Annotated in this window: 38 protein-coding genes and 1 CRISPR repeat array; of the genes, 15 read left to right on the top strand and 23 right to left on the bottom strand. The window is 71.6% G+C overall.

All coding sequences use genetic code 11. The features are described from left to right. Nucleotides 1-162: 162 nt before the first annotated feature. The 4 genes from ACFW3L_RS23915 to ACFW3L_RS23900 all read right to left on the bottom strand — a co-directional run bounded on the left by ACFW3L_RS23915 (nucleotide 163) and on the right by ACFW3L_RS23900 (nucleotide 4936). Nucleotides 163-813 (bottom strand): class II aldolase/adducin family protein, encoded by a 651-nt coding sequence (locus ACFW3L_RS23915; protein WP_378746118.1) that lies wholly within the window; start codon nucleotides 811-813, stop codon nucleotides 163-165. Next, a complete protein-coding gene (gene otnK, locus ACFW3L_RS23910; protein ID WP_378746108.1) occupies nucleotides 810-2057 on the bottom strand; it encodes a 3-oxo-tetronate kinase in 1248 nt (415 codons plus the stop codon). The genes ACFW3L_RS23915 and otnK overlap by 4 nt, the downstream gene beginning before the upstream one ends. Before the next feature lie 94 nt (nucleotides 2058-2151). After that, a complete protein-coding gene (locus ACFW3L_RS23905) occupies nucleotides 2152-3543 on the bottom strand; it encodes a GntP family permease (RefSeq protein ID WP_378746102.1) in 1392 nt (463 codons plus the stop codon). Between the two features lies 1 nt (nucleotide 3544). Beyond that, entirely contained in the window at nucleotides 3545-4936 is a 1392-nt protein-coding gene (locus ACFW3L_RS23900; protein WP_378746092.1) for a homoserine dehydrogenase, read from the bottom strand. Between the two features lie 162 nt (nucleotides 4937-5098). On the opposite strand from ACFW3L_RS23900, the gene ACFW3L_RS23895 reads away from it, so the two are divergent. Then, nucleotides 5099-5908: a DeoR/GlpR family DNA-binding transcription regulator gene (locus ACFW3L_RS23895; protein ID WP_378746088.1), complete on the top strand. Its 810-nt coding sequence runs from the start codon at nucleotides 5099-5101 to the stop codon at nucleotides 5906-5908. A gap of 99 nt (nucleotides 5909-6007) precedes the next feature. Here the strand turns inward: ACFW3L_RS23895 and ACFW3L_RS23890 are convergent, their stop codons facing one another. After that, entirely contained in the window at nucleotides 6008-7243 is a 1236-nt protein-coding gene (locus ACFW3L_RS23890; protein ID WP_378746082.1) for an MFS transporter, read from the bottom strand. A 280-nt stretch (nucleotides 7244-7523) separates the two neighbouring features. On the opposite strand from ACFW3L_RS23890, the gene ACFW3L_RS23885 reads away from it, so the two are divergent. From ACFW3L_RS23885 to ACFW3L_RS23870, 4 genes are read left to right on the top strand one after another with little or no spacing between them, the layout of a single operon-like run. Beyond that, entirely contained in the window at nucleotides 7524-8246 is a 723-nt protein-coding gene (locus tag ACFW3L_RS23885; RefSeq protein WP_378746070.1) for a methyltransferase, read from the top strand. Then, nucleotides 8243-9043, top strand: a complete 801-nt coding sequence (locus ACFW3L_RS23880) for a Rossmann-like domain-containing protein (protein WP_378746060.1) — start codon at nucleotides 8243-8245, stop codon at nucleotides 9041-9043. The genes ACFW3L_RS23885 and ACFW3L_RS23880 overlap by 4 nt, the downstream gene beginning before the upstream one ends. After that, on the top strand, nucleotides 9040-10086 hold the full coding sequence (locus tag ACFW3L_RS23875) for a GHMP kinase (RefSeq protein ID WP_378746052.1): 1047 nt from the start codon (nucleotides 9040-9042) through the stop codon (nucleotides 10084-10086). Before ACFW3L_RS23880 ends, ACFW3L_RS23875 begins: the two co-directional genes overlap by 4 nt. Then, the gene (locus ACFW3L_RS23870; RefSeq protein WP_378746047.1) at nucleotides 10044-11060 is read left to right on the top strand and encodes a pyridoxal-phosphate dependent enzyme; all 1017 of its coding nucleotides are present in this window, start codon (nucleotides 10044-10046) and stop codon (nucleotides 11058-11060) included. Before ACFW3L_RS23875 ends, ACFW3L_RS23870 begins: the two co-directional genes overlap by 43 nt. A gap of 48 nt (nucleotides 11061-11108) precedes the next feature. Here ACFW3L_RS23870 and ACFW3L_RS23865 read toward each other — a convergent pair whose 3' ends face one another. The 4 genes from ACFW3L_RS23865 to ACFW3L_RS23850 form a co-directional block, all read right to left on the bottom strand. Next, nucleotides 11109-12428 (bottom strand): YjiH family protein, encoded by a 1320-nt coding sequence (locus ACFW3L_RS23865; RefSeq protein WP_378746042.1) that lies wholly within the window; start codon nucleotides 12426-12428, stop codon nucleotides 11109-11111. Between the two features lie 151 nt (nucleotides 12429-12579). Further along, nucleotides 12580-13041 (bottom strand): NUDIX domain-containing protein, encoded by a 462-nt coding sequence (locus ACFW3L_RS23860; RefSeq protein WP_378746035.1) that lies wholly within the window; start codon nucleotides 13039-13041, stop codon nucleotides 12580-12582. 146 nt (nucleotides 13042-13187) lie between these two features. Continuing rightward, on the bottom strand, nucleotides 13188-13442 hold the full coding sequence (locus tag ACFW3L_RS23855) for a DUF397 domain-containing protein (RefSeq protein ID WP_378746030.1): 255 nt from the start codon (nucleotides 13440-13442) through the stop codon (nucleotides 13188-13190). Beyond that, nucleotides 13442-14290, bottom strand: coding sequence for a helix-turn-helix domain-containing protein (locus ACFW3L_RS23850; protein ID WP_378746026.1), 849 nt, complete (start codon nucleotides 14288-14290; stop codon nucleotides 13442-13444). The genes ACFW3L_RS23855 and ACFW3L_RS23850 overlap by 1 nt, the downstream gene beginning before the upstream one ends. 214 nt (nucleotides 14291-14504) lie before the next feature. Here ACFW3L_RS23850 and ACFW3L_RS23845 point away from each other — a divergent pair, with 214 nt between their 5' ends. Next, nucleotides 14505-14879, top strand: a complete 375-nt coding sequence (locus ACFW3L_RS23845) for a hypothetical protein (protein WP_378746017.1) — start codon at nucleotides 14505-14507, stop codon at nucleotides 14877-14879. A gap of 340 nt (nucleotides 14880-15219) precedes the next feature. Continuing rightward, a CRISPR array of direct repeats spans nucleotides 15220-15489; the repeat unit is 26 nt; unit sequence CTGCTCCCCGCGCACGCGGGGATGGA. Nucleotides 15490-15822: 333 nt separating this feature from the next. Here the strand turns inward: ACFW3L_RS23845 and ACFW3L_RS23840 are convergent. From ACFW3L_RS23840 to ACFW3L_RS23795, 10 genes are all read right to left on the bottom strand, one after another. Then, nucleotides 15823-16665 (bottom strand): phosphotransferase, encoded by an 843-nt coding sequence (locus tag ACFW3L_RS23840; RefSeq protein ID WP_378746011.1) that lies wholly within the window; start codon nucleotides 16663-16665, stop codon nucleotides 15823-15825. Between the two features lie 244 nt (nucleotides 16666-16909). Beyond that, nucleotides 16910-17911 carry an ABC transporter substrate-binding protein gene (locus tag ACFW3L_RS23835; protein ID WP_378746008.1) on the bottom strand — a complete coding sequence of 334 codons (1002 nt, stop codon included), beginning with the start codon at nucleotides 17909-17911 and terminating at the stop codon, nucleotides 16910-16912. After that, nucleotides 17908-18693 (bottom strand): ABC transporter ATP-binding protein, encoded by a 786-nt coding sequence (locus tag ACFW3L_RS23830; protein ID WP_378746002.1) that lies wholly within the window; start codon nucleotides 18691-18693, stop codon nucleotides 17908-17910. Before ACFW3L_RS23830 ends, ACFW3L_RS23835 begins: the two co-directional genes overlap by 4 nt. After that, complete coding sequence (locus tag ACFW3L_RS23825) at nucleotides 18693-19808, bottom strand: FecCD family ABC transporter permease (RefSeq protein ID WP_378745995.1); 1116 nt, start codon at nucleotides 19806-19808, stop codon at nucleotides 18693-18695. Before ACFW3L_RS23825 ends, ACFW3L_RS23830 begins: the two co-directional genes overlap by 1 nt. 186 nt (nucleotides 19809-19994) lie before the next feature. Further along, the gene (locus ACFW3L_RS23820) at nucleotides 19995-20687 is read right to left on the bottom strand and encodes a haloacid dehalogenase type II (RefSeq protein WP_378745988.1); all 693 of its coding nucleotides are present in this window, start codon (nucleotides 20685-20687) and stop codon (nucleotides 19995-19997) included. A gap of 220 nt (nucleotides 20688-20907) precedes the next feature. After that, nucleotides 20908-22104, bottom strand: a complete 1197-nt coding sequence (locus ACFW3L_RS23815; protein WP_378745977.1) for a GDSL-type esterase/lipase family protein — start codon at nucleotides 22102-22104, stop codon at nucleotides 20908-20910. Between the two features lie 4 nt (nucleotides 22105-22108). Continuing rightward, nucleotides 22109-22696, bottom strand: coding sequence for a TetR/AcrR family transcriptional regulator (locus ACFW3L_RS23810; RefSeq protein WP_378745964.1), 588 nt, complete (start codon nucleotides 22694-22696; stop codon nucleotides 22109-22111). Between the two features lie 121 nt (nucleotides 22697-22817). Beyond that, entirely contained in the window at nucleotides 22818-23564 is a 747-nt protein-coding gene (locus tag ACFW3L_RS23805; RefSeq protein ID WP_378745954.1) for an SAM-dependent methyltransferase, read from the bottom strand. Nucleotides 23565-23643: 79 nt separating this feature from the next. Beyond that, nucleotides 23644-24645 (bottom strand): ABC transporter substrate-binding protein, encoded by a 1002-nt coding sequence (locus tag ACFW3L_RS23800; protein WP_378745946.1) that lies wholly within the window; start codon nucleotides 24643-24645, stop codon nucleotides 23644-23646. Nucleotides 24646-24856: 211 nt separating this feature from the next. Next, nucleotides 24857-25624, bottom strand: a complete 768-nt coding sequence (locus ACFW3L_RS23795) for a siderophore-interacting protein (protein WP_378746121.1) — start codon at nucleotides 25622-25624, stop codon at nucleotides 24857-24859. Nucleotides 25625-25857: 233 nt separating this feature from the next. Between ACFW3L_RS23795 and ACFW3L_RS23790 the strand changes: the two genes are divergently transcribed. The 4 genes from ACFW3L_RS23790 to ACFW3L_RS23775 all read left to right on the top strand — a co-directional run bounded on the left by ACFW3L_RS23790 (nucleotide 25858) and on the right by ACFW3L_RS23775 (nucleotide 31571). Further along, nucleotides 25858-27606 carry an ABC transporter ATP-binding protein gene (locus ACFW3L_RS23790; RefSeq protein ID WP_378745936.1) on the top strand — a complete coding sequence of 583 codons (1749 nt, stop codon included), beginning with the start codon at nucleotides 25858-25860 and terminating at the stop codon, nucleotides 27604-27606. Then, nucleotides 27603-29414, top strand: a complete 1812-nt coding sequence (locus ACFW3L_RS23785) for an ABC transporter ATP-binding protein (RefSeq protein ID WP_378745920.1) — start codon at nucleotides 27603-27605, stop codon at nucleotides 29412-29414. The genes ACFW3L_RS23790 and ACFW3L_RS23785 overlap by 4 nt, the downstream gene beginning before the upstream one ends. A gap of 153 nt (nucleotides 29415-29567) precedes the next feature. Continuing rightward, nucleotides 29568-30251 carry a GntR family transcriptional regulator gene (locus tag ACFW3L_RS23780; protein ID WP_378745910.1) on the top strand — a complete coding sequence of 228 codons (684 nt, stop codon included), beginning with the start codon at nucleotides 29568-29570 and terminating at the stop codon, nucleotides 30249-30251. A 66-nt stretch (nucleotides 30252-30317) separates the two neighbouring features. Beyond that, nucleotides 30318-31571: an MFS transporter gene (locus ACFW3L_RS23775; protein ID WP_378745902.1), complete on the top strand. Its 1254-nt coding sequence runs from the start codon at nucleotides 30318-30320 to the stop codon at nucleotides 31569-31571. Nucleotides 31572-31575: 4 nt separating this feature from the next. Here the strand turns inward: ACFW3L_RS23775 and ACFW3L_RS23770 are convergent, their stop codons facing one another. Continuing rightward, the gene (locus ACFW3L_RS23770; protein ID WP_378745897.1) at nucleotides 31576-32097 is read right to left on the bottom strand and encodes a hypothetical protein; all 522 of its coding nucleotides are present in this window, start codon (nucleotides 32095-32097) and stop codon (nucleotides 31576-31578) included. A gap of 286 nt (nucleotides 32098-32383) precedes the next feature. Between ACFW3L_RS23770 and ACFW3L_RS23765 the strand changes: the two genes are divergently transcribed. Genes ACFW3L_RS23765 through ACFW3L_RS23755 form a run of 3 tightly spaced genes read left to right on the top strand, consistent with a single transcriptional unit; the run spans nucleotide 32384 to nucleotide 35507 of the window. Then, the gene (locus ACFW3L_RS23765; RefSeq protein WP_378745891.1) at nucleotides 32384-33646 is read left to right on the top strand and encodes an ABC transporter substrate-binding protein; all 1263 of its coding nucleotides are present in this window, start codon (nucleotides 32384-32386) and stop codon (nucleotides 33644-33646) included. Continuing rightward, entirely contained in the window at nucleotides 33643-34641 is a 999-nt protein-coding gene (locus ACFW3L_RS23760; RefSeq protein WP_378745876.1) for a carbohydrate ABC transporter permease, read from the top strand. The genes ACFW3L_RS23765 and ACFW3L_RS23760 overlap by 4 nt, the downstream gene beginning before the upstream one ends. Continuing rightward, nucleotides 34638-35507, top strand: coding sequence for a carbohydrate ABC transporter permease (locus ACFW3L_RS23755; protein WP_378745862.1), 870 nt, complete (start codon nucleotides 34638-34640; stop codon nucleotides 35505-35507). Before ACFW3L_RS23760 ends, ACFW3L_RS23755 begins: the two co-directional genes overlap by 4 nt. 39 nt (nucleotides 35508-35546) lie before the next feature. Here ACFW3L_RS23755 and ACFW3L_RS23750 read toward each other — a convergent pair whose 3' ends face one another. The 3 genes from ACFW3L_RS23750 to ACFW3L_RS23740 form a co-directional block, all read right to left on the bottom strand. After that, entirely contained in the window at nucleotides 35547-36467 is a 921-nt protein-coding gene (locus ACFW3L_RS23750) for a ketopantoate reductase family protein (protein ID WP_378745854.1), read from the bottom strand. Nucleotides 36468-36665: 198 nt separating this feature from the next. Then, a complete protein-coding gene (locus ACFW3L_RS23745) occupies nucleotides 36666-37937 on the bottom strand; it encodes an MFS transporter (protein WP_378745849.1) in 1272 nt (423 codons plus the stop codon). A 135-nt stretch (nucleotides 37938-38072) separates the two neighbouring features. Next, nucleotides 38073-38948 carry an aldo/keto reductase gene (locus tag ACFW3L_RS23740; protein WP_378745841.1) on the bottom strand — a complete coding sequence of 292 codons (876 nt, stop codon included), beginning with the start codon at nucleotides 38946-38948 and terminating at the stop codon, nucleotides 38073-38075. A 371-nt stretch (nucleotides 38949-39319) separates the two neighbouring features. On the opposite strand from ACFW3L_RS23740, the gene ACFW3L_RS23735 reads away from it, so the two are divergent. Together ACFW3L_RS23735 and ACFW3L_RS23730 are read left to right on the top strand one after the other, a co-directional pair. Beyond that, nucleotides 39320-39469: a hypothetical protein gene (locus ACFW3L_RS23735; protein WP_378745831.1), complete on the top strand. Its 150-nt coding sequence runs from the start codon at nucleotides 39320-39322 to the stop codon at nucleotides 39467-39469. 341 nt (nucleotides 39470-39810) lie between these two features. After that, on the top strand, nucleotides 39811-40977 hold the full coding sequence (locus tag ACFW3L_RS23730) for a calcium:proton antiporter (protein WP_378745825.1): 1167 nt from the start codon (nucleotides 39811-39813) through the stop codon (nucleotides 40975-40977). The last annotated feature ends 107 nt before the right edge of the window (nucleotides 40978-41084 follow it).

Here is a 41084-nt window from a genome sequence, read left to right as displayed (position 1 = left end):
ACGATCCTGGTGGGGGCCGGGGTCTGTTTTTTATCCCCCCCCCCCCCCCCCCCCCGGCGGGGGGGGGGGGGGGGGGGCGGGGCGGGGGGGGGGGGGGGGGCCCCCCCCCCCCCCCCCGACCGCTGTCGTTCCCGTCCGGAGGACGCGGACCGGGCAGGGAGGTCACACGTCCCAGGTGGTCCCGTACCGGTCGGTGAGCTCCCGGACCTCCTCGGGGGAGAGCACCGAGAAGGTGCTCCCCCGGAGGGCGACGACGACGCGCGCGGCCTCCTCCAGCTCGATCGCTCCGGCCAGGGCGGTCCCCGGGTCCGCGCCCGCCACCAGGGAACCGTGGTTGGCGAGCAGCGCCGCGTCGAACCTCCCCGGCAGCTTCGCGAGGTTCTCGGCCAGCCGGTGGCTGCCGGGCGCCGCGTAGGGGACCAGGGGAGCCTGGCCCACACGCATGACGAGGTAGGGCGTGACGGGCGGCAGCGCCGACGTGGCCGACCACGCGGGCAGGCAGGAGGCCGCCGTGGAGTGCGGCGAGTGCAGGTGGACGACGGCGCGCGCCGACCCGGACCTGCGGTACATCTCCAGGTGGAGCGGGAACTCCTTCGACGGGGCGGGACCGCCGGTGTGCGTCCCCGCGTCGTCCAGCACGGACAGGCCCTCGGGTTCGAGATCCCCCAGGGAGACCCCGGTCGGGCTCATCAGGACGGCGCCCCCGACCCTGACCGAGACGTTGCCCGAGGATCCCGGGCTCAGTCCCAGGTCCACGGCGCGGCGTCCCGCCGCGCACAGCTCCTCGGCGGCGCGTCGTGTCTGCTCGTTCACGCGCCCTCCTCCCACGCCCGCACGAACAGGTCCTCGGCGCCGAAGTTCCCGGATTTGAGCATCAGGTGGATGTCCTCACCGTCGCGGTGACCGAGCATCCAGGCCACTCCGGGATCGACCTCCGGGCCCAGGGTGAGCGAGCCGACACCGAGCCGACGCACCACCGCTCCGCTGGTCTCACCACCCGCCACCAGGAGCGCACGTGTCCCCGCGGCAACCAGACGTTCCGCGATCTCGGCCAGGGCCCGCTCGATCACCGGCGCGTCCGCCGTGTCCACGACGTCCTCCGGCGACGCGGTCGCGTAGACGACGAACGGGGCCGCCTCGCTGGCCCGCGCCTCCGTGACGGCGCTCGACACCACGGCCTCGAAGTCCTCCCGGAGCGCTGCGGCGCGGATCCGGAGACCGGAGCCCGACGAGAGAGCGTGCCGCACCTGCCCCTGAGTGGCCCGGGAGGCGCTGCCCGACAGCACCACGCGCGGACCGCCGGGCAGCGTGAACTCCGAGCGCTCGTCGGACCGGGGGCCGCAGAGCCCCTGGGCGAGCGCGCTGCCGCCGGTCAGCAGACGCAGGTCGTCCGTCGCGGCGGCCAGGGTCCGGAGGTCGGCGTCACGCAGGGCGTCCACGACCACGAACCGAGCTCCGGCCTCCCGGGCGGCGCCGATGGCGTCGCGCACCGCGTCGGCGCCCCGGGACACCACCGGCCACGGCACCAGGGCCGTGTCGTCCGCGCCCCGGCTGACCTGTGGTTCGAGCAGCCGGAGCAGGTTCGAGTCGGTCATGGGGGTGAGCGGGTGGTGGCGCATGGGCGACTCGTCCAGCGGCTCGTCGCCGACGAACAGGTGGCCCCGGTAGACGGTGCGCCCGTTCGCGGGGAAGGCCGGGGCGATCACCGTGACCTCCTCGTCCAGGGCCTCCAGGACCGCCTCGGAGACCGGGCCGATGTTGCCCTCCGGAGTGGAGTCGAAGGTGGAGCAGTACTTGACGTAGAACCGTTCACACCCGGCCCGGCGCAGCCACGCCAGCGCGTCCAGCGACACCGCGACCGCCTCGTCGACGGGCATCGTGCGCGACTTCAGGGCCACGACCACGGCGTCGGCACCGTTCGCGGCGTCGAGCGTGTGCCGCTCGCCGTCCGCGTCCGCTCCCAGGACGACGGTGGTGCGGAAGCCCGCGGACGTGAGCGTGATGGCGAGGTCGGTGGCTCCGGTGAGATCGTCGGCGATCGCGCCGAGGGTCGCCATGGGTTCTCCTGTGGATCGATGGTGGTGGACGGACGGGGGGAGGGGCGACGGCGTGGAGGGGTGTTCCGTGGAGGGGGACCCCACGGAACACCCCCTAGACGAGACCGGTCGCGATCATGACGTTCAGGACGGCGAACCCGGTGATACCGGAGATGACCGAGGCCACCCCGATGGAGCGGATGCCCTGCCCGACGGTCATGTTCGACAGCGTCGTGGTGACCCAGAAGCCGGAGGAGTTCGCGTGCTTCATGATCTGCGCGCCGGTCGCGCAGGCCAGGTACACCACCAGCGGCGAGAGGTCGAGGGCGGGCAGGAGCGGCTGCATGATCGCGGCCGAGGTCATGACGCCCAGGATGTTGGAGCCGGTGATGGTGCACACGGCGGCGGCGATGAGGAACGGGATGATGACCGGGGACAGCCCGGTGCTCTCGATCGTTCCCGCGACGTTCTCGGCCACTCCGGTCTCCCGGATGATGGTGGCCAGCGCGCCGCCGACACCGGTCAGCGCGAGGGGCATGGCCGCGATGCGCAGTCCGGACTCGAACAGGTCGTTGAGGGTGGCCTTGTCCCGCCAGCGCCCCCGGAAGAGGGGCAGGGCGAGGAGGCAGGCGAGGAACAGCGCCATCGTCGGCTCACCGACGAACAGCACGGTCGCGGTGAACCACGAACCCTCGGGCAGGATCGGGGCGGTCAGGGACGCGACCACGATGAAGACGATGGGCGCCAGGATCGGGAGCAGGGAGCCGAAGAGCCCGACCCGGGGCGCCTCGTCCCCGCCGGTGACGGCGTCTGAGGAGGCGCCGGCCGACCCGGAGGCCCCGGAGGAACCACCCCCGGCGTTGGCCAGGTGCTCGACGAACTCGGGCTTGGGCGGCACGTGCGTCTTGGTCCGCGACAGGTAGATCGTGGCGGCCAGGATGCCGGGGACGCCCACGGCCAGTCCGTAGATGATGGCCTCGCCCATGCTGACGTCCAGGAGCGAGGCGGACGCGAGCGGGCCCGGACCGGGCGGGATGACCGAGGTCATGACGTAGGCGCCGATGTAGAGGATCGGGCCGAGCTTCATCATCGAGATGCCCGTGCGGTAGGCCAGGGCGGAGACGATGGGGATGAGCATGACGACGGCGGTGTCCGCGATGAGCGGGATGCCGAGGACGGTGGAGGCCAGGGCGATCGCCCAGGGCACCTTGTTCTCGGAGAACAGCCGCAGGGCCGTCTCGGTGATCTTCATGGCCGCGCCGCTCAGTTCGAGCATCTTGCCCAGGACGCAGCCGAAGATGATCAGGAGGCCGACGTTGGCCAGTGTGCTCCCGAAACCCTCCTTGACCAGCTCGACGGTTCCGGTGCCGCCCATGCCCAGGACGAGCCCGAGTGCCACGACGACGATGAACAGCGTGGCCACGGGGTGGACCTTGAACCGTGCGATGAAGAGCACGAGCACGGCGATGGCGCCAAGGAACGCCAACAGTGTGAGGACGTCCGACATGTCACTGCTCTCCGGTGTTCAGGGGCGAGCGTGTGCGCGCCTGGTTCCAGGTGTCGAGGAGCGTGTCCTCGGGGTCGGCCAGGTCGCCCAGGAGCAGCAGCTCCCCGGCGGCCACGTCGCGGGCCAGGGTGGTGTGCGCCGCCAGGTAGAGGGGCGCGACGTCGGCGGGGGCGTCGGCGGAGTCCAGCAGGACGGGCGCCACACCGGTCACGTCGTGGTGGTGGCCGCCCATGTCGAGCCTGGTCCCGGCGGGAAGCGCGGTGCGGGCCCGTCCGGCCAGGACAGCGTGCGGGGCGGGCGGACGCGAGCCCGCGGCCCGGTGGTGGTCGGCGGCGGCCAGCACGCTCAGCGGTGTCTCCACACCCATGAGGTGGTACGGCAGGTACAGGCAGGCGTAGCGTCCCGAACGCGAGACCACGTGGCCCTTCTGCGCGAGGAGTGACCAGGAGACGTCGTCACCGGTGCGGACGACGGCGAAGACGCCGCCGGCGAAGGAGGCCTCGTCCGGCAGGCGCAGCACGCTGAAGACGTCCACGACGCCCGAACGGGTCAGGATGCCGCCGTCCTCCGCGAGTGCGTAGACGTCGGCCAGCTCGGCTGTGCGCGCGACGGGGTAGTGCAGGGACTCCACGTCGGGTACCAGGCCGGTGAAGTTGGCGACCACGCCCATCTCGCAGTAGTCGGCGGCGGCCGAACGCGTGATGTCGGAGACGGCCAGGGCCCGGGAGGCGAGCGTGGCGGGCACGTCCTCGCCCAGGGTGAGCAGGGAGGCCATCTCGGGAGCGTGGACCTCCTGGTCGAGCTGGCGCACGCGGCCGGTGGCGGGGTCGAAGACGAGGTCGTACTCACCGGACTTGCCGATGGCGACGACGTCGAGCCCGAGCAGGCGCGTGCGCTCGTACCACTCGATGAGGTTGGCGGGCTGGTCCCCGATACCGGGCGTGTAGACCACGCCCCGCTCGGCGGCCAGGGCGGCCAGGGCGACGCCGGAGACGGAGTCGACCTCCTTGGAGACCATCACCACGTGGCGACCGGTCCCGATGGCCAGCCGCGCGGCGTCGGTGCCCGCCGCGGGGCTGCCGGTGGCCTCGACGAGCACGTCGTAGTCGGCGTGTTCGAGCAGGGCGGCGTCGTCGATCACGGCGATCTCGTCACCGGACAGCGCGGCCAGGTCGCCGGGGGTGGAACACGCCCTCAACGCGGCGGCCGGGTACCCGAGTTCGACGCACAGGGCGACGGTCCCCTCGGTGTCCAGGTCGCACAGGACCGAGGGACGCAGGCGTTCCATGCGCGGCGTCTGGGCGAGCAGTGTGCGGGCGAAGCCGCCCCGTGCTCCGGTGATCGCGTAGCGCACGGTCGGCGGGGGCGGACCCGTGGTGCTGGTGGCTTGCATGGTTCTCCTTCTCTCACGTCACGGTGGACACGCTGTCCTCATCCGTAACGGCAACACGCCCTGTTTAACAGGAGAGGAACATGCGAGTCAACAATTATCACGCCTCGTATCATCTGGTAACACTCGCTACCATGGTCCTGTGAACGCACTCGAAGGAGGACGATGATCCCGGCGCAACGGCGCGAACTGCTCCTGAGAGAACTGCGCGGCACGGGTGTGCTGAGCGTGAAGGAGCTCTGCGACATCCTCGGTGTCTCGCACATGACGGTCCGCCGCGACATCATGAACCTGGAGGAGGAGGGGCGGGTCCGATCGGTCCCCGGCGGCGTGGAACTCGCCTCCCAGGTCCGCACCGAGCCCTCCTACCTGGACAAGTCCCGTCTGGACCTGGACGAGAAGCGCGCCATGGCCCAGGCGGCGGCCGCCCTGGTCGAGGACGGTCACACCGTCTACCTGGACGCCGGGACGACCCTGGGTCACCTGGTGCCGTCGCTGTGGGGAGTCACCGGACTCACGGTCATCACCAACGACCTCACCACGGCGGCCTCGCTGTCCGACCACCCCGACCTGTCCCTGTACTTCGTCGGTGGGCAGATCGACCGTGAGAACCGCTCGGCGGTGGGCGACATGGCCGCCGCGACCGTGGCGGAGTTCAACATCGACGTCGCCTTCATGTCGACCAGTTCGTGGGACATCGGGCGCGGTTCGACCACGCCCTCGCGGTCCAAGGTCGCCGTCAAGCGCGCCGCGATGGCGGCCGCGTCGTCGTCGGTGCTGGTCGCCGGGGCCGACAAGTACGGCGCGTTCGGCACCTTCAAGGTCGCCGCGTTGGAGAGCTTCTCGACGGTGATCACCGACGACCGTCTGGCCGAGTCGTCCGCGCGGGCCATACAGGAGGTCGGTGTCAGCCTGGAGATCGTGAGCCCCCAGAGCGTATCCGACGAGGTGGCGCGTCTGGACCCCACCGTCTGACCCCCACCGTGACCGGCGCCCCCGGTCACGGTGAGGACGGCCCCGAAGTGGCCCCGGGGCCCCGGGGCCCCGGGGCCCCACCCCGTCTCGGGCGCGGGGTCAGGGGCGGCGGGTGCGGAAGTCGCGGGAGCCCGGGGCCAGGGCCGCCAGGGCCGGGGCCAGGACGCACAGGGCGGCGCAGGCGAGCAGCACGGTCTGCGCACCGAAGACCTGGGCGGCGGGGGCGATCAGCGCCAGCCCGACCGGGGCGAACCCGTAGGCGAACAGGAAGTCCAGCGACGACACCCGGGCCAGCTTGTCCGGGGCCACTTCGCGCTGGGCGGCGGTGAACCACGGGACGTTGAACAGCTCCACGCCGAGGCCCACCACGGCGTAGGCGGCGAACACCCAGAGTCCGCCGACGGGGAACACCAGGCTCAGCGGGGCGAGGGCGTACAGACCCAGCCCGAACAGGGCCCACCAGCCCTGGGCGCGCGGCTTCCAGCGGGAGACCAGCACCGCTCCGACCAGGGCCCCGGCGGTGTACGCCGTCAGCGCGCCGGCCAGCACGGCCTCGGTCCCGTAGTGGTCGCGGCTGGCCAGGGGGAGCAGGACGTTGGTCGCGGAGTAGCCCAGGGCGATCACCACGGTCAGGGCGCCCAGCCCGGCGAGGAACCAGGTGTGGCGGCGCGCCTCGGTGAGCCCCTCGGCGAACTCCACGTGGAAGGGCGCCCGCGCGGGGCGCTCGACGGGGGCGGCGTCTCCGCCTCGGGGCAGCAGGGCCGCGGCCAGCCAGAGGGCCGCCGTGACCAGCAGGAGCACCTGGGGGCCGGTCACCGTGGCCAGCAGGGCGGTCAGGCCGGGGGCCAGGAAGGTCACCCCGCGCACCGAGAAGGTCAGCGCCGCGTTGGCCTGTTGGCGGTCCTCGGCGGGCACCACCTCGGCGGTGAGCGCCTGGAAGGCGGGGCGGCAGGCGCCCTGGCCGACACCCACGACGGCGGCGGCAGCGGTCATCAGGGCGACCGAGCCGCCGCCCAGCCCGGCGGCGAGGACCGGGCTGGCGACGGCCGCCGCCAGCCCGGACCACAGGACCACGGCCCGGCGCGAGTGGCGATCGGCGTACAGGCCGCCCAGGGGGACCGCGACCAGGAACCCGGCGGTGCGGGCGGCCAGGACGAGCCCGAGCCCCACCGCGCTCAGCGTTCCGTGCAGGACCGCGAGGCCCAGGATGAACGGCATGGCCCAGGTGGCCAGGCCCGACGCGGTGGTCGCGCACCACAGGCGGACGAAGGTCGGCCGGAGCAGCGGTGCGCCACGGCGCTCCCGGGGACGGGTCGTGTTCGGCGTCGTGGACACGAGGAGTACTCATCTCGGTTCGGGGTGTGTAGGGTCTCACTCTAGTGAAAACGATTATCAGTTGCGACTCTGTTGGCGAAACTGGATCCCACGGCGCGGGCGGTTGGCCTGCGGTGGGGTGGATGTCCGCTTCCGTGGGGGTTGGCGCTCGCGTGAAGGGGGCAGCGACCTCGTGGAGCGAGGAGCTCCTCGTGACAACGATAATCGTTTTCGCTATGGTCGTCGGAACCGGCGCCCCCAGGGCGTACCGACCGACGCCCCCTGCCCCGAAAGGCCACGCGTGGACCCCGCACAGATCGCCCAGCTGCCCCCACCGCTGCCCGCCGAACGGATCATCGGCCTCAACCAGCCCAGGGTCGACCTGCACACCCTCCGCTCCTACTCGTGGAACGGGTGGGAGTTCGACGTCCCGCCCGAGGTGTTCCTCCCCGGCGCCACCAGCCGGATGATCCACCAGCGCGTCCTCGACGACGACATCGACGTGCGCGGACGCGTCTACGCCGCCATGGGAGTCGGACTCGGGGTCGAGGCGGCCGTGGCCGGGCTCCGCGGCGCGGCCCGGATCCTCGCCGCCGACGTCCACCCGGCCAGCGTGGCGGCCACCGAGCACAACTACCGGCGCGTCGTCGGCGCGGGGGAGGGGACCGCGTTCGTCCCGCTGGTCTCCGACCTGTTCGCCGCCTTCCCGCCCGAACCGCGACTCGACGTGGTCACCTTCAATCCGCCGGCGGTCAGCCAGCCCGTGAGCGACGACCCCGACATCGTCCGCAACGTCTGCGCGGGCCGACCCGTCACCGACGCGTTCTTCACCCAGCTCGCCGAACGCGACCTCCTGGCCCCCGGTGGCCAGGTCTACTTCGTCGCCTCCAACACCGCGGACCTGCGGGGGATCATCGGCCACGCCGTCGAGGAGGGCTTCACGGCCCACGTCCACCACCTGCACGACTGGAACGACGGAGTCCTGACCTACCTGTTCCGCCTCACCCGGGAGAACGTCAAGTGAGCCACCCCCAGACCCTCGACACCCTTCTCCAGTCGGTGCTCGACACCCCCGACCTCCCCGTCGCCACCAGCGTGTTCTGGGTTCACCACGGCACCCGCCTGGCCGGGGGCGACGTCACCTACCTCAACCAGTACGTCCTGGTCCGGATCGGCCGGGCCTTCGGCGCGTGCTCCTTCGAACCGGGCCAGCTGGACCCCGACGTGTGCGCGGACCTGTCCGGCAGACCCCTGGCCGACCTCCTGAGAGGCCCGGCCCCGGTACGGCTCGCCGCGTTGGACGCCTACCTGGGCCAGGCCCACCCCCACTCCGAGGACCCCCGCGCCGAACGGGTCACCCTCCCGTACGGCACCCCCGAGGAGCGCGCCGTCGCTCGCGACCGCGCGATCGCCGGTCTCCTCCCCGACCCCGACGGCAGGCGGATCGCCCTGATCGGCGTGGTCAACCCCCTCGTGGCCGCGATCCGGGAGCGGGGCGGCCAGTGCCTGCCCTGCGACCTCAACCTCCGCCGCACCCAGTGGGGAGACCCCGTCAGCCCCGACATGGAGGAGGTCCTGGCCGAGGCCGACGCGGTCGTGGCCACCGGCATGACCCTGGGCAACGGCAGCTTCGACCGCCTCCTGGAACGCTGCCGCGAACGCGACCTTCCGTTGGTCCTGTACGCGCAGAGCGGCAGCGCGGTCGCCCGGGCCTTCCTCGGCTCGGGCGTCACGGCGGTCTCCGCCGAACCCTTCCCGTTCTCGCAGTTCAGCGCAGAACCGACCCACCTCTACCGCTACCGAGAAGGAACCCGAGAGTGACCGTAGGAACTGGACAGGCGACCTGCCACCACGGTGAGATCCTCCAGGGCGTGTTCCTGGACGAGCGGGGACGCCCCACCCGTGGTCTGGTCACCCTGCCGATGTCCGAGCCCCGGACCCGCGCGCTGTTCACCCCGTTCTCCGTGAAGGCGCCCCGGCACGTCGTCGTCGACCCCCTCGACCGTGCCAAGGCGGCACGCGCCGCCGAACTCGCCGTGGCGGAGTGCGCGCGCGTGGCCGGGACACCGCTGGTGGGCGGCTACCTCAGCGTCCGGGGCGGGGCCCGGCCCGGGCTCGGCATGGGTTCGTCCACCAGCGACGTGACGGCATCGGTGCGCGCGGTCGCGGCCGGGCTCGGCGTGGAGCTGTCCCCGGAGTCCGTGGCCCGGGTCGCTGTCGCGGCGGAGGGCGCCAGCGACCCGGTCATGTTCGGGGAGCGCCCCCTGCTGTTCGCCCAGCGTGAGGGCCGTGTCCTGGAGGAGTTGGGCCCCGTGCTGCCGGAGATGGCGGTCGTGGGCTGTCTGACCGGAAGTGGCCAACCGGTCGACACCCTCTCCTTGAAGGGGAACGCACGACGGGGGGACATCGCCGTCTACGAGAGGTTGCGTGCCGCGCTGCGTACCGCGATCACCGAGGAGGACGTGGCCGGGGTCGGGCGCGTCAGCACCGAGAGTGCCATCCTCAACCAGCGTGTGCTGCCCAAGGACGAGCTGGGCACGCTGAGGGAGGTCGCCCGCGAGTGCGGTGCGGTGGGCATCCAGGTGGCGCACAGCGGCAACGTGGCCGGTGTGCTCTTCGACGCGGCCGCCCCCGATCTCGGGGAACGCCTCGCGGCCGCCGCCGACCGCCTCGACGCGGCGGGGCTCACCCCCCACCGCGTGTTCTCCACGTCCACACGGTTCGGTGCCTCGCCGCCCCCCTTCGCACGGCCCGTCCTCACCGGGGTCGCCTCGACCCCACCCACCCCGGCCCCACCACCCTCGACCACCGCGGAGCCACCTTGGACGAGCACGTTTCGGAAGCCATCGCCAGACCCGACCTGATCGACCTCGGCGGGGGCCTGTTGTGCCTGCGCTTCGAGTCCATGAAGGTGGCCTCCGCACTCGCGGCCGTACGCCACCTGCTCGACACCGGGGTGGTCCGCCCCGGTGACACCCTCATGGACAGCTCCAGCGGCATCTACGCCTACGGGCTGGCCCTGGCCGCCCACCGGTACGGCCTGCGCTGCCACATCATCGGTTCCACCACCATCGACCAGCCCCTCCGCCTCCAACTGGCGATCCTGGGCGCCACCCTGGAGCAGATGCCGCCCTCGGACGACCTCCGGCTGGACCAGGACCGCCGGGTGCGACGGGTCGGGGAAGTGCTCCGTGAACACCCCGACTACCACTGGATGCGGCAGTACCACGACGTCGTCCACGGCCTCGGCTACCGGGCGGTGGCCGACCAGATCCGCAAGGAGACCGGAGACGGCCCGCTCACCCTGGTGGGCGGGGTCGGATCGGGCGCCTCCACCGGGGCGCTCGCCCGCTACCTGAGGGAGAGCGCCCCGGACACCCCGCTCGTGGGGGTCCAGCCGTTCGGCAGCGTCACCTTCGGCAGCGACCACGTCACGGACCCGCAGATCATCATCGCGGGCATCGGCAGCTCCATCCCCTTCGGCAACGTCGACCACACCCTGTACGACACCCTGCACTGGACCGGTTTCGACGCGGCCCTGGCCGGGAGCACGGACCTGCTCCGCCGCCACGCGGTCTTCGCTGGGCTCTCCACGGGAGCCGCCTACCTGGTGGCGCGCTGGGAGGCGGCGGCCGCCCCGGACCGGCGGGTGGTGTTCGTGGCCCCCGACACCGGACACCGGTACGTGGACACGGTCTTCGCGCGACACGAGGAGGCCGCTGACGTCACCGACCTCGCTCCCCGGGAGGTCGGTGACCTCAAGGAGCTGTCGCCGCCCTGGTGCCGGATGGCCTGGGGGCGCCAGCCCGCCCCGGAACGGGCGGTCCACCGGGAGTGACCGACCCGAGGAGGGCCGGGCCGCGACCCGGCCCTCCTCGGACCGGGGTCAGAGACCGACCAGCAGGTAGGCCAGCGGGCCCGCGATGAGGGTGCTGAGGATGACCCGCTGGAACCAGATCACCACGAGCTGCCCCACCGTCAGCGGGATGCGGGTGGCCAGGACGCAGGGGACGAGCGCGGAGAAGAAGACGATCGAGGACACCGACACGACCCCGACCACCAGACGGAGCACGAGGTCCTCGGACCCGGCGGCCACGGTGGCGGGCAGGAACACCTCGGCGATCCCCACCGAGAGCGCCTTGGCGGCCAGCATGGGGTCGGAGAGCCCCACCACCCAGGTGAAGGGGACGAAAACGTAGGCCAGCAGATCGAAGACCGGGGTGGAGTGCGCCACGACCAGTCCGATGGTGCCCACGGACATGATCGACGGGAGGATGGACATGCTCATCCGGACCCCGTCCACGAAGTTCACCCACACGTTGCGCGGCAGGGAGGGCGCCGCGACCAGGGCCTTCCTCGCCTCGCGCCACGCGTGCCCGACGCGGTTGCCGGTGACCTCCTCCTCGGGCTGCGGCGTCGCCCCGGGGAAGTGGTCGTCCGGGATACGGCTCAGCGGCGGGACGCGCACGAGGATCGCGGTGACCGCGTAGGTGACGAGGAACGTCAGGAAGAAGTAGGTCAGCCAGATCCCCATCAGGTCGAGGGTGTTGGCGATGACCACCATGAACGTGACCGAGACCGTGGAGAACCCGATCGCGATGATCGCCGCCTCCCGGCCGGTGTACCGCCCGGACTGGTAGACGCGGTCGGTGATGAGCAGGCCCAGCGAGTAGCTGCCCACGAACGAGGCGGCGGCGTCCACGGCCGAGCGTCCGGGGACGCGCCACACGGGCCGCATCACGCGTTGCAGCAGCACGCCGACGAACTCCATGAGCCCGTATCCGACCAGCATCGCGAGGAAGACCGCGCCGACCGGCACGAGGAGGCCGACGTTCACGGCCACGGCGTTGAACAGGAAGGGGGCGAGGTCGTCGCCCATGAACCACGCGGGACCCACGTCCAGGATCACCATGGAGGCCACGACCAGGCCCACGATGTTGAGCAGGGCGAACACGAGCTTCACACCGCTGTGCCGCCACGTTCCCGTGACGAAGGGGACCACGGTCCCGGCCGCGATGACCAGCCAGATCACGTAGGGAAGGGCGGGTCCGAGCCCGGCCTGGAGGAGGGTGACCAGATGGTCGAGGGGGATGGCGTTCCGGTCCCCGAAGGTCACGGGAACGAAGAACATGAAGATGCCGATACCGCTGTAGACGACCAGGCGCCACGTCCCGGCCGCCTTCGAAGCGGTCGCGTTGTCGCTCACGGGGGGGCTCCTCCTGCCTCTGAAATGGGAGTATTCCCGGAATCGAAGCAGAAAGTGACGCGGGACACCCGGGCCTGAGAGCAGAAAGCGTCCGAGATCTCGGACATCGGGTTTCGTCCCGGGGTCCGAGCGTTTCCCCCGTGTGTCCGGCTCAGCCCTCCTCCTCCACCAGTGCGAGGAGGCCGTCGATGTTCGCCCGCAGGAACGCGGAGAGCTGGGGCGGCAGGAGGCGGATGCCCGCGAGGGCCTCCCGTGAGGCGGGGAGACGGACCACCTCGTAGGTGCCGCGCCCGGGTTCGGTGAACTCGGCTCCGGTCCGGTCGGCGAGGTTCATGGAGGTCAAGCGGGCGACGAAGACGTGCTGGACACCCGTGCCGCCGGGGAGGTCGTCGGTGATGACGAGGACCTGGCGGACCCGGTCGATCCGGCCGCCGAGTTCCTCCAGGACCTCACGGCGCAGGGCCGCTTCGACGCTGACGTCGTCCGCTTCACGACCGCCTCCGACGGAAACCCAATAGGGCTCCCGGCCGGGTCTGGTGCGCTTGATGAGCACGAGGCGCCGCTCGCTGTCGAAGAGGAGGGCGCGAGCGCTCTGCTTGACGACGCCGGTCATGTGTCCCCGCTTCGGTTCGTCCCATGGTGAGGAGAGCTTCGGCTCGCGCCGATCCCGGGCGGCCCGTCGCGTCGCGCCCGCCACTCTCCGGGCCTGATCGAGTGGGTCGCCCGGGGGAGGGCTCGGACTCTGAGGCGGGAGGGGGCTCAGAAGGAGGAGACGCGCAACAGCGCGGACCATTCAGAGGAGGGGAAGGAGAGGTAGCCCAGGTCGCGTTGGGTGGAGTCGCGCACCGCGAAGCGTTGGGGTTCGTCCAGGAAGGGGCCCGCTTCGACGCAGCTGCGGCCGCCATCAGGACTATGGCTGCTGATGTGCCAGCCGACCTCGACGCACTGTCCACCAGTGTCAGAGCTGTAGCTGCTTGTGCGCCAACCAATAACGGCCGACGTGTCCCGGTTCATTACAGGTTCCTCTCCAAGGCTGCGATGAACGCGACCGAGTCCTCAGGGCTCAAGCTCATCCCCTGCAAGCGATCGTACAAGGCCGCCAGATGCCCGGCTTCTTCGGATTCCAGGTAGAAACCGCCTGCCGGGCTCACGGAATAGGCGATCAGAGGGAAGGGGTCCTCCATATCGATGAGGCGAAAGCCCCCGTCGGGGCTCACCAGAGCGCCAGCCTCGAAGGGGACGACTCTGATCCCGATGTTAGGCCGTTCCGAACAGGCCAGAAGGTGCCGGATCTGGTCCTTCATGACCTCGCGACCGCCGACCATCCTCTGAAGGGCGGCCTCCTCCATGACGATGTCGAGTTGTACGGCGTTCTCACCTTCGAGGATGGCCTGCCGTGACATCCTGAGTTCGACGCCTCGTTCGATCTGAGCGGATGAATCATGCGGGTTGGCAGCACGGAACAATGCCTCCGCGTACGCCGCCGTCTGCACGAGCCCGTTGACGGGCGTGATGTCGAACGTGCGGATGCGATCAGCGCGGCTCTCCAACCACATGTAGTCGATGAACCAGTCAGCGATCTCGGAGGAGTACTTCTCCCACCATCCGGTCCTGCTGATCTCCTTGGAGAGCCGGAGCAACGAGGCGCGCTGCTGCTCGCCCTCCACCCCGTAGAGGTCCATCAGGGCGAGAACCTCGGGTTCACGGACCGGCAGTGCGCCCGACTCGAACTTGCTGATGGCCGAGAAGCTGCGTTGCAGGTACTCGGCGGTGTCGGTGAGTTTGAGCCCGTTCTGCTCGCGCAGCTCCTTCAGCATCTTTCCCAGCCACTGCGCCCGCAGCGTCGGCCTTCGCTTCGGCATGTGTGCCTCCTTGAAGATGTCTAGGAAAATTGTACCTACAACTTGACTTGTGATTGTACCTGCCTCAGTCACACTTTAAGTGAGGCAGGTATCACTCGGTGCGATCGCGCCGGATGTGGGCCGCCTGCTGACACAAAGACAGCCGCCCGGGGTGGGGTAGCGAGATTGCAGCCTCTTCGCCCCACCTCGGGCGGCCTTCAAGGAGGGAACGCCGATGAACGATGTCCACATCCCCACCCCCATTGTTGCCCAGGAGTGGGACAAGATCGACACCTCCGTGGACAACGAGGAGCCTCAGATCCTGTCCTCCGAGCAGTACGCTCGCTACTGCGCCACCATCCGGGACCTGTTGCGCGCCGCTGGCCTGTCAGTTCAGGACTTCGACCGGGAGACCCCGGAGTTCCTGGTGATCGACGACGAGGAACTGGGAATGCAGGTGCGGCTGAGCCCCGACCGTCTGGCGAACGTCGAGATCACCCTCGGCGAGGACATGGCGGAGGCCTTCAACACCGTGCGGTTCGCCGGTCACCTGGTCCGCCTCTTCGAGCTGGGCCGAAGGTTCCGTGAGGACGGCACCGCGACCCTCTGACCTCGGACCGTCCTCTCACGCCACCGTTTCCCTCCGAGGCCGGTGCGGGCCGCTCCGGGACCTCCCGGGGCGACCCGCCGGTCGCTCATCCCTGGAGCTCGCGCAGGTACTCCGAGAACTCTCTAGTTTCGGATTCGGGGTCACGGTGTGCTCATATTGGAAGTCGTCGTTGGTGCCGGTCCTTGCCGGTGCTGCCGCCGTCGGACGTTGGCTGTCCTCTTCGGCCCGAACCGGCTCGTGGTGCTGCCTGCTGTCTTCTCCTTAGAATTCGATCAGGGAGGCGATGAATCATGCGGCGTATGTGGGTTTTTGTCTTCTGTGTCCAACTTTTGAGAAGTTTCTGCTCCCCGCGCACGCGGGGATGGACCCGTCGAGCGTGTCCGCGACCTGGAGATCCGGCACTGCTCCCCGCGCACGCGGGGATGGACCCCCTGAGGAGTGGGCGGAGAAGTTCGCTGCTGCCTGCTCCCCGCGCACGCGGGGATGGATCCGTCTACTATGCGGCGTTTACGCCGATTTCCTCCTGCTCCCCGCGCACGCGGGGATGGACCCGCGCTGCTGATCGTGCGGCACGGGTCCACCCGCTGCTCCCCGCGACCGGTGAGCCCCCGTCACAGACGCCCACACAGACCAGGGTGTTCGGTCCGTCCTGGCACGTGCGGGAAGACCTGGTGGACATCTCGGCAACCATCATGGACACGTTCGCTGAGTGGAGCGCCGTCATCAGTCGCTTTTCCGTGCGCATCCTGAACGGAGTCGTGGAGGCGTGCGAAAGCCTGATCGACAGCCCACCGCGCTCGGAACCCTGGAGCAGGCACAGGCGTTCCGATGCGCCACCAGTGCCGCACGGCGCGCGCTCGGGCTGGCCACCACACGACGAACCCGGTGCCCCTCCTGCGGGACACCGGGCCTGATCATCGAAGGCGGGCAGAGCCTCCTGCGACTACTGCGGAGCGAGCAGTTCGGTGACCAGGCCTTCCGCGTAGGGCCTCAGCCGCGCGTGGATGTCGTCTCGTTCGGAAGCTTGGATAATCTCCGCGCAGATCACCAGCTGCGCGAGTCGGCCGGTCTCCGTCCGGAGCAAGCTCCCGAACACATCACGAACCTTCGAAGCCGTTGCGGGGGCCGGGAGACTGTACGCGAGCAGAACCGCAGCGTCGTAGCCTGCTGGAGCCCCACCCCACCCTTCCCAATCGATGAGTTCCAGGGGCTCCTTGGTGACGTTCGCCCAGTGGAGGTCACCGTGAGCAGTCCGCCAGTCCTTGACGGTCAGATCAACACCTTCCAGCGCGGGAATGAAGCGGGGAATCCTGTGGATGAACGCCTGTGTTATCACCTCTCGGCCTACAGGCATGGGGGTTCGACCGACTTCATCAACCGCCCCATGCAGCGCCGACCACCACTGATCAGTCACATCAGCGGGTGCTGAAAGGTCGGGCGTCTCTGAGAGTTCCTTGCCTCGAAGAAGCGCCCACAGGTGAGCCTGGAACGCAGCTCCGTCAGACGACCACGAGTGGTCCGCGAGCAGGTCCGGTCGTGGAATCGTCGCGCTCAAATACCTCTCAGCAAGTGCCGCCCCTTCCCAGAGCTTGCCCTCCGGGCGCGGCGCGGCCATCACTCGCAGCCACGCCTCAACTCCGTTCGCGGCCACCACTGGTCCGCTCAGGGTCCTCCCTCCGAGCCCGGAACGGAGAGCGACCTCCGAAGGTGCTGAGGCTCCGAGGAACGTGACAGCCTGGTGCCACTGATCAGTGAGGTCGTTCGGGAGCGGGATCGAGGAGTTCACAGAGTTTCCTGAGTCGGTGGTCGGACAGCGGATCACCAACGTTGTCAGCCGCCTGCTCCCAGCGCTCGGAGTTCGTGGTGCTGATGAGCAGGCCGGTCAGCCCGGGGGAACGGAAGTGGCCACGGGCACCGCTGCTTCCGCACCGCTGGCTCCTGGGGAAGGCCCGCCGACCTCGGGGCGTCACTTCCCTCCGAGACCGGGGCGGGCCGCGCCGGGACTCCTCTCGGGGCGGCCCGCCGATCGCTCACCCCTGGAGCTCGCGCAGGTACTCCGCGAACTTCTCCAGGCCGTCGATGTTGCGCGGGCCCGAGATGCCCTCGTTGTAGTCCAGCACGAAGAAGTTCTCCTCCCGCACGGCCGGGACCTCGGCCATGGCGGGGGACGACGTCAGGAAGTCGATCTTCTCCTGGGCGGGCTGGTCGCCGTAGTCCAGGATGATGATCACCTTCGGCTCCGCCTCCACCACGGGCTCCCAGCCCACCTGGGTCCACCGCTGCTCCAGGTCACCGAAGATGTTGCTGCCCCCGGCGTGCTCGATGATGTCGTGGGGCGGGACCTGGTTGCCCGCGGTGAAGGGCTGGTCGGTGCCGGAGTCGTAGAGGAAGACGCGGGTCGGGTCGCCCTCGGGCACCTGCTCCTCGACCGCCGCCACCCGCTCCCGGTAGCCCGCGACCAGCTCGGTGGCGCGCTCCTCCACTCCGAAGATCCGTCCCATCCGCTCCAGGTCGGTGTAGAGCCCCTCGAACGGCGTCACCCGCTCGGGGTGGCCGGGGTAGTTGAAGCAGGACTCGGCGTGCATGAAGCTCTGGACGCCGATGCCGTCGAGGATCTCGGGGGTGATGCCCCGTTGGTCACTGAAGCCCGAGTTCCAGCCCGCGACCACCAGGTCCGCCTCCGCGTCCACCACCAGCTCCCGGTTGAGCAGGTCGTCGCTGAGGAACTCGACGGCCGCGTAGTCCTCGGCCCACGGCGACTCCTCGACGGGCGGGTTGGCCGGGGGCATCACGTAGCCGTGCACGTGGTCGACCAGCCCGAGTGCGAACAGCTTGTCCGCGCTGCCGCCCTCGTAGGCGACCACCCGCTGCGGCGTGGTGTACTCCACCTCCTCGCCACAGCGCTGGACGGTGACCGGTCCGGCCCCGGCCTCGGAGGTCCCCTCGACCCGGGCGCCGCAGCCGGCGAGCAGGACGGAGACGGTCACGAGGGGGACCAGGGCGAGCGGGCGGAGCGGGATTCGGGGATTCATCGGGGGTCCTTCCTTGAGGGTGGGAGCCGGTACAGCAGCTGGGGGCCGCCGGTGAGGGGGTGGGGGACGACGGTGGCCTCCACGCCGAAGACCTCCCGGAGCAGGGCGGGCGTGAGCACCTTCTCGGGGCTGCCCGCGTCGACCAGCGCGCCCTCGGAGAGCACACCGACCACGTCGCAGGCCGAGGCGGCCAGGTTGAGGTCGTGCAGGACCACCAGCACGGTCACGCCCACGTCGCGCAGCAGGGAGAGCAGGTCGAGCTGGTGGCGGACGTCCAGGTGGTTGGTGGGCTCGTCCAGCACCAGCACGCGCGGCTCCTGGACCAGGGCGCGGGCCACCAGGACGCGCTGGCGCTCGCCTCCGGAGAGCTCGAGCACGCCGCGCCCGGCCAGGTGCGCCACGTCCAGCAGTTCCATCGAACTCCGGCACAGGGCGCGTTCCCGGGCACTGAGCGGCTGGTTCCCGCGCAGGTGGGGGGTGCGTCCCAGCGCGACCAGCTCCTCGACCGTGAAGTCGAGGTCGCTCCCGTTCTCCTGCGTGAGGGCCGCCACGCGCTGGGCGCTGGCGCGCGGGCTCAGGGAGGTCAGGTCATCGCCGTCCAGCAGCACCCGGCCCGCAGTCGGACCCAGGGCCCGGTACACGCAGCGCAGGGCCGTGGACTTGCCGGAGCCGTTGGGGCCGACCAGCCCCACCACCTGCCCGTCCGAGACGTCCAGGGTGAGCTGGCGGACGATCCGCGCGCCGCCCAGGTCCACCGAGAGCTCGTCGAGTCGCAGGTCCATCAGCGTCCTCCGAACAGGTAGCCGCGACGGCGCATCAGCATGATGAACACCGGGACGCCGATCAGCGCCGTGATCACTCCGAGGGGGAGTTCGCGCGGGGCCACGACCACCCGGGAGACCAGGTCCACCCAGACCATGAGCACCGCGCCCGCCAGGGGCGCGACGGTGAGCACCCGGCGGTGGTCGGCGCCCACGAGGATGCGTACGATGTGCGGCACCACCAGACCGACGAACCCGATCGCGCCGCTGACCGCCACCATCGCGCCGGTCATCACGGCGGTCAGGACGAACAGCCAGCGGCGCAGGCGGTCCGCGTCCACCCCCAGGCTGGCGGCGGTCTCGTCGCCCAGCGCCGTCACGTCGAGGGAGCGGGCCCGTGAGCGCAGCAGGAGCGCGCCGAGGACCACGGCGGCCGCGACCACGGGGAGCGAGGCCCAGGTGGCGGCGCCGAAGCTGCCCATGGTCCAGAACAGGACGGTGCTGGTGGCCTCGTTGCTGGGGGCGAGGTAGACGATCACGCTCATGACCGCCTGGAAGCCGAAGGACAGGGCCACCCCGGTCAGGACCAGGCGCAGCGGGGTCACACCCATGCGCGAGTAGGAGACGGCGTAGACCAGTACGGTCGCCGCGAGGGCCCCGGCGAAGGCCCCGGCCGAGACCGCGTGGACTCCGAGGGCGGAGACGCCCAGGACGCCGACCAGGACCGCGCCCACGGAGGCCCCGGAGGAGACGCCGAGGATGTAGGGGTCCGCGAGGGGGTTGCGCACCATCGCCTGGACGGCCACGCCGACCGTGCCGAGCCCGGCGCCCACGACGGCGGCGAGCAGGACGCGCGGGGTGCGGATCTCCCAGATGACCTGGTAGCGGGTGACCTCGTCGGCCTGGATGACGCCGCCGCTGAGCGCCGCCCACAGGTAGCGGACGGTCTCCTGAGGGGGGACGACCGCCGAGCCCAGGCCGATCGCCAGGACCGTGGAGACGACCAGGACCAGGGTCAGGGCCAGGGCTGCGGTCGCGGTTCCCGCCGGTGTGGTCAGCCAGCGGACCCGTGGCGCGGCTTCGGGGCCGGGGGAGGGAGTGGTGAGGGGAGCGGGGGGAGCGGGGGCGTGCCGCATCCGGCCTCCCTTCCTGTGAGGGCGAGGGATACGAGTGGATATGAAAACGGTTTTCATTCTAAACGCAGACGCGGCCCCTCGTGTCCACTTTCGGGGAAGGGGCGGCGCCGGGCGCACGAAGAAGCCCGCCGGCGGTCCGTGCGAGCACGGAGCCACCGACGGGCCGGGGCAGCCCTGGAAGAGGGGTCAGACGGCGTTGAGCTGGATCGCCAGGGCGTCGAGGCTCCTCGCGGTGAGGTCGAAGGAGTCCGTCGAGCCGGGCGGGTCCCCCACGGGACGCTCCACGTAGGCGGTCCGCATCCCGAGGGCCTGTGCGCCGCGCAGGTCCCAGGCGTGCGCGGCGACCATCAGCAGGCGCTCCGGCGGGAGGCCCGCGTGGGTGAGTGCGAGCCGGTAGACGTCCGGGTGGGGTTTGTACGCCCGCGCGTCCTCGGCGGAGAGTGCCTGGTGCCAGCGCAGTCCGGCGTGCGCGCTGATGAGGGTGAGAGCGGGGCCACTGGCGTTGGACAGCCCGACCACCGGGTAACGGGAGGCGATCCGGTCCAGCGCCCGCACGGAGTCGGGCCACGGCTCCAGGCGCCGTGCGGCCTCCGCCAGTTCGAGGACCGCCTCCTCGTCGTCGATCCCGGCCTCGGCCGCCACGCGTGCCGCCGCCTCGTGATCGAGCTCGGTGCTGCTGGCGTAGGGGAGGCCACCGGCGAGGATCGCGCGCTGGCGCTCCTCGACGTGCCCCGACCACGTTCGGAGGAGTTCCGTCACCCGGGCGTCGTCGGCGCCGGGCAGCAGCGCCCGGATGCCGCGCCCGATCCCGCCGGGTTCGTCGACCATGGTTCCGAGGACGTCGAAGAAGATCACGTCGATGTCGGGGGGTGAGGTCACGTGGCGACTCCTGGTGTGTGCGGCCGCGCCGCCCGGACCGCGCGGGCGGGTCTCTCGGAGACGGGTCGGACGACCGTGTGTCCGCCGGGCCCAGCGAGCATAGCCCGCCGGGGTCGGCGGGGTTCCGGTGAACCCGGGCGGTCGCGTGTCGGCGCGGCGGGCCGGACGGATCGGCCTGGTGCGGTCGGTCGCCGGAGACGTGTCGTGCCGGGTCGGACGCTCAGTGGGAGGAGGTGCCGGGGGCCGGGGCGAACGCGCCGCCGGGGCCGAAGGCCAGCGCCGCGAAACGCGTCCCGATCCGCCGGTGCGCGGCGGTGTCCGGGTGGAGGCGGTCGGGCAGCGGCAGCTCCGCGTGGTCCGCTTCCCCGTAGAGCTCACAGCCGTCCAGGTAGGACAGGTGCGGGTCCTCGGCCGCGCGCTCCCGTACGATCCGGGACAACGTCTCGCGGACGGAGACCAGGGTGAGCTTCCCGGACGCGCGCTCGGCGGGGTCCCCGGTGGCGCGGAACACCTTGCGTCCGGCGCGCAGGGCTTCCGGGTCGAACTCGGTGGGGCCGGGGGTGTCCTCGTGGATGGGGCACAGGGTCGGGGAGACGACCAGCAGCGGAGTGTCGGGGTGGCCCTCGCGGATCGTGTCCAGGAAGCCGTGCACCGCCGGGCCCAGGGCGCGTGCGCGCATCAGGTCCGCGTTGACCAGGTTGATGCCGATCTTCACGCTGATCAGGTCGGCCGGGGTGTCCCGCATCGCTCGGGCGGTGAACGGGTCCAGCAGCGCGTTGCCGCTCAGGCCCAGGTTGACCAGGTCCACCGGCTCGTGGGCGGCGGCCACCGCGGGCCAGATCGAGGTGGGGCTGGTGGCGTCCGAACCGTGGCTGACGGAGCTCCCGTGGTGCAGCCACACCCGCCGTCTCCGGTCGGTGACCGGCTCCACCGGGGCGTCGGCGCGCAGGGCCACGAGCCGGGTGGCCTCGTCGTGCGGCAGCCAGATCTCCACGTCCTTGACCCGGTCGGGCAGCCCGGTGAAGCGGGCGGTGCCGACCGGTCCGTCCGCGTGCTCCAGGGCTCCGGTGGCCATGTCGAGGGTCAGGGTGTCGCCGCCGGGCACGGTGGTGCTCGCGTGGAGTCGGCCGTCCACGAGCAGGTCGTAGACCCCGTCCGGGCGGGCGGAGATCCCCGGGTAGACCCGCTTGGTGGGCAGGGTGTCCAGCTCGATCGCGGTGGCCCGGGTGCGCAGCAGCAGCCGTACGCCCGAGGGCTGGACCTCGGCCAGCGCCAGCAGGGGCTCGGGGTTCTGGGCGCGGGCCCGCGCGGGCAGCCGGTGCGGCAGCAGGCCCCGCTCCGTGCGCTCCCACTCGATCGCTCCGAGCAGGAGGTCCGGGGTGAGGGGGGTCGTGATCCAGTGGTTCTCGGTGTTCATGGGTCTACCCGTGGTTCGTCTCGTTCGGGGCGGGCCAGGTCCGCAACAGGTGGTCGAGCGCGTCCAGCGTCCGTGACCAGCTCTCCTGGGAGTCGGGCTCGCTGTGGTCGAAGCCGCCGCCCAGCTCTGTCGCGACGTAGCCGTGGAAGACGCTGCCCAGGAGGCGCACCGCGTGCGTCTGGTCGGGTTCGTCGAGGTCGTAGCCGCGCAGGAGCGCCCGCGTCATCCGTGCGTGCCGTACCCCGGCGCTGGCCGCCGCCGTCTCCGGGTCGAGCCGGAGCTGGGCGGCGGCGTAGCGGCCGGGGTGTTCGCGGGCGTAGTCGCGGTACACGTTGGCGAGGGCGACCAGGGCGTCCTTCCCGGACCGGCCCGCGAGGGCGTCGGCCGCCCGGTCGGCCATCTCCTCCAGTGCGAGCAGAGCGATCCTGGTCCGGAGGTCCCGGGAGTTGCGCACGTGTGAGTAGAGGCTCGCGACCCGCACGTCGCAGCGCCGTGCCAGCGCCGAGGCCGTCACCTGGTCGAAGCCGATCTCGTCGGCCAGCTCCGCGCCCTCCCGGGTGAGGCGTTCCGGGGTCAGTCCCGCTCGTGCCATCAAGGTCCTCCTCGTTTCCGAAAAGCACTCTATGTCTGCCTAAGCCCTTTAGGCAACCGAGGACATGACTTCGGGGGAGGGGGCGGTGGGAGGGGTCAGTGGGATCGGGCGGGCCGTGAGGTCAGCGTCGCATCAGGGCGAAGACCCCCCAGCCGAGGTACTCACGCATGTAGCGCGCGTAGCGCGCGGGCTCGGTCGAGAGCTCGGCCCGCACCTCGGGAGCCATCTCGTCCCGCGGGTTCCGGTCGAGCCAGCGGCGGAGGTTGAGCCACTGGGCCGCGCAGTACCGGTCCCAGCTGTCCTGGTCGGCCAGCACCATCTCCACGACGTCGTAGCCGAGGTCGCCGAACTGCTCGATCAGTTCGTGCAGCAGCAGGAAGTCGGACGGCCCGGTGGCGTGGCACCCCTCGGCCGTCTCCTGGTCCGGCGGGGTCCGGCGCCAGTAGGGCTCACCGATGAGCATCAGACCTCCGGGGCGCAGGCTCCGGCCGAGCAGCTCGGCCGTCCCGGCCACGCCGTCCCCGATCCAGGTGGCGCCCACGCAGGCGGCGACGTCGACCGGTGGGTCCGTGACGTACCCGGTGGCGTCGCCGTGGACGAACTCGACCCGGTCAGTGACGCCGAGTTCGACGGCGCGGTCCCGGGCCTGTGCGGTGAAGACCGAGCTGACGTCCACGCCCGTCCCCGTGAACCCGAGGTCGCGCGCCCAGGTGCACAGCATCTCGCCCGACCCGCTGGCCAGGTCGAGCACCCGCGTCCCGGGAGGCAGGCGGAGCGCCTCGCCCAGCACGGCGAACTTGTGGGGCGTCAGCGGGTTGTGGATGCGGTGGCCGCTCTCGCGGATGGTGAAGATGCGGGGGAGGTCCATGGTGACCGCCTTTCCGCCGGACTCCGTGCCCGACGAGGGAGAGACGGCCACCGTAGCCGCTGGGCCCCCGGAACCGTGGTCAGTCCTCCAGGGTGTCCTGGATGAGTGGGACGATCTCGTCCAGGGCGTGGTGGATGCCCAGGGTGGAGCCGCTGGAGAAGGCGTTGACCAGCTCCGGGTCGTCGAGGACGAGCAGGCGCCCGGCCTCGGCCGAGGGGATGCCCTGGAGGACCGGGTCCTCGTCGAGGAAGGCGGCGGTATCGGCGTCACCGATCGGGAAGACCAGGGTGAGGTCGGCGTCCAGCTCCTCCACGAGCTCGGAGCTCAGGTCCGTGTAGAAGGCTCCGTCGGCCATCTCGACCAGCTCGGGCTTGTACTCGAAGCCCAGTTCCGTGAGGACGTCCACACGCGTGTCACCGGGCACGTAGGCCCCGTACTGGCCGTCGAAGTAGGCGCCCACGGCGATGGTGAGGTCGGCGAACCCGGCGTTCTCCGCGCGCAACTCCTCGAAGCGGCCCTCCAGCTCGGTGACCAGCTCCTCGCCGCGCTCCTCCTCGCCCACCACCTGGGCGACCTGGCGGGTCTGCTGCTGCCACGTCGTGCCGTAGGTGACCTCGACCTCCGGCGGCGGGCCCACGACGGGCGCGACCGGGGAGAGGAGGTCGTGGCGCTCCTGGGAGTTGTCGGAGCGCGTGTCCAGGATGACGTCGGGCTCCAGGGAGGCGATCGCCTCGATGTTGGGCTCCATGGTGCCCAGCTGGGTGGGCTCGGAGTCGAGCAGGTCGGCGGCCCAGGGGCCCACACCGGCGCCGCCGTAGCCCTGCCAGTCGGCGACCCCCACCGGTTGCACGCCCAGGGCGAGCGCGGTCTCGGCGTCGGACCAGCCGAGCGCGGCCACGTTCTGGGGGCGGTCCGCGATCTCCACGTCGCCGAAGAGCGTCTCGACGGTGACGGGGTAGCCCTCGGCGGCCTCGCCCGAGGGCTCGGAGGAGGTGCCGGGGCCACCGCAGGCGGAGAGCAGGACGGCGGACGCGGCGCCGACGGCGACCAGGCCGAGACGGGCGGACGGACCGGGGTTCATGGGACCTCGCTGGCGAAGATGAGCTTAGCCTTGCCTAAGCCGGATTTCTCCAGGTTAGCGCGGCTTGGGGCTGGTGTGATCAGTGGGGGTGGGGTGGAGAGGTGCGGCACGCGTGGCCGGGGTCTGACCAGTGGGGTGGAGAGGCGCGGGACGTGTGGTTCGGGTGTGACCAGTGGGGTGGAGAGGCGCGGGACGCGTGGTCCGGGTGTGCTCAGTCGACCCCGGCCACGCCCGCGCGCCAGTAGCCCACGAAGGTGATGTCGTCCTTGGACACGGCGCGGTCGCGTACCAGGGCTCGACGCAGGCCGGTGGGCAGCGCGTTCTCTCCCGCGACCCAGCAGTAGGGGCGGCCCTCGGGCAGGTCCGCCGCGCTCACCGTCTCCAGGGCGAGACGGCCGGGGGTGGCGTGGGCGTCCTCGCGCGGCAGCCAGTGCACCTCCACTCCGGGCGGGGCGTTCAGCGGCCGGACGTCCCGGGGGGAGGGGACCTCCAGGTAGACCTGGGCGCGCAGGTCGCGCGGGGCCTGTTCGACGATCGACAGCAGGGCGGGCACCGCGCTCTCGTCACCGACCAGCAGGTGCCAGTCGGCCTCGGCCGGGGGTAGGTAGTAGATGCCCTCGGGGAACAGGCCCACCTCGTCGCCCTCACTGGCCGAGATCGCCCAGGTCGAGGCGGGGCCGCCGTCGCCGTGCGCCACGAACTCGATGTCCAGTTCCAGGGCCTCGGGGTCGAACCGGCGCATGGTGTAGTTGCGGACGTAGGGGCGCTCGTCGTCGCCCATCTCGCGGTACTGCGGGTACCAGCCGTCGTCCTCGGCGTCCGGCAGGACCAGCCGCTCCTGTCCGGGGCGGCGGAGGAAGACCCGTACGCACTGGTCCCGGCCGAGGAACTCGAACCGGGCCAGCTCGGGACCGCTGACGGTCACGGTGACGAAGTGGTCGGTGGTCCGCTCGGCGCGTACGACCCGGGCGCGGATCATCTGGCGGTGACGCGGGGGCTGGATACGCAAGCGGGTGACCCTTCGCGGAGGAGAGTGGGCGGGTTGTGAGGTTAGGCTAACCAATATCATGGCCGCACGGCAATGCCCACATCAGCGACGAAGGGGGCATCCGATGGTCGGAGGGCGTGTGCGCGATGACTACGCTGGGCCAGTCGAGACGACCCTCGGTCCCCTCTCACCTCCACGTCCCTCAGCCCGAACGGAGTCGCCCCGTGACCGCGGCCCCAGCCAACGCCACCCCGGCCGCCGCCGAACCGGTCCCCGCCACCGCGAAGGAACTGCGCTCACGCACCCTGCGCCGCCACCGGGGAAGGGTGACCCTCGGCGTCCTCCTGCTCTCCCTCCACCAGGTCTGCGAAGTCCTCGTCCCGGTCGCCATCGGCCTCACCATCGACCTCGCCGTCTCCACCGGTGACCTCACCGCGCTGCTGTGGTGCGTGGGAGGCCTGGCCCTGCTCTTCACCTGCCTGGCCCTGGCCTACCGCTCCGGTGCCCGTCTCACCCTGAGCTCCGTCGAGCGCGAGGCCCACCTGCTGCGCCTGGAGTCCGCCCGCCGGGTCCTGCGCCCCCGGGGCGAGCGGAGCGGCCTGCGCTCCGGTGAGGTCCTGGCCGTGGCCACCTCCGACGCCGAACAGGCCGCCTCCTACGTACGCGCGTGGGCCATGGGCATCGCCCAGGTCACCGCGATCGCCGTCACCACCGTGGTCCTGCTCACCATCAACCTCCCCCTCGGCCTCGGCGTGCTCGTCGGCGTCCCGGTGATGCTCCTCCTGCTGCGGATCCCCGCCGCCCGCATCACCCGCCGGACCGAGGCCAAACAGGCCACCGCCGCCCGCGCCACCGCGATGGCCACCGACCTCGTCGGCGGCCTGCGCGTGCTCATGGGCATCGGCGCCCGGCACAACGCCGCGCTGCGCTACCACCGGGTCAGCGACACCGCCCTGACCGCCTCCGTGGGCGCCGCGGCCACCAACGGCCTCTACAAGGGCCTGGTCACCGCCACCGGGGCGGTGTTCCTGGCCTGCGTCGCGGGAACCGCCGGGTGGATGGCGCTCCAGGGGCACCTGACCATCGGCGAACTCGTCATCGTGGTCGGCCTCGCCCAGTTCCTCGCCGAACCCGTCCAGGCGCTCGGCCTGGTCGGTCAGATGTTCGCGATCGCCCGTGCCTCCGCCCAGCGCGTGGTCCGCCTCCTCAACGCGCCCGACGCCGTCAGCCCCGGCGACCGGATCCTGCCGGACACGCTCCCCGAGGTCCCCCACGCGGTGGAGCTCCGGGGCGTCACCCACCGCACGCTCGACGGGGTCGACCTGACCCTGGCCCAGGGCGAGCTGGTCGCCGTGCTCACCACCGACCCCCGCGACGCCGAGGCCCTCGTGGACCTCCTCGCCGGACGGGCCGAGGGTGCCGCGGGGACCACCCTCGTGGGAGGCGTTCCGGTCACCGAACTCGACCTCACGTCGCTGCGCCGCACCGTCCTGGTGGAGGAGCACGGCAGCGTCCTGTTCGAGGGCACGCTCCGCTCCAACCTCACCGTCGGCCGGGCCGACGACCACGCCCTGTCCGCCGCGCTGACGGCGGCCGCCGCCGAGGACCTGGTGACCGGCCACCCCGACGGACTCGACCGATCCGTCACCGACCGCGCCGCCAACCTCTCGGGCGGCCAGCGCCAGCGCGTCGCCTTGGCCCGCGCACTGGTCGCGGACCCGCCCGTGCTGGTCCTGCACGACCCCACCACGGCGGTCGACGCCGTCACGGAGGCGGCCATCGCCCAGGGCACCGCCGACCTGCGCGCCCGGAGGTCACCCGGAGGCGCCACCCTGGTCATCGCCAGCAGCCCCGCGCTGCTGGCCCGCGCCGACCGCGTGGTGGTCCTGCGGGAGGGCCGGGTGCACGCCGAGGGCACCCACGCACGACTGGCCGAGGACGACCCCCACTACCGTGAGGCGGTGCTGCGTTGAGCACGGAACCCATCACCAGGCCCGAGCCCCCGGAGGCCGAACCCCAGGCCGCCCCGGTCGCGCCCGGACCCGAACTCCTGCCCACCGCCAACGCACGGCGCACCTGGGCCGTCCTCGGTGACGGCCTCAGGTCCGTTCCCGGGGCCACCGCCCTGGCCCTGCTCACCGTCCTCGGGGGCAGTACCGCCGGACTCGTCGCCCCGTGGGTGCTCGGGTCGATGGTCGACGACATCTCGGCGGGAGCGGGCCTGGACGCGATCCTGCGCTCGGCCGGGCTCATCGCCGGCGCGGCCGTGGTCGGGGGACTCCTGGCCGGGCTCGGCGCCTGGCAGGTCAGCCGGGTCGGGGAGACCGTCCTCGCCCGGCTGCGCGAACGCGTGATGGAACGGGTCCTGCACATGCCCGCCGCCCGGCTGGAGCGGGTCCGCATCGGTGACCTGCTCTCCCGGGTCGGTGACGACGTCGCCGTGGTCACCAACGCCATCGCGCGCAACGGCCCGGAGGTCGTCACCGCCCTGGCCATGGTCGTACTCACCACGGTGGGGATGGCCGCCCTGGACTGGCGTCTCGGCCTGGCCGGACTCGCGGCGCTGCCCTTCTACGTGTGGGCGGTGCGCTGGTACATGCCCCGCTCGGGCCCCTACTACGCGCGCGAACGTGTCGCCATGGGAGAGCGCTCGCACGCGCTCATGGGTGCCCTGCGCGGCCGGGGCACCGTCCGCGCCTACCGCCTGGAGGAGGAGCACGAACAGGTCATCGCGGACCGCTCCCGCACGGCGATGCGACTCACCATCGACGTGTTCTACCTCTTCACGAGGCTCGGCGCGCGCATGAACGGTTCGGAGTTCGTCGGGCTGGGCGCCGTCCTGGTCGTGGGCTTCTTCCTGGTGCGCGGCGACCTCGCCACCGTCGGCATGGTCACCGCCGCCGCCCTGTTCTTCCACCGGCTCTTCGGCCCGATCGGGTTCCTGGTGATGAACTTCAACGACGTCCAACAGGCCGGGGCGAGCCTGGCCCGGCTGGCCGGGGTCATCGACCTGCCCGTGGCCGCCGACCCGCGCGCGGAGGAGGGCCCGGCCGGTTCCTCCCTGCGCGTGGAGGCGGTCAGCCACGCCTACGCGCCGGGAGCGCCCAGGGCGCTGGACGGGGTGACCCTCGGTGTCGCGGCGGGGGAGCGGGTCGCGCTCGTGGGCGCCAGCGGGGCGGGCAAGACCACCCTGGCCGCCGTGGTCAGCGGACTGCGGGCCCCCACCTCCGGAACGGTGCTCCTGGGCGGGGTGCCGCTGGACGAACTCGGGGAGGCGCGCGTGCGCGAGCACGTCTTCCTGGTCAGCCAGGAGACCCACGTGTTCGCGGGGACCCTCCTGGACGACCTTCGCCTGGCTCGCGCGGGGGCCGACCCCGGCGAAGTGGAGAGCGCGCTGGAGACCGTGGGCGCCCTCGACTGGGTGCGCGCGCTCCCGGAGGGCCTGGAGACGGTCGTCGGTGAGGGCGGGCACGCGCTCACCGCCGAGCAGGCCCAGCACCTGGCCCTGGCCCGCCTGGTCCTGGCCGACCCGGACCTGGCGGTGCTCGACGAGGCCACCGCCGAGGCGGGCAGCTCGGGCGCGCGCCGTCTGGAGAGCGCGGCGGTCGCCGCCACGAAGGGCCGGACCACCCTGGTGGTCGCGCACCGCCTCACCCAGGCCCAGACCGCCGACCGCGTCGTCGTCATGGACCAGGGCCGGATCGTGGAGGAGGGCACCCACGACCAGCTCGTCGCGGACGGCGGCCGCTACGCGCGGCTCTGGCACAGCTGGCAGGGCTGACCCTCCAACGGTCACCAGAGAGGGGGCGTCCACCCGCGTGGACGCCCCCTCCTGTGTGCCTGGTCCCCGTGTGATGCTCCGGACAGGGGATTCCGGCCGTGGAGGGGCTGGTGTACAACTAGTATCTATGTCGTATCCAACTTGGGGGGTCCAGTGAGCGCGAGTGGCGTCGGCGGGCGGGAACCGGTGGTCCCGGCCGCCACGGAGCCGGAGTCGGCGGCGGGACGCGCCTACACCGTCGTGCGGAACCGGATCCTCGACGGTGAGTTCGAGGGCGGCAGCATGCTCAGCGAGGGCCGGATCGCCACCGAACTGGGCATGAGCCGCACCCCGGTGCGCGAGGCCTTCCTCCAGCTCCAGGCCGAGGGGTGGATGCGCCTCTACCCCAAGCGCGGGGCCATGGTGCGCCCGGTTCCGCCGCACGAGTTCCGCGAGGTCCTCCAGGCCCGCCAGATCATCGAGTCCGCGGCGGTCCGCACCGTGTGCGCCTCCCGTGGCGGCTCCGAGCGGCTGGTGCGGCGCCTGCGCGAGGTGACCGAGGACCAGCGTCGAGCCTGGGAGGAGGACGACCTCGCCGCCTTCACCCGGGCCGACGTCGAGTTCCACCGGGAGGTGGTCGCCGCGGGCGGCAACTCGATCCTCCAGGGCTTCCACCAGCTCCTCCAGGACCGCCACCGTCGCATGACCACGCAGTCGATCAGCGACGACACCACCCGGGCCGAGCTCGTGCTCGACCAGCACGCCGGGCTGGCCCGCCTCATCGAGGAGGGAGACCCCGAGGGCTTCGCCCGAGCCACCGCCGAGCACCTCAACGACGTCCACGGCTTCACCGTCTGACCCCCACACCACCCGCCCCCCGCGCCCCCCTTCCCTGACCCCGAACCTGAGAAGGAAGCCCGACCCATGGCCACGATCGAGGCCCACAGACCACGCGCGGACGCACCGTCCAGGAGCGGGCGCCGCCGGACCCTGCCCGGGTGGCTCGCCGTGTGCGGCACCCTCTTCGCCGTCGCGTGGGGCGGCAACGAGTTCACCCCGCTGCTGGTCATGTACCGCCTGGACAGCGGTATGAGCGTGCAGATCGTCAACATCCTGCTCGGCGCCTACGTGCTGGGCATCGTGCCCGCCCTCCTCGTGGGCGGCCCGCTCTCCGACCGCCACGGGCGCCGCCCCCTGATGTTCCCCGCACCGGTCCTGTGCGTGATCGGCAGCGGTCTGCTGGCCCTGGGGTCCGACTCGGTCGCCCTGCTGTTCGCCGGGCGCGTCTTCTCCGGAATGGCGCTCGGCCTCGTGATGGCGGTGGGCACCAGCTGGGTCAAGGAGCTGTCCCAGCCGCCCCACGACCTCCGTGCCACGGCCGGGGCCGGGGCGGCGCGCGCCTCGCTCGCGCTCACCCTCGGCTTCCTCCTCGGCGCCGTGGTCGCGGCCGCCATCGCCCAGTTCGCGCCGATGTCCGCCGTCCTGCCCTACGCCGTGAACATCGTGATCACGGTGCTGCTCGCGGCTGCCCTGCTCCGGGCTCCGGAGACCCACGGGCGGGGGACGGTACCCGGCAGGCTCCTGGACGACCTGCGGGTCCCGGCCGCGCTGCACCGCCGGTTCCTGCTGGTGGTCGTCCCCATGGCACCGTGGATCTTCGGAACGTCCGCCAGCGCCTACGCGATCCTGCCCAACCTGCTCGCCCCCCGGGTCCCCGGCTACGAGGTCGGCTTCTCGGGGCTGCTGTGCATGGTGGCGCTGGCCAGCGGCGTCCTCAGCCAGCAGGTGGCCAAGCGCGTCGACAGTCCGCACTCCTCACGCGCGGTCGCGGCGGCGCTGGCCACGGCGGCCGTCGGCATGGCCCTGGCGGTGTGGGCCTCGGCCGTCCTCACGATCCCGGCCGCGCTGGTGGCGGCCGCCGTGCTGGGCGCCGCCTACGGCCTGTTGCTGGTGTCCGGCCTCCAGGAGGTCCAGCGCATCGCGGGACCCGACCGTCTGGCCGGGCTGACCGCCGTCTACTACTCGCTGGCCTACCTGGGGTTCTTCGTCCCCGCCGCGCTGGCGGCGCTGACCGGCTGGTTCGGCTACCCGACCATGTTCGCGGTCGGCACGGGCCTCGCGCTGCTGTGCGTCCTGGCCGTCACCCTGTCCTGGCGACGCCACCTGCCCGCGCGCTGACCCCTCAGCACTCCGGCGGGAACTCGTCGGTGCCCACCAGGGCTGCCTCGCCGCTGGTGTGCGTGCCCAGGTACAGGCCGTCGTCGGCGGCGAGGAGCTCGGTCTCGAACGCCAGCGTGGCGATGTCGTGCTCGGCGTCCTCCTCCAACCCGGCGGCGGAGGTCACCCCCAGGGTGTACACGGTCTCCGAGGAGGCGGGCACCACCCGGTAGGCCGGGGCGCCGTCCGTGTCGGTGATGGTCCAGTCCTCGCCGGGCGCGGCCAGGTCCACCTCGACCTGGTCGCCCTCGAACTCACGGTTGGCGTTCAGCCGCCACCCGTGCTCCTCCGAGGTCAGGTCGATCCGGGCGGGCGGGCTGTCACCGCACCAGGACACCAGCACGACGGGGAACTGGTGGCGCGCGGAGAAGTGTCCGGTGGCGACGGCGCCCACCGCCCCGCCGTCGGGCGCGCAGGCCGACAGGAGCAGACAGGCCGGGGGGAGGAGCGCCAGGTGTCGGAGGGCGGCTCGGTCGAGGACTGACATGCCGCGATTGTGCCAACCTCTGTCGCGTGCCGTGGGGCGTGCCACGCGGTCCGGCGCGGGGTGGACGAGATCACCACAGGTCACGTCGGGCGCACCGGAAATCCCGAGCACGGTGCCGCTTCGGCGTGTCTCGTCGGCCCGGGTGCGTCTCCGATTCGTGACACGTCCCGCCCTTGACCTACGTCGCCGGGGTTGCGAAGGATGGCGACGTCGGTTTTCGGTGACATGTGACACATGGGGCGGTTCGTCGCCGCGGGACGGGTCGGCCGCCCGGAGAGGTATGCGTATGCGTTCACGGCGGTGGTCGATCGCGGCCGCGGGACTGGGGCTGACGCTCACGGCCACGGCGTGCGGGGGCGGCGGAGGCGGCGCCGGAGACCAGGTCGAGGTGTTCTCCTGGTGGACCGGCGGCGGCGAGGAGGCCGGACTGAACGCCCTCATCGAACGCTTCGAGGAGCAGAACGAGGGGATCGAGTTCGTCAACGCCGCCGTGGCCGGGGGGTCGGGTACCAACGCCCAGGCCGTGCTGGAGGGTCGGCTCCAGAGCCAGGACCCGCCGGACTCCTTCCAGGGACACGCGGGGGCCTCCCTCCAGGACTACGTGGAGGCGGGTTACCTGGCTCCGCTGGACGACTTCTTCGACGAGCAGGGGCTGCGCGAGGCCTACCCCGACCAGCTGGTCGAACAGATCTCCTACGAGGACAGCGTCTACTCGGTCCCGGTGAACATCCACCGGTCCAACGTGATGTGGTTCAACCCCGGGCTGTTGGAGGAGGCCGGGGTGGACGGGCCCCCGGAGACCCTGGACGAGCTGGTCGAGGCGTTGGAGGCCGTGGACGCCGAGACCGACGCGATCCCCATGGCGGTGGGCGCCCAGTGGACCGTCGACCACCTGCTGGAGTCGGTGCTGCTGGGGTCTCTCGGCACCGACGCCTACAACGCCCTGTGGGAGCCGGGGGCCGACTGGGACACACCGGAGGTCGCCGAGGCGCTCGGGACCTTCGAGACGATCATGTCCCACACGCAGGAGGAGTCGGCCGCAGAGGACTGGCAGGAGGCCTCACGCCGGGTCTCCGAGGGCGAGGCCGCCTTCAACATCATGGGTGACTGGGCCGCCGGGTACTTCGACGAACTGGGAGCGCTCCCCCAGGAGGACTACGACTGGGCGCCCTCTCCTGGGACGGACGGCACCTACATGTGGCTGTCGGACAGCTTCACCCTCCCGGCGGGCGCCCCCAACGAGGAGAACGCCCGCGCCTGGCTCGCACTGGTCGCCAGCCAGGAGGGCCAGGACCTGTTCAACCCCCTCAAGGGCTCCATCCCGGCGCGTTCCGACGCGGACCCGGCCCGGTACGCGGACAGTCCCTACCTGGAGTCCGCCCTGGCCGAGTGGCAGGCGGGGCCGGAGCTGGCGGGGTCGTTCTGGCACGGCGTGACCGTGGGCAACCGGTGGAAGAACGACATCGACACCGCCGTCGGCCTCTACCTCCAGAACGAGGACCTGGAAGCGCTCAACGCGGCCCTGCACGAGGCCGCGCAGTCCGAATGAGCGCGTCCACCGATTCCGGGGCCGCCGCTCACGGCGGCCCCGGCCACCCGAAACGTCCCGTCACGGGACCCCGCGCGCGCCCGGGTCGGTTCCGCCGGGCGGCGACCAGGGCCCGCACGTGGCTCCCCGGCCTGCTGCTGGTCTCCCCGTCGATCCTGCTCATCGGCGTGTTCGTCTACGGCATGATCGGCTGGAACACCCAGCTGGCCCTGAGCGACAAGCACGCCCCGATCCAGGACGGCTCCTTCGTGGGGCTGACCAACTTCGTCCAGCTGTGGCAGGAGGCCCGATGGCCCGCCGCCGTGACCAACGCGGTGGTGTTCACCGTGGTGTTCGTCGGCGGCGCGCTGTTCCTCGGCTGGCTCCTGGGCCTGCTGCTGGACAAGGGCATCCGGGGCGAGGCGGTGTTCCGGACCCTCTTCCTCGCCCCGATGGCCGTGTCCTTCATCGCCACCGGCGTCGTGTGGCGGTGGCTGATGAACCCGGCGCCAGCCGAGCGCGCCACCGGGCTCAACGCCCTGTTCGTCCACCTCAACCTGGACTTCCTGGTCAACGACTGGTGGACCGCGCCCGACCTCGGCATGGCGGCGATGGCGCTGCCCGCCGTCTGGCAGCTGGCCGGGTACGTCATGGCGCTGTTCCTGGCCGGGTTCCGCGGGGTGCCCGAGGAACTGCGCGAGGCGGCCCGGGTGGACGGGTGCTCGGAGTGGGGCGTGTACTGGCGGGTGGTCATGCCGCAGCTGCGCCCGGTCACCCTGAGCGCCGTCATCATCCTGGGCCACATGTCGCTGAAGGTGTTCGACCTGATCATCGCGGTGGCGGGGCAGCAGATCGTCGCGGACGTCCCCGCCGTGTACATGTGGGCGATGGTCTTCGAGGTCCGCGACCCGGCCAAGGGGGCCACCATCGCGTCCTACCTGCTGCTCGCCGTGGCGGTGTTCGTGATCCCCTACCTGGTCTGGACCGTGCGCAAGGAACGGAGCGAGGGCCGATGACCCAGAGCGCACCCGGACGGGTGAACGCCCCCTCGGGCGTGGGCGCCGGAAGCAGCCCGCGCGGGCGGGCGGTCCGGTTCACCGTCCTGCTGGTCCTGGCGGCGCTGTTCCTGCTGCCGATGTACGTGCTGGCGGTGACCGGGTTCAAACCCTTCTCGGAGGCCACCGCGGCCCGGGCGTGGCTGCTCCCGCGCGAGTGGAGTCTGGAGGGGTGGTCCACGGCCTGGTCGGCGCTGGCCCCCGGACTGTGGAACAGCGTGCGCATGGCCGTGCCGAGCGCGGTCATCTCCGCCGTGCTCGGCTCCATGAACGGCTACGTGCTGGCGCGGTGGCGCTTCCCCGGGGCGGACACGGTGTTCACGCTGTTCCTGTTCGGGATGTTCATCCCCTACCAGGCGGTCATGATCCCCCTCCAGCAGATGCTGGTGAACGGCGGTCTCATGGGCGGGCTGTTCCCGCTCATCCTGGCGCACACGGTGTACGGGATCCCGATCTGCACGCTCATCTTCCGCAACTACTACGCCAGCATCCCGGGCTCCCTCATCGAGGCGGCGCGGGTGGACGGCGCCGGTCTGCTCCGCACGTACGCCCACGTGGTGCTGCCGGTGTCGGCGCCCGCGTTCGCGGTCACGCTGATCTGGCAGTTCACCTCCGCGTGGAACGACTTCCTCTTCGCGGTGTTCCTGACCGGGCCCAACAGCTGGCCGGTGACGGTGCAGCTGAACAACGTGGCCGGGTCCATGGTGGTGCCCTACAACCAGCAGATGGCGGCGGCGGTGCTGGCCTCGCTGCCGACGCTCCTGATCTACCTGGTGTTGGGGCGGTACTTCATGCGCGGCCTCATGGCGGGTGCCCTCAAGGGGTGACCCCGTGGCCGCCGGGGCACGCCCCCGGCGGCCACCCCCTCAGCCCCGTGCGGCCGAGTAGACGCTCAGGTGCGTGTGGGCCAGGGAGAACAGCGGGGTGGGCACGCCGAGCTCGCGGCCCCGGGCGACCAGGTCCCCGACGATGTGGTCGCCCTCCACCGGGTTGTCGTGGGTCAGGTCCCAGTACATGGACGTGGAGGTGTCGCGTTCGGTGTCGGAGATGACCCTGTCGGCGAATCCCCGGATCCGGTCGCTGGGCGGGTACCCGGCGGCGGTGGCCACGGCGATCGCCTCGGCGAACATCCCCGCGCTGAACTCGGAACCGCCCGGGGCGCGGTTCACCCTGCCGATGGGGGCGCGCATCAGGCAGGTGACCGCGCCCAGACTGGCCAGGAAGACCCACTTGTCCCACATCTCCTGGCGGATCTCCTTGGTGGGGCGGGCGGTGAACCCGGCCTCCTCGAGGGCGCCGTGGACCCGGTCCAGGTCCACCACGGGGGAGTCGGAGAGCGGGCCGTAGACCAGCTCGCCCATCTTCCCGACCTCCACGATGCCGCCCGCCTCGTCCAGGCGGGTCATCACCATGCACACCCCGCCGTACACGTGGTCCTCGCCGAACCGCTCCACCAGGACGTCCAGGTGGCGCATGCCGTTGAGGAAGGGGACCACCACCGTCCCGGGGCCCACCGCCGGGGCCAGGTCCTCGACCGCGTCCTCGAGGCCGTAGGACTTGACCGAGAGCAGGATCAGGTCGTAGGCGTCGGTGAGCTGGTCCTTCGTGACCGGACGGACGGTGGTGTTCTCGGTGTGCCCCTCCACGGAGGTGATGTTCAGACCGTGCTCCGCCAGGAGCGCGGCGCGGGCGGGCCGGACCAGGAAGTCGACGTCGCGACCGGCCTGGACGAGCCTCCCACCGAAGTAGCCGCCGACCGCTCCCGCACCCACGACAAGGATTTTCATGCCTCTCCCACCCGATAGTTCGTGATCATCGCAAAACGTACGGCTCCGGGAGGGGGCTGGCAAGGTCGGGGGGCTTCTCGCGCGCGTTCGGTTCGGGTCTTGGTGACCGCGCCATGGAGGGGAGCGGTCGGGGGCCGCCAGTCTGATGGCCGGTTTCCCTGAGCGACACCGCCGCGTGCACGTGTCGGGGGACTGCGCTCACCGATCTCCGTCGCGGTGACGACCAGTTCCGGGACGGCGCGCTCGGCGCGGGTGAGGCGGTCGCCCGCCTCCCGCCCCACCGGCACGAGGACGATCCCGGGTGGGGGACCGCCGCCGTCCCGGGACGAACAGGAGCCCGAGCCCGGCGAGCACCGCCGCCACCACCGGGACGAGTCCGGGGGACGCGGCGACCGCCGCACCGCCGAGGACGCCGCCCAGCGCGGCCCCGACGTACACCGAAGCGCTGTGCACCGCCACAGCCCGCGAAGCCGCGCGCGTGCCCGCGCGGTCGAGCATGAGTGTCTGGAGGCTTGGTGGTACGGCCCACGCGGCGGCCGACCAGACCACCAGCAGGGGAACCACCGCCCACAGCGGAACCGGAGCGGTCGACCACAGCAGGGCCAGCGCGGACATCGTCAGGCAGAAGAGCGTCACGGAGCCCCGGAGGGTGCGCAGCGGCCCGAAGCGGTCCACGAGGTGACCGGAGGCCTGTGCTCCCAGCAGCCCGCCGATCCCGGAGCACACGAGCAGCACGCCCAGGACGACGGGGGTGACGCCGGAGAGCCCGGCCAGGACCACCGCGACGTAGGTCTGGAAGGCGAGGTTCCCGGCCACGGTCAGGACGGTGATGACGAGGACGGCCGCCACGGTCCGGTCCACCAGGGGCCGCACCAGGTCGGACAGGGTGCGGTGCTCCTCTTCGACGAGGCCGCCGGGCAGGGTGCGGGCGGCCAGGGCCAGTGCGACCAGGCCCAGCACCCCGCAGAACGCGAAGGTCGCCGGCCAGCCCCACAGGGAACCGATCCACGTCCCGAGGGGGACGCCGAGCAGCACGGCGCCGGTCAGGCCGGTCATGACGGCCGCCAGGTGGCGGCCCCGGCGCTCCGGCGGGGCGAGGGTGCTCGCGAGCGCCAGGGCGGTGGGCAGGACCACCGCCGCCGCGAGCGCGGCCAGCACCCGCAGGGCCGTCAGCGTCAGGTAACCGTCGGCCAGGGGAGCGGCGACGTTGGCGGCGGCGAACACCGCCAGGGCGCAGAGCAGGGCCCTCCGCTGGGGGACCCGGGCGAACAGGACCGCCCACAGGGGGGCGGCGAGCGCGTAGACGAGGGAGTACACGGTCACGAGCTGACCGGCGGCCGCCTCCGACACCGACATGGCGGAGGCGATCGCCGGGAGCACGCCGATGATCACGAAGTCGTCCGTCTGGACCGCGAACGCGGACAGCACCAGGGGGAGGAGCCACGGGGGAGGGAGGCGGGAACCACGCATGGAATAAAGGTAACATCTGTTTCCCTAAAGCCGAGGGCCCGGCCGGGAGTCTCCTCGGCGACGGGCCGTCGGCTCCCGGTGCCGGGGGCGCGACCACGGCGAGGGTCGTGTCACCGGCACCGCGGCCGTCCGGGTTCAGGCCTCGGGGATGTCGCGTCCGAAGGCCTCGGGCGTGATCGAACCGGGGTCGGGGCCTCGCCGGACACCGGTGTCGAGGGCGTCGATCGCGGTGAGCTGGTCGGTCGTGAGCTCGAAGTCGAACACGTCGAAGTTCGCGGCGATCCGTTCGGCCCTGACCGACTTCGGGATGGCGGACCGGCCCTCCTGCAGGTGCCAGCGGAGCATGACCTGGGCGGGTGTGCGCTCGTGGGCCGCCGCGATCTCCCGGATCAGGGGGTCGTCGAAGGTGGACCGCTCACCATGGCCCCGGTAGCTGGTGATGCCGCCGATCGGTGACCAGGCCTGCGTCAGGACGCCCTGGTCGGTGTTGGCCCTCTGGGCGGCGGGCTGGGTGAAGTAGGGGTGCACCTCGATCTGGTTCACCGCGGGGACGATGTCGGTCCGTTCCAGCAGGTCGGCCAGGGTCTCGGGCGTGAAGTTGCTGACGCCGACCGCCCGGACGCGCCCGTCGTCGAGGAGGGTCTCCAGCGCCCTGTAGGCCTCGACGGTCAGGTCGAACCGCGACGGGACGGGCTGGTGGAGCAGGAGGAGGTCGATCCGCTCCACACCGAGCTTGCCCGCGCTCTTGTCGAAGGCGTGCAGAGTCTGGTCGTAGCCGTAGTCACTGATCCAGACCTTCGTCTCGACGAACACCTCGGACCGGTCCAGCCCCGAGCGGCGGATGCCCTCACCGACTTCGCGCTCGTTGAAGTACGCGGCCGCGGTGTCGATGAGCCGGTACCCGACCTGGAGGGCCTCGGCGACGGAGTCGGCGGTCTCCTCGGGCGGGTTCTGGTAGACACCGAAGCCCAGCGCGGGCATCTCCACGCCGTTGTTCAGGGTCAGGTTCATGTGCGTGCTTCCTTCGGTCGTCGGATCGGAGGTTCGGTGTCCGCCTCGGCACTCTCCGTGAGGGTCGGCCCGTTCATGATGTCGAAGGAAGGCGGGGACCCCCGCCCGTGGACGGGGGTCGGTGTGTCGCCCGGGTGCATGGGGGGGAGGACCCGGCATCGGGAGGGCGCCGGATACACCTCTCGATGCTCGTCGGCGTCCGCGCCGCCATCGAATGCCGCTAGGTAGTTCTGCATCATGTGTTATCGGCCATTGACCAATTCGGGCCGCTATTTCAAAGAATGTCGTGGTGGTGACGGCCGACGTGGCCTGAAAGGAGGACGCCTCGCCGGGAGGTCTGGCGCGACGCGGACGCGGCGGAGAAGAAGGCGTTGATCGAGGAACATCCCGCGGACTTCGCGCTCTTCGCCCAGGCCGGGGAGGTCAGGCCGGAGACGGCGCGCACGGTGCTCGCGCGTTTCGGGCCCCAGCGCGCCGGGCCGTCGCGCGAAGCGGGACCCCGGACGGGGGACGTGGAATAGTCGGTGGCATGACTGAAGCGACCGACCGTTCCCGGTGCCCGACGAGCGTCACGGCGGCGCCGACCTTCCTCGAAACCGGGAGGGGGGCGGAACCCGGCGCCGACGGTCCGGCCGCTCCACGGTGACCCCGCGTCCAGACACCGATCCGACACCCGCACCCCGCCGTCGCGCTGCTCCGTGTCGCCACCGTCGAAGGCCCGGGTGAGTCCCGTCGCACTGGTGCCTCCCCCCGGCGAACCGCTCATGCGGAACGGTAAAGTGCGGGAGGAAGGATCCCGACGGGACGGCCCGCCGGACGAGCACACGAGCAGGGACGGCCCAGCAGAATCGGGTACCCACCCGTGCGAACTCAGCACATGCTCCGCGGCGTCCTGACGCCCGCGGCGATCATCCGACTGGTCCTGGGCTGGGGCGCGTTCCTCGTGACCCTCGTCGCCCAGCCGTACCTGGCCGCGCACCTGCCGACCCCGGCGCTGGTCGCGGTCCTGGGCGCCATCGTCGCCGTCATCGTGGTGTGCGCCTTCGGCGTCGTCGTCGAGGCCGAGCACCTGGCCCACCGGCTCGGCGACCCCTACGGCACACTCGTCCTCACCCTCTCGATCGTGCTGATCGAGGTCATCCTCATCTCCGCCGTCATGCTCGGTCCCGGTGAGCACACCACGATCGCCCGTGACTCCGTGATGGCCGTGTCGATGATCATCCTCAACCTCGTCGTCGGGGTGTCCCTGCTCCTCGGCGGGCTGCGCCACAGGGACGTCCGCGCCAACAGCACCGGAGTCTCCACCTACCTGTCGCTGCTCGTGGTGCTCGGCACCGTCGCGTTCGCGCTGCCCGGCCTCATCGGTGAGGGCGGCGCCTACACGGCCGGGCAGGAGATCCCGATCATCATCCTCACGGTGATCCTCTACGTCGCCTTCCTCGCGCGGCAGATGGGGGCCCAGCGCGACGACTTCAAGGAAGTCGTCTCCGTGACGGGCGCCCCGCTGGCCGGGGAGACGGGAACCCGGGAAGTGGAGCCGGAGCGCACCTCGGTCCTCGCCGTCATCTCGGAACACCGGGCCGAGGTGGTCGCCCGCGCGCTCGTGCTCGTGCTGACCGTGATCCCGATCGTGTTGCTGTCCCACGACATGGCCAGCCTCCTTGACGACGGCCTCGACCGCGCGGGCGCCCCGATCGCGCTCTCCGGCATCCTCATCGCGATGATCGTGTTCCTGCCCGAGACCCTGACCGCGATCCGCGCCGCGCTCGGCGGCGAGGTCCAGCGCGTGAGCAACCTCTGCCACGGGGCGCTCGTGTCCACCGTCGGACTCACGATCCCCGCGGTCCTCACGATCGGGCTCCTCACCGGGCAGACCGTCGTCCTCGCGGAGGACCCGACCAACCTGGTGCTGCTCGGCGTCACGCTGCTGCTGACCGTGACGACCTTCTCGGGGAAGCGCGTGACGGCCCTGCACGGTGCCGCGCACCTCATGGTCTTCGTGCTCTACGGCATGACCGTGTTCGCCTGAGGTGCGGGGGCCCCCCCCCCAAGGGGGGGGGGCCCCCCCCCCCGGGGGGGGGGGGGGCGGGGCGGGGACCCCACACGGTGTGGGGGGGTTGGGGGATGTTTTGTAAT

The organism is Nocardiopsis sp. NPDC058789 (genome assembly GCF_042745575.1).
Taxonomy (GTDB): Bacteria; Actinomycetota; Actinomycetes; order Streptosporangiales; family Streptosporangiaceae; genus Nocardiopsis; species Nocardiopsis eucommiae.
This window is presented reverse-complemented; position numbering and strand designations above follow the sequence as displayed.

Bases quoted from the DNA above. Each gene is read 5' to 3' on its own strand.
- ACFW3L_RS23855 (WP_378746030.1), bottom strand. From the start codon at position 13,442: ATGAACCGGGACACGTCGGCCGTTATTGGTTGGCGCACAAGCAGCTAC.
- ACFW3L_RS23800 (WP_378745946.1), bottom strand. From the start codon at position 24,645: ATGAACCCCGGTCCGTCCGCCCGTCTCGGCCTGGTCGCCGTCGGCGCC.
- ACFW3L_RS23835 (WP_378746008.1), bottom strand. From the start codon at position 17,911: ATGAATCCCCGAATCCCGCTCCGCCCGCTCGCCCTGGTCCCCCTCGTG.
- ACFW3L_RS23900 (WP_378746092.1), bottom strand. From the start codon at position 4,936: ATGCAAGCCACCAGCACCACGGGTCCGCCCCCGCCGACCGTGCGCTAC.
- ACFW3L_RS23815 (WP_378745977.1), bottom strand. From the start codon at position 22,104: ATGAACACCGAGAACCACTGGATCACGACCCCCCTCACCCCGGACCTC.
- ACFW3L_RS23850 (WP_378746026.1), bottom strand. From the start codon at position 14,290: ATGCCGAAGCGAAGGCCGACGCTGCGGGCGCAGTGGCTGGGAAAGATG.
- ACFW3L_RS23765 (WP_378745891.1), top strand. From the start codon at position 32,384: ATGCGTTCACGGCGGTGGTCGATCGCGGCCGCGGGACTGGGGCTGACG.
- ACFW3L_RS23795 (WP_378746121.1), bottom strand. From the start codon at position 25,624: ATGATCCGCGCCCGGGTCGTACGCGCCGAGCGGACCACCGACCACTTC.
- ACFW3L_RS23745 (WP_378745849.1), bottom strand. From the start codon at position 37,937: ATGCGTGGTTCCCGCCTCCCTCCCCCGTGGCTCCTCCCCCTGGTGCTG.
- ACFW3L_RS23860 (WP_378746035.1), bottom strand. From the start codon at position 13,041: ATGACCGGCGTCGTCAAGCAGAGCGCTCGCGCCCTCCTCTTCGACAGC.
- ACFW3L_RS23770 (WP_378745897.1), bottom strand. From the start codon at position 32,097: ATGTCAGTCCTCGACCGAGCCGCCCTCCGACACCTGGCGCTCCTCCCC.
- ACFW3L_RS23760 (WP_378745876.1), top strand. From the start codon at position 33,643: ATGAGCGCGTCCACCGATTCCGGGGCCGCCGCTCACGGCGGCCCCGGC.
- ACFW3L_RS23805 (WP_378745954.1), bottom strand. From the start codon at position 23,564: ATGGACCTCCCCCGCATCTTCACCATCCGCGAGAGCGGCCACCGCATC.
- ACFW3L_RS23825 (WP_378745995.1), bottom strand. From the start codon at position 19,808: ATGCGGCACGCCCCCGCTCCCCCCGCTCCCCTCACCACTCCCTCCCCC.
- ACFW3L_RS23830 (WP_378746002.1), bottom strand. From the start codon at position 18,693: ATGGACCTGCGACTCGACGAGCTCTCGGTGGACCTGGGCGGCGCGCGG.
- otnK (WP_378746108.1), bottom strand. From the start codon at position 2,057: ATGGCGACCCTCGGCGCGATCGCCGACGATCTCACCGGAGCCACCGAC.
- ACFW3L_RS23775 (WP_378745902.1), top strand. From the start codon at position 30,318: ATGGCCACGATCGAGGCCCACAGACCACGCGCGGACGCACCGTCCAGG.
- ACFW3L_RS23905 (WP_378746102.1), bottom strand. From the start codon at position 3,543: ATGTCGGACGTCCTCACACTGTTGGCGTTCCTTGGCGCCATCGCCGTG.
- ACFW3L_RS23810 (WP_378745964.1), bottom strand. From the start codon at position 22,696: ATGGCACGAGCGGGACTGACCCCGGAACGCCTCACCCGGGAGGGCGCG.
- ACFW3L_RS23750 (WP_378745854.1), bottom strand. From the start codon at position 36,467: ATGAAAATCCTTGTCGTGGGTGCGGGAGCGGTCGGCGGCTACTTCGGT.
- ACFW3L_RS23755 (WP_378745862.1), top strand. From the start codon at position 34,638: ATGACCCAGAGCGCACCCGGACGGGTGAACGCCCCCTCGGGCGTGGGC.
- ACFW3L_RS23845 (WP_378746017.1), top strand. From the start codon at position 14,505: ATGAACGATGTCCACATCCCCACCCCCATTGTTGCCCAGGAGTGGGAC.
- ACFW3L_RS23740 (WP_378745841.1), bottom strand. From the start codon at position 38,948: ATGAACCTGACCCTGAACAACGGCGTGGAGATGCCCGCGCTGGGCTTC.
- ACFW3L_RS23895 (WP_378746088.1), top strand. From the start codon at position 5,099: ATGATCCCGGCGCAACGGCGCGAACTGCTCCTGAGAGAACTGCGCGGC.